Source organism: Tsukamurella asaccharolytica (assembly GCF_007858435.1).
GTDB lineage: Bacteria > Actinomycetota > Actinomycetes > Mycobacteriales > Mycobacteriaceae > Tsukamurella > Tsukamurella asaccharolytica.
This window is the reverse complement of the sequence record NZ_VIGW01000008.1, coordinates 1-57,084: the sequence shown is the minus strand read 5'-3', so window position 1 is coordinate 57,084 and position 57,084 is coordinate 1. Positions and strand designations below refer to the sequence as shown.

Here is a 57,084-nt window from a genome sequence, read left to right as displayed (position 1 = left end):
CCGCCTCGGACGCGGCGATGGAGGCGTCGCGCCAGTGCAGCGGGTCGAAGGTCAGGGCCTGCGCGCGCAGGAGTTCCGCACGGACGGGTTCGAGCACGCTGTCGGCGCGCGCGACGAAGCCGTCGAAGAGCTCGCGGTACTCGGGATCGTCGGCGAGGCCGGTCTGCTCGAGGAGCGAGACGAGGCCGGGCAGCCACGGCCCGCCCTGTCCGCCGAAGGTCAGCGCGTACTGCTCCCCCGCTGCCAACCTGTCCACCAGCGCGTCGTTGCTCCGCGGCCCCTGCGCGGTGCGTGCGTTGGCGGTGACGAAGTCGTCGACAGTCATGAATCTCCTCGGATCAGCTCGCTGCGCGCCGCTCTGGCGGCACGTCCGCGGCAGGCCCGCGGATAACCCGTGCTCCATGAGAACACAGGATTCGCACCGCCTCTGACGTGCAGATATGTAACCAGTCGGTATACCCGCGAGTAGCTTGGAGATATCGATTCACGGGTGTATCCGATTCCCGATACACGCGCGAATCCACGCAGGTCCACCACCGCGTGACGGTGATCACCGAGGGTTTCCCGCGAGTAGCAGTTGTTATCGAATCGTTACCTCACTCCTCGCCCGATCGCCGGTCGGTAGTCTGAGCCGATGCAGCCCGGAACACCCCCGTCGGACCGCCCCGCCGCTGTCGCCGTTCCCGGCGACGTCGTGGAGTTGGTGCGCTCCGCCGAGTCCGTCGCGGTGCTCACGGGCGCCGGCATGAGCCGCGAATCGGGCATCGCGACGTTCCGTGAGGCGCAGAGGGGTCTGTGGGAGCAGTACGACCCCGAGGAGATCGCCTCCGTCGACGCCTGGAACCGCGACCCCGCCCTGGTGTGGGGCTGGTACCAGTGGCGCGCCCACGTCGCGCGGCGAGCGAACCCCAACGACGGGCACATCGCCCTCGCCGAGCTCGCAGGGCACCGCAGGGTCTCGATCGTCACGCAGAACATCGACGACCTGCACGAGCGGGCGGGCTCGACGGTGACGTCGCACCTTCACGGCAGCCTCTTCGCCCCGCGCTGCGAGCACTGCGGCACCACTTACCTGGGATCGGACGCCTTCCTTCCCGACGACGCCGACGTCTCGCCGCAGCTGCGCGCGACGCCACCCACCTGCATGCACTGCCTGTCGAGGGTGCGGCCGGGCATCGTCTGGTTCGGCGAGGCCCTGCCGATGGACGCCTGGAGCCGGGCCGAGGCGACGGTCGTCATGGCCGACGTGGTGCTCGTCGTCGGCACGTCGGGCATCGTCTACCCGGCGGCGAGCCTGCCGGAGACGGCGCTCGCGGCGGGGATCCCGGTGATCGAGATCAACCCCGAGTCGACCCCGCTCAGCGCGGCGGCGACCTACCACTGGCAGGGCACCGCGGCGACGACCCTGCCGGCGCTGGTCGCGGCGGTCACCGCGGGCGCTGCTCGCTCGTAGCCGGCGGCGCAGGTGCCCGCGGGGAGTCCGGCGGAACGTCGGACTTCCACTGGCCGATGACGCCCGGCCCGACGAGCGGCATCCCGCCCACCAGCTCCTCCCCGTTCTGCCGGTCGATCAGGTAGGCGGGCACGCGGTGCCGCCCGTCCCCCTGGCCGCGCTGTGCGCCCGCCCCGGCCGCCGGCATGCCCAAGGGCCCCGACGAGGGTCGCGCGCCCGTCGTGCTCGATCCGGCGCCGACCGGCGCGGCCGACGAGCGCGCCACGGCGGTATCCGGCCGCAGCCCGAGCGGCGAGGGACTGCGCCCGACCTCGCCCCGCCCGCCGAGCCCGCTCGACCCCGAGCCGGTCCGGGCCGCCGAGGACAGCGGGACCGCGGCGGACGGGGACAGCAGCGACGACGGCGCCTCGGTGTCGCTCACCGGCGCGACCGTGCCGTCGTCGAACGCGGCATCGGCGCCGGCGCCGGCGTCGACACCGTTGCCCACCCCCGCGCCGCCGCCCGTCCCCGCGCCGCCGCCCGTTCCGCCGCCGCCCGTCCCGGCTGAGGTGCCCGTCCCGGCGGAGATGCCCGGCCCCGCCCCGGTGCCCGCCGCGCCCGCCGCGCCCGCTCCGTTGCCGGTCGTCGCAGCGTCCCTGCTCCCGCCCGTGCCGGCGCCCGTCCCCGTGGGCGCGGCGTCGCCGGGGCCCGTTCCGGTGTCCGTTCCAGTGTCCGACGACCCGGCGCCGGTGCCCTGCCCGGCAGTTGCGGCGCCGCCGCCGGACCCGCCCGTGGGCGCCACCGCGCTCGACTCCGCGGGCGCCCCGGCGGCGGCGTCGTTCTTGATCCCCGCCGGCCCGATGTGGCGGAAGGCTGTCCGCCCGTTCGACTCCCCGAGCGGAAGCGTGGACGCCGCTGACTGGACCGGCGAGGTGTAGGTGTTCGACACCTCCTCCGCCACGGCGAGCCGCTCCACCGCGGCGCCCGAGCCGAACTCTCCGCTCATCGGGTCGGGAAGGTCGCTGAACCGCTCGGTCGTGGCCGACGCCGTGTCGGACAGCTCCTCGACGTTGCCCACGAGCCGCCGCAGCACCACGGCGTTCGTGTACGCGCGGGCGGTGTACCGCGCGATCTCGTCGTACGACTGATCCTTGGCCTCTCCGCGCCAGCGCGGCTCCAGGGCGGCGGCGTCGCGCTGCAGCTCCGCGATGCTGTCGGCGTGCGAGTTGCCCGCGCTGCCGAGCGCCCGCGCGTCCGCCGCCAGGCCCGAGCCGGACAGGCCGCGCGCGAAGTGCCGTATCTCCGAGGCCGACCGCTGTTCCCACGGAGTGCGCCCGATGCTCTGGAAATCCGTCACATCAATTGGACGCATCAGGTCCGGCCCCGGTTCCCGATCCGCCGGATTAGGGTGAGCGGGATGAAGGACTCGATCGCGATGCCCGACCGGGACACCGTGCTGTGCATGTCCCTGTCCGGGCGCCCCAGCAGCATCGGCACCCGATTCCACAACTACCTCTACCGCGAGCTCGGCCTGAACTACCTGTACAAGGCCTTCACCACCACTGACCTGCCCGCGGCGATCGGCGGGGTACGGGCGCTCGGCGTACGGGGCTGCGCGGTCTCGATGCCGTTCAAGGAGGCGGTCATCGAGCTGGTCGACGTGATGGAGCCCTCGGCGCGCGCGATCGACTCGGTGAACACGATCGTCAACGAGGACGGCGTGCTCCACGCCTACAACACCGATTACGCGGCGGTCGCCTCGCTCCTGCGATCGCACGGTCTCGACGCCGCGCTGCCCGTCGCGGTCCGCGGCTCGGGCGGGATGGCGAAGGCCGTGGTCGCGGCCCTGCGCGATCACGGCTGCACCGACGTGACCGTGGTCGCCCGGAACGCCGAGGCGGGCTCCGCGCTCGCGGGCCTGTACGGATTCCGGCACGCGACCGAGGCGCCCGGTGGGGCGCGGGTCCTCGTCAACGCCACGCCGGTCGGGATGTCCGGCGGCCCCGCGGCGCAGGACCTGTCCTTCCCCGCGGAGCTGATCGCGGCAGCGGACACGGTCGCCGACGTGGTCGCGATGCCGCCCGAAACGCCGTTGATCCGGGCGGGCCGGGCCGCGGGCACGACGGTGATCACGGGCGCCGAGGTCATCGCACTGCAGGCGGCGGAGCAGTTCGTGCTGTACACGGGCGTGCGCCCCGACGCCGCGTTGGTCCGGGCGGCCTCGGAGTACTCCCGCTCCTAGTAACCGGGTCGCCCGCGCTCGGCTACTCCGTGTCGATATCGAGCCCGACGGGCTCCCAGACCGGCACGGAACCGTCGTCGGCACGCTCACCGACCGTGAGGGCGCGCTGCAGCGTCAGCGGGCGCACGCCCCGCCGATCCAGCGCCTGCAATACGACGCCCATCGCGGCGTCCGCATCGGTCGCGAAGACCGACTCGCGGACCCGGACGAACTCCCAGCCGCACCGGCGCAACTCACGTTCGCGCTCGATGTCGGACCGCGCCTGCTCGGGCGTGGATGCGAAGTCGGCGCTGTCGCACTCGACCGCGAGGCGGCCCTGTTCCCCGGTCACCACGAGGTCGATGGAGCGGTTGTTCACCACGACCTTCGGGTTGACGTGATAACCCATGTCGCGGAGCCGCACGAAGACCTGCTGCTCGAAGAGATTCTCGAAGGGCTCGACGCGGCGGTCCGTCGGAACGTCGACCGGCATCGGCTGCGCCACTTCGACGTCCGCGCGGGTGACGTACCGCAGTAGCGACGCGCGCAGGTCGTTCGCCTTGAGATCCTGCTCGTCGACGGAGGTGAACAGCCACAGCTGATCGCGGGCGCGGGAGGCGGCGACGTTGAACCGGCGCTGGAAGTCCCGGCCGGTCAGCGCGCGGAAACGGTAGTCGGGCGCGACGACCATCGACAGCAGAATCACGTCGCGCTCGTCGCCCTGGAAGTCGGGCGGCGTGCCCACGCGCAGGCGACGGGCGTCCCACTCGTCGGGATCGATCGCTTCCCGCAGCCGCCGGTAGAGTTCGTCGACCTGGCCCTGACCCTGCAGCGCGATGACGCCGAAGGTGCGGCCGGCGTAGAGCGGGTCGGCGAAGCACCGGACCAGCTGGTCGACGATCGCCTGCGCCTCCGTCGGGTTGCTGATCCGCGCGCCCTCGCCCACGACCTTCGCCTTCGGCACATGAGTCACCCGCAGCGGGACGGGGCGATCGGCGCCGTAGTGCCGCACCGGAATCAGGGGAGCGTCGCTGTAGAACTGCCGGGAGCTGAAGTCGATGATCTCCGGCATGCACCGGAAGTGCTCACGCAGTCGCACCGTGTGCCCGAAGCGCGTGCGCAGCAGGGTGAACAGGCTCGACCGCGGGGTCAGCGAATCACGCAGGTAGGCCGGGATGTCGGGCAGCTGCGCGTCCAGCCGGGCGAAGACGTCGTCGAGGCTGGCGCCGGTGAAGGCCGAGGGCGCGCACTGATTCTCGTCGCCGACGACGATCACCCGCGGGGCCAGCCACAGCAGGAACGCGCTCGTGATGTCGGCCTGGCTGGCTTCGTCGACGATCACCACGTCGAAGGCATTGCGCTCGGGGGAGATCGACGCGACCACCTGCGAGATCGGCATGATCCATGCGGGCACGGCGGACTGCGCCTGGCGCATCGCCTCGCGGGCCGCGACGCGGAAGCGCTCGGCATGCCGCCCGGAGCCGCGCCCGATCGACGCGACGTGGTCGCGGTAGGCGTGCAACGCCTGGATCTCGTCGAAGGTCATGCGGCGCAGGCACTGCCGCCACGCACTCGCCGTCGCGATCCGGGTGGTGTAGTGCGCCACGTCCTGCTCCGCGGCCTGCAGATCCGCCTCGAGCTGGGCGTCCTCGTCGGGGTGCACGCGCCCGGCGGCCCAGGTGACCGCGCGGCGCCACGACCAGGCCGCGGCCAACTGCGGCACGCGCTCGTCCCAGGCGGGGTCGTCGGCGGTGCGGGCGACGAGGTCGAACAGGGCGGGCGCCTTGGCCCGCAGGCGCAGCGCGAGCAGGTCCAGCGCCCCGCGGTCGTCCCGGTCGGTGCGGGCCGCGTCCCAGGCCCGGCGCGCGTCCCGGATCGCCGCGTACTGGTAGCTGCGCAGGGCCGCGACCATCGCGTCGCCCTCGGGTGACGGGCCACGCTCGACCAACGCCTGCACCTGGAGCCGCAGGGCGTCGAGCCGGCTCTGCGCGTCGCGGGCGCCGGCGGCCGCGGAGATCGCGACCACCTGGCGCGCGGTGCGGTCCGTCTCGGCGAGGTCCTTCGGCCGCGGGGCGTGTTCGGAGAGCCCCTGCAGGGCCTGTACGAGCCGGTCGCGCTCGTCGACGAGCCGCACGACCGTCCGCGCCCGCAGCAGTTGGTCGGCGGCCTGGCTGAGCCGCTCGCTGCGGTCACGGGTCGCGGTGCGCCCGGACGGGTCCGTCGGCGGCGCCTCCATCCCGAGCGCGCGCAGCACATCGCCCACCCGGCCGATGACGTCCTCGACCGCGAGATGCTGCGCCGCGGCGCGCAGGTGTGCCTCGCCCGCCCCCTCGACGCCGTCGACCACGATGCCGAGGCCGGTCTCCTCGAACTGCTTCTGCTCGGGCTTGCGGAACCGCTTGCGCGGCTCATGCCCCAGCGCCAGATGCCGCGCGTAGTCGTCGATCGCGGCGCGGTCGTTGGCGTCCGGGTTGTCGCTGAGGTGGACGACGGCGCCCTCCAGCTCGTCGTCCGCGGCGCGAGCGGTGGCGATCTGCTCCTCGAGACCGACCAGCCGCGTGGCGAGATGAGCGCGATCGCCGATGAGCATGTCCTCGGCCAGCAGCTGCGCCGACGGCGGGTAGCGGCGTACCCGCTCCACGAGCTCACGGATCACGTCGGAGCGGGCCCGGATCACGGCGAGCTTCTCGGCGTCGACGCCGGCGAGCACGTGCGTCAGGGCGCCGCTGTCCGCAGCCGCCAGCGGCGAGTCGGCCAGGGTCGCGCACAGCGCCTCGAGATCGTCGGTGTCGGGGAGCTCGGCCAGATCCGGCAGGTTGTGGGCGAGACGCCGCGAGAAGAGCTCGTCGTTGCGCCGCAGCAGCGCGACGAGACGGTCGAACTCGCGGGTGTCGAGCGGGGGCACAGCACCGTCGACGGGGCCCGGCAGCCAGGAGTACTGCTCGGCGTCCCGTCGGACCCGCGCGACGATCTCCGCGGGCTTGCCGGAGTAGGCCGACGCCAGCCAGTCGGACTCCTCACTCTCGGCGGTGCGCAGCGACCAGACCTCGCGGACCAGCTCCTCGCGCCGCTCGATCGCGCGATCGCGCTTGGCACGCAGGTCGCGCAGCTCCGCGTCGGCGAGCGCCTCGGAGTAGGTGGACTTGCGAGTGGCGATCTCGGTGACGGACGCGGCGAGCGAGGCCGAGCCGTCCTTGGTGACGTCCGTGACGGAGACGACCAGCTGGCGCACCTCCGGCGGCAGCTTCTCCTCGAGCACTGCCAGGGCCTGCGCCTTCTCGGACACGACGAGCACGCGCTGCCCCTTGGCGAGCAACGCGGCCAGGAGGTTCGCGATGGTGTGGGTCTTGCCGGTACCGGGCGGCCCTTCGACCACCACGCCGGAGTCGGCGCCCATGTGCGCGAGGATGTCCCGCTGCTCGACATTGGACGGCAGCACGTAATACGCCTCGTCCAGCAACTCGAGCGGGCTCATGGCCCCATCGGCGGCGAGCTGCCGGATCCGTTCCTCCGAGCCGACGCCCTCGACGAGCTGCGCGAGACCGATCGGCACGGCGCGGCCGGGGTCGGCGACGTCGGCCTTCATCGCGTCGTAGAAGCCCAGCAGGGGCGCGGATCCGCGGGTGCGGAGCACGAGCGCGGGAGCGAACTCGACGTGCGCTCCGCCGTCCTTCGCCGCGGCGCCGAGCCACCTCTCGCTGAACTCCTGGCACGCGGGGTCGAGCACGGTGCGGGCGTTCTCCCGTAACTCCGTCTGCAGTTCGGCCGAGCCGGAGAGGTCGAACGACGGGAGCCCGGCGAGCAACAGCGAGTCCTCGACGCGCGGCACGGAGTCGCGCGGCAGCACCACCCTCAGCCGTTTGCCGCGCCGGTCGCGCTCGAGCAGCACCGGCTGCGTGAGCAGGTGCGCGCGGATGGCGGTGTCTCCGTCGCGGGCCGTGAGCAGGCCGGAGGCCAGCACCAGCTCGACGGACTCGGGGTGGTCGGCGAGCTCGTCGAAGACGCGCAGCAGCCGGGAGTGCGGCGAATCGGGGGCGTCGTCGCGCGGCACCGTGAAGATGGTGCCGCCGGGCCTCGCGTCGGCGTCCCAACTGTCGGTCAGCGCGCCGTCGCCGGTGAGCGGCAGCACCGCCAGGTGGTCGTCGAGGTCCCGCGTGACCACGGATCGCGAGCGGATCAGCTCGTCCAGGTACTGCAGCAGGCGAACGACGCGATCCCGACGGCCACCGGGGCCGTCGCCCTGGTCACCGGCGGCGGTCATGCGCTCCTCTAGTCTCTCGGGTCGGCCGCAGCCGACGGTCGGCGGGCCCGGTTCGAGCTACACCTTGACTAAAGGTTAATGCATCTGTGTGCAAACGCCGACCGAGTCGTCAGCGCCTCCGGCCCGCCCGGAACCGCTGCTTGCCCGCGGCGGGCCGGCCCGACGGTGCGCCGGGGTCTCGCTCGAGGTTGATCAGCTGTCCCGAGATGCGGGTCCGCTCCAGCGCGTCGAAGACGTCGCGGGCCAGATCGTCCGGCAACTCGACGATGCTGTGATCCGGCCGGATGCTGATGTGGCCGAAGTCGCTCCGGCGCAACCCGCCCTCGTTAGCGATGGCGCCCACGATCTGCGACGGGGTGGCGTGCTGCCGCTTCCCCACCGCGATCCGGTACGGCACCATCGGTCGGCCGGTCTTACGGTGGGTCGAGGGTTCGCGGTCCCGGTCCCGGTCCCGGCCGCGCGCGGGGCGGCCATCGCGGTCGCCGAAGTCGCGGTCCTTGCGGTCACGGGCATTGCGCTCACGCTCCGGCGGATCCGGCTTGAGCAGGAAGGAGGCACCGTCGCGCGACTGCAGGGCGAGCGCCGCGGCCACATCGACCAGCGGCACGTCGTTGGCGCCCACGTAGTCCTCGATCAGCCGGCGGAACATCTGCAGGTGATCGCTCGCGAGATTGTCTGTGATCGACTCCCCGAACTTCTCCACGCGATGCGCGTTGACGTCCTCGACCGAGGGCAGGCCGATCTCGGTGAGCGGCTGCCGGGTGGCCTTCTCGATGGCACGCAGCAGGTGCCGCTCGCGCGGGGTCACGAAGAGCAAGGCGTCGCCCTTGCGGCCCGCGCGGCCGGTGCGGCCGATCCGGTGCACGTAGGACTCGGTGTCGTGGGGGATGTCGTAGTTCACGACGTGACTGATCCGCTCGACGTCGAGGCCGCGCGCGGCGACGTCGGTGGCGACCAGGATGTCGAACTTGCCGTCCTTGAGCTGACCGATCGTGCGCTCGCGCTGCGCCTGCACGATGTCGCCGTTGATCGCGGCGGCGGCATGGCCCCGCGCCCGCAGCTTCTCCGCGAGCTCCTCGGTGGCCGATTTGGTGCGGACGAAGATGATCATCCCGTCGAACTCCTCCACCTCGAGGAGGCGGGTGAGCGCGTCGAGCTTGCGCTGGTGCGCGACCTGCAGGTAGCGCTGCGTGATGTTCGACGCCGTCGCCGTCTTGGACTTGACGGTGACCTCGACCGGGTCGTGCAGATACTTCTTGGAGATCTTGCGGATCGCGGGCGGCATCGTCGCCGAGAACAGCGCGACCTGCTTGAACTCCGGGGTGTCGGCGAGGATCCGCTCGACGTCCTCCTGGAAGCCCATCGTCAGCATCTCGTCGGCCTCGTCCAGCACTAGGAACTCGAGGTTCGACAGGTCGAGCGTGCCCTTGGAAAGATGGTCGATCACGCGGCCCGGGGTGCCCACGATGATCTGCGCGCCGCGACGCAGGCCCGAGAGCTGGACGCCGTAGCTCTGGCCGCCGTAGATCGGCAGCACGGTGATATTGGGCATGTGCACGGCGTACTTGCCGAACGCCTCGGACACCTGCAGCGCGAGCTCGCGGGTCGGGGCGAGCACGAGGGCCTGGGGCTTGCGGCTGTCGCCGTCGATCTTGGACAGCACGGGCACGGCGAACGCGGCGGTCTTGCCGGTGCCGGTCTGCGCGAGACCGACGACGTCGCTGCCGGAGAGCAGCGGCGGAATCGTGGCGGCCTGGATCGGCGACGGGTTCTCATAGCCGACCTCGGCGAGGGCGCGCAGAACGCGCTCGTCGATCCCGAGGTCCAGGAAGGTCACCGGTTCGGCTTCGTTCTCCTTAGCCTGCGCGTCATCGACGACGGCGGCGGGGGCGGTGCTCTCAGCACCGAATTCATCAGACATTGTTTCCCCAGCATAAGCCGTATCCGCCGCCCACGCGAAACCCCATCGGAATCGGACATTCTCCGATAGGTTGTGCGTATTCCACTATCTGCACGAGGAGATGAAGTTGCGCATCGAGTCCACGGAACCGACCCGGACCCACGCTCCATCGGACAACCTGACCACGCGGGTCCGCGACCTCGCGGCATCGGCACCGTCGACGGAGCTGTTCCTGCGCCCGTCCGGCTCCGGCTGGTCGCCGGTGACCGCCGCGCAGTTCAACGAGCAGGTCACCGCGATCGGCAAGGGCCTCATGGCCCGCGGCATCGAGGTCGGCACGCGGATCGCGATCATGAGCCCGACGCGGTACGAGTGGGCCCTGCTCGACTACGCGAACTGGTCCGTCGGCGGTTCGACGGTGGCGGTGTACGAGTCGAACTCGCCCGCGCAGGTCGAGCACATCCTCACCGACTCGGGATCGATCGCGCTCATCACCGACACCCGCGACACCGCCGACCGGGTCGCCGGGGGCGTGCCCGCGGCCGCCCAGGTCTGGGTGATCGAGGAGGGCCTCGTGGACGCCCTGGTGGCCGACGGTGCCGGCGTCTCGGACGAGGACTACCTCGCCCGCGCGACCGCCGTCCCGGCCGCCGCGGAGGCGACCCTGGTCTACACCTCGGGCACCACTGGCAAGCCGAAGGGCGTGGTGCTCACGCACGACAATCTGCTCAGCGAGTACGACGCGATCCACGAGGGCCTCGACACGATGGCCGGCCCGAACGCCAGCACGGTGATGTTCCTACCGCTCGCCCACATCTTCGCGCGCGCGATCTCGGTGGCGGCGGTGCAGCACTCGATCCGTGTCGCCCACACCGCCGACCTGTCGAACCTGACCGGCCTGTTCGCCGAGCTCAAGCCGACCTACATCCTCAGCGTGCCCCGGGTCTTCGAGAAGGTCTACAACACGATGAGCGCCAAGGCCGAGGAGGCCGGCAAGGGAAAGATCTTCAACGCCGCCGTGGAGACGGCGATCGCGTACAGCAAGGCCCAGGACACCGGCGGCGCGGGGCTCGTCCTCAAGGTCAAGCACGCCCTGTTCGACAAGCTGGTCTACTCGAAGCTGCGCGAAGCGCTCGGCGGCAAGTGTGACTGCGCCGTCTCGGGCGGCGCGCCGCTCGGCGCGCGCCTGGGCCACTTCTTCCGCGGCGCCGGCGTCACCGTCTACGAGGGCTACGGCCTGTCGGAGACCAGCGCGGCGATCACCTGCAACACGCCGACGGAGCAGCGGGTCGGCACCGTCGGCAGGCCCGTACCGGGCAACGCGGTCGCGATCGCCGAGGACGGCGAGATCCTGCTCCGCGGCCCGGTCGTCTTCGGCGGCTACTGGGGGCTGCCCGAGGCCACCGCCGATGCACTGCGGGACGGGTGGTTCCACACGGGCGACCTGGGCTCCCTCGACGCCGACGGCTACCTCTCGATCACGGGCCGCAAGAAGGAGATCCTGGTCACCTCGGCGGGCAAGAACGTCGCGCCGGCGCGGACCGAGGACGCACTGCGCCAGCATCCGCTGGTCTCGCAGGCGATGCTCGTCGGCGATAAGCAGCCGTTCGTAGGGGCGCTCATCACCCTGGACCAGGAGGCCCTGCCGGGGTGGCTGTCGGCGCACGGCCTCCCCGCCGAGATGACGCTCGAGGAGGCCGCGGCGAACGAGACGCTGCTCGCCGAGATCGCCTCGGCGGTGGCGACCGCCAACAGCCTCGTGTCCAAGGCCGAGCAGGTGAAGAAGTGGAGTGTGCTCACCACCGACTTCACCATCGACGGCGGCGAGCTCACGCCGACGCTCAAGGTCAAGCGCAACGTCGTGATGGACAAGTACGGCGACGAGGTCGACGCGATCTACGCCTGAGCCGTTCCCTTGTTACGAACGCCGCCCGCTCTCCTCGGGGAGCGGGCGGCGTTCGTCGTCTCAGCGGGTCAGAGGTCGAACTGCGCGCGAATCTCGTCCGAGTTCTTCTTCTCGAAGTAGAAGCCGAGCAGCGGGATGGTGCCTGCGAGCAGCGTGACCAGGAAGCGCGGCGCAGGCCACCGCACCTTGACGCCCAGATCCAGCGTGAAGATCAGGTAGATGAAGTAGCCCCAGCCGTGGATGATCGCGACGAGACCGAGCCAGCCGGGCACCGGCCAGTCGAATGCGGGCGCCAGTAGGTACTTGTAGATCATCTCGGCGCACAGGATGAGCAGGAAGTAGCCGGTGAAGTTAGCCATGAAGCGATAGCGCTTGAGCGCCCCGCTCACCTGGTCACGGCGCTTTGCCGCCAGCTTCTCCGCCGTCGGCGCGGATGCGTCGGTCACTTCTTCTCCTCGGTCTGCTCACTCCCCGCCAGTTCGGCGAGGAGCTTGTTGTACTCGTCGTGCGCCGGGTCGTCCGGCGCGGTGTCCGGGGCCGACGGTGCGGCGGCCCGGCTGGGCAGGAAGCCCTCGGGGATCGCGGTGAGGGTGCCGGCCGACTTCGCGGAGGCCGCCGCTGTAGCGGGGCCCCCCGCCGCCGCGCGAGCGGGGTCGGCACCGTCTTCACCCTCGGCGGCGAGCAGGTCCTGCAGCTCGGCCTCGTCCTCGAGCTGCACGAACCGTCGGTAGCCCCACACTGCGGCAACGGCGAAGAGCGGCCACTGCAGGGCGTAACCCAGGTTGCGCGCGGAGCCCGCAGTGGACTCGAAGCGTCCCCACTGCCACCAGCCGAGCGCCAGGAAGGCCGCGGCGGCGATCACGACGAACGCGATCAGCGCGGGGCGATGACGACGACGTTTCACGACCTCGACGGTACCCGTCGACCCGGCGCTGTCCGAAAACCGGTATCGTGACCTGCGCCGCAGGGGAGGGATCTCCGCTGCCGCACGCGCCCGTGGCGGAATTGGCAGACGCGCTGGATTTAGGTTCCAGTACCTCCGGGTGTGGGAGTTCAAGTCTCCCCGGGCGCACCCGCATGTGGCGGCCCGCGGACGGAGCCTTCCGGGCCCCGCCTACCATCGTGGGGTGCCCGACGACTCCGCCTCCACCGATCCGTTCATCGCAGCAGTTCTGTTTCTCAGCGCGTTGCTGGCGGGTGCCGGTGGTGTCGTGTTCTGGCTGATCCTCGTACTCGGCCTCTAGCGCGCCACCGAGCCGCGGCCGAAGGCACGACCGAGAGCGTCGATCAGCTCATGCTCCACAGCAACAGCGCTGTGACGACCGCGCCAACGATCCACGGCCACGTACGACGGGGTTTGGAAGTGCGAAGTTCTTCGGTCATCCCCCCTGTCTACCAGCCCCGACCGCCGGGCGTTGCCTACCGCAGGAACGAAACGGCCTGCGGCTCGGCGCTCATCCTCGCTGCGGCCGACGGTACGTCCCGGCTACCACAAGCCACCACAGTCCCTGATATACAAAGGGCAACAGGGGATGTCGGTTAGACGATGGACCGTGCACAATCCTCATGAAGAAACCCCCAGGCAGAACTGGGTATTCGCCGAGTCGCCGCACAGCAGCCTGAGAATACCTGTGAATTCTCTTCGTCGGAGCTCAGATTCGTACGATTACTCTCGTTGGAGTGGTTCGGACCGCCCACTGCGGTTCCGAGCGACTACGAAGGGAGAAACGACATGCTCAATCGATGGAAGTTCGCCGCGACCGCCGGCGTCGCCGGCGCACTCGCTCTGGCCCCCGCCGCGATGGCACAGGCCGCACCGTCCGACCCGGTTCCCGGGACGAACTGCACTGTCGGCCAGGTCGAACGCGCATTGGTCGCGGTCGCACCCGAGGCCGCCACCGCGATCAACCAGGTGCCCGGCGGCCGCGCCGAGGCCGAGCGGATCCTGACCCTGCCGCCCGCCGAGCGCAACGCTCGGATCCATGAGCTCGGCCGCCAGAACCCCCAGCTGGTCATGTACTACAACCAGAACCAGGGGAAGATCAACCAGACGATCGGCGTCGTCGCGAAGACCTGTTCGCAGTACTGATCGCCCTGTGTGACACCGAAGGCGCCGACTCCCCCGGAGTCGGCGCCTTCGCCATGTGGCGGACCGTCAGGAGATCGGGATCTCCTTGATCTTCGAATCCGGCTTCCCCACCGTTGTGCAGTACGCGACGGCCTGCTGCTGCAGGCCCGTGATGACGAGCGCGGAGGGTTCGTCGCCGTGCTTGTCCTTGTACAGCTTCGTCACCTGGTCGCGCTGGTCCGTGTCGGACATCTTCTGGTAGTCCTCGCACGTCGTGTCACCGCCCTGCTTCGTGCAGCCGGTGAGGGTGAGCGCGACGACGGCGAGTGCCGCAGCGCCGACGCGGATTCGGTGAGTGGACTTCGACATGGAGAACCTTCCGCTGGATGACGGGACCCCTCGACCCTACCGAGGCCCCAGGCCCGACAGTGGTCAATCGACGCAGGGGATCTCGCCGCCGCGGAGCGTGGTCCCGGCGTCCGGTACGGGACCTCCCGTGGCAGTCGCCGATGCCGACGTCGTGCTGGGCGCCCGCGGGGCCGTGAAGCCCACGGGCTTCGGGACCGGGGCGGAACCGGTGGAGGACGTGGCGTCCGAGGATCCTTCGGCCTCATCGGGTTCCGGGACGGACTGGCCGAAGGCCTTCTGCACTTGCGCGCGGATGGCCTTCGGGTCCACCAGGTTCACGGCCTGTTGGTCGATCGTGTCGTACCCGAGTACCGGCAGAGTGGTGAAAGTGAGGTTCGTGCCGGCGATCTGTCCGGCCTGCTGCGCGAACTCCTGCAGATTCCATCCGTCCGAGACGACGACGTCCTTCTGCGCGACGGCGATCAGCGACTGCAGTTTCCGGACATCACCGAAGACGCCCTGCTTCTGCAACTGCACCATGACCCCGGCGATGAAGGCCTGCTGCCGATGTGTCCGGTCGAGGTCACCGTCGGCAAGGCCGTGTCGCTGCCGCACGAAGGCCAGGGACTGCGAGGCGTTCAGCTTCTGTCGCCCGGCGGGGAACGCAGCACCGGAGTAGCTGTCGCGCACGGGATTGTTGAGGCACACCTCGACGCCACCGAGGGTCTGCGCGAGGTCGTAGAAACCGACGAGGCTGACCTCCGCGAAGTGGTCGATCGGGACCCCGACCAGCCGTCCCACGGTGGCGATCGTGGCGGCGCGCGCCGACTCGCGGGCCTTGCTTTCGAGCTCCTTACGATCGGAGACGCCTGCGGCGGCCAGCGTGTCCTCGACCTCCGCCTTGCGCGTGCCGTACGCCTCCTTGATCTTCCCCTTCTTCTTCGAGTCCACGCCGACGAAGCTCACGTAGTCGTCGCGCGGGATCGAGAAGGCGGTCACCTTCTTCCCGTCCGCCGGCACGTGCAGCAGGATCAGGGTGTTGGTGTTGTAGCCGCCGTTGTCACTGGTACCGGCGTGCAATTGCTGGAGTACATCGGCCGGGAGGGGATCGCCGTTCTGATCGCGTCGCGTGTCCAGCCCCATCAGCAGGATGTTCTTCGCGCCGCCCGTGGACTTCGCGACCTTCGCCTCGGCGAGCGCGCGGGAGACGTTGAAGCCGCCGATCACCAGATTGGTACTCCACCAGACGGTCCCGGTGACCGCGAGGACGACGGCCGACAGCAGCGCGATGGCCACACGGCCACCCCGCGCTCCCGACGTTCTACGCTTCACGCGGCGACATTACCGCGCCGACCGCCCCGCGTCGGGGACGCGCGCCGCGAGGGCCCGCAGCGGCTCCACCAGCTGGGCGAGCGCCCGCGCGCGGTGGCTGATCGCGTTCTTCTCCTCCGCCGTGAGCTCCGCGGCGGTGCGGTCCGAGCCCTCCGGCAGGAAGACCGGGTCGTAGCCGAAGCCGCCGTCGCCCCGCGGCTCCCGCAGGACGGCACCCCGCCAGGCGCCGCGCACCGTGACCTGCCCGGCCTCCCCTGGTCCGCTGACCAGGGCGCACGCGGAGACGAACTCACCGCCGCGGCGCTCGTCGGGCGTGTCGGAGATCTGCGCGAGCAGGAGCGCGGTGTTCGCGGAATCGTCGCCGTGCCGGCCGGACCAACGCGCCGAGAGCACGCCGGGCATGCCGTTCAGGGCGTCGACGCAGATCCCGGAATCGTCCGCGAGACAGGGCAGGCCGGTCCGCTCGTAGCCTTGCCGCGCTTTGATCAGCGCGTTGCCCTCGAACGACGGTGCGTCCTCCGGCAACTCCTCGAAGGCAGGGACCTCGTCGAGCCCGACGACCTCCAAGCCGACGATGCCCGCGTCCGCCACCACCTGCCGCAGTTCACGGAGCTTCTTGGCGTTGCGGGAGGCGAGCAGCAGCCGCACGGTCACTGACCGAACTTCTTCTTCTGCTCGCCCTCGAACTCCGGCAGCACGCCGGGGTACGGCGCCGCGAGGGCCTCCTTCTGCACGGCGAAGAGCTTCTCGGTCCCGGCGATGGCGGAATCCAGCATCCAGTCGAGCGTGGTGCGCGCGAAGGTGGCGCCCTCGCCGGTGCCCTGCACCTCGACGAGGGTGCCGGTATCGGTGGCGACGACGTTCATGTCGACCTCGGCGCGCGAATCCTCCTCGTACGGCAGGTCGAGCCGGACCCGGCCGTCGACGACGCCCACCGACACGGCCGCGATGGCGCACGAGATCGGCTGCGGATCGGTCAGTTTGCCCGCGGCGCCGAGGTACGTGACGGCGTCGCACAGCGCGACGTAAGCGCCGGTGATCGACGCGGTGCGCGTGCCGCCGTCGGCCTGGAGCACGTCGCAGTCGATGGCGATCGTGTTCTCGCCCAGGGCCGCGAGGTCGATGCATGCGCGCAGCGACCGACCGACGAGCCGGGAGATCTCGTGGGTGCGGCCGCCGACCTTGCCCTTGGTGGACTCGCGGCGGCTGCGTTCGTGCGTGGCGGCGGGGAGCATCGAGTACTCGGCGGTCAGCCAGCCCTGGCCGGATCCCCGGCGCCATCCGGGCACCCCCAGCTCGACGCTCGCGGTGCACAGCACCTTGGTGTTGCCGAACTCCACCAGCACCGAGCCCGCGGGGTTCTGCGTGAATCCCCGGGTGATGGTCACCGGGCGGAGTTCGTCGTCGGCCCTGCCGTCTGCGCGTCTGCTCACGCGCCCAGCCTATCGCCTCCGGTCGGCGGCGGCGTCAGAGCTCGAAGACGTCGCCACCGGTGACCGCCTGCACCGGCCCGTCGTACACGGACCGCGCCTCGGCCAGCACCGCCTCGCGCGAGGTCCACGGCGGGATGTGCGTGAGCAGGAGCCGCCCGACGCCCGCGTCCGCGGCCGCCTGCCCGGCCTCGATGCCCGAGAGGTGCACGCCGAGCGGCCGGTTGGCGGGGTCGTGCGTCCAGCTGGCCTCGGCCAGCAGCACGTCGGCGCCGCGGGCGAGCTCGACCAGGTTCTCGCACACCCCGGTATCGCCGGTGTAGGCGAGGACCCTGCCGCTGGGCGCGGTGATCCGCAGGCCGTGCGACTCCGGCGGGTGATACATGCGGAAAGGCCGCACGGTGAACCCTCCGACCGCGTGGTCCTCGTCCTCCGCCCAGGCGGAGAAGTCGAACGTGTCGGAGATGTCGTCGAACGCCGCAGCCGTCTCCGCGGAGGCGCGCCCCAGGCGCTCCGGGGTGTCGGCGGGGCCGATGAGGCGGGCGCGCCCGACCGCGGGCTCCGGGTGGTAGCGGCGCCACACGAGCAGGGAGGGCACGTCGAGGCAGTGGTCGGCGTGCAGGTGGGAGAGCATCACCGTGACGGTGTTGGGGTCCACTCGCTGTTGCAACTCCCCGAGCACCCCCGGGCCGAAATCCATGACGACCGGCTCATGTCCGTCTGCCTCCAGAAGGTATCCCGAGCAGGCCGCCCAAGGACCGCCGACGCTGCCGGAACACCCGAGGATGGTGAGACGCATGAAAGACATGCTGCCAGATCCGCGATCGTCACGAGGCAATCGCGCCGACCTCACGCGAATTGCCAGGTCCGGACTTCCCCCGGGCGCGGCGCCCGAGCAGGGCCGCCGCGATCAGGCCGCCGACGGCGCCCCACAGATGCGCCTGCCAGGAGACGCCGGGCTGACCGGGCAGGACGCCCCACAGCATCCCGCCGTACAGGACCATGAGCGTCACCCCGACGATGATGTCGAGCGGCTTGCGGGTGAACAACCCGCGCACCGCCAGGTACGTCATCCAGCCGAACAGCACCCCGGACAGCCCGATCACCACGGTGTTCGAGCCGCCCGTGACCCACACTCCGACGCCCGAGACCAGCCAGATGATCGCAGTGGCCAGCAGGAATCGGCCGGCGCCGGCGATCAGGCCGAGGAAGCCGAGGATCAGGGCCGGAACACTGTTGGCGGCCAGGTGCTCCCAGCCGCCGTGCAGCAGCGGGGCGAGCGCGATCCCGCGGACCGCGTCCGCACCGTCGCGGGGGTGGATGCCCCACTGGTCCAAGGCGTTGCCGGCGACCACGTCGACGACCTCGATACCCCACAGCGCGACGACGAAGACCGCGACCACGATCGCGGATCGTCCGGCCGTGCTTCCCACCGCCCGCCCTACGGGCGACCGCTCGTCGTTGCCGTGAACCGTCATGGCGACCTCCTCGCGCGAGCGGAGGCGGTGCGGCTCACGCCCAGAGCTGGCCGTCGAGGGCCTCCTCCGCGTCTTCCAACGTACCGTCGTACGCGCCGGTCGACAGATACTTCCACCCCGCATCGGCCACGACGAAGGCCACGTCGGCCCGCTCCCCCGCCGCCAGGGCCTTGTTCGCGACCCCGAGCGCGGCGTGCAGCACGCCGCCGGTGGAGACGCCGGCGAAGATCCCCTCCTCGTCGATGAGCTGCCGCATGCGCCGCACCGCGTCGTAGGAGCCCACGGAGAACCGGCGGGTGAGGACGGATTCGTCGTAGAGCTCGGGAACGAAACCCTCGTCGAGGTTGCGGAGCCCGTAGACCAGTTCTCCGTACCGCGGTTCGGCGGCCACGATCTGCACGCCCGATACGTGTTCGCGCAGGTAGCGACCGGTGCCCATGAGCGTGCCCGTGGTCCCGAGCCCGGCCACGAAGTGCGTGATCTCGGGCAGGTCCGCGAGCAGCTCCGGGCCGGTGCCGGCGTAGTGCGCACGGGCGTTGGCAGGGTTGCCGTACTGGTAGAGCATCACCCAGTCGGGGTGCTCGGCGGCCAGCTTCTTCGCCTCGGCGACGGCGCGGTTGGAGCCGCCGGCGGCGGGGCTGGAGATGATCTCCGCTCCGTACATGGTGAGCAGCTGGCGCCGCTCCGCGGAGGTGTTCTCGGGCATGACGCACACCAGCCGGTAGCCCTTGAGCTTCGCGGCCATAGCGAGGCTGATCCCGGTGTTGCCGGAGGTGGGCTCGAGGATGGTGTCGCCGGGGCGCAACCGCCCGTCGGCCTCGGCCTCGGTGATCATGCGCAGTGCCGGGCGGTCCTTGATCGAGCCCGTCGGATTGCGGTCCTCGAGCTTGGCCCACAGGCGAACGGGGGGCGCACCGTCCGCGCCTTCCCAGCGGGGCGACAGGCGCGGCAGCCCGACCAGCGGCGTGCCGCCGAGCGAGTCGAGCAGCGAGTCGAAGCGCACCTATCCGCCTGCCACGGCGGGCAGCACCGTGACGGTGCCGCCGTCGGCGACGGGGGTGTCGAGGCCACCGGTGAACCGCACGTCCTCGTCGTCGACGTAGACGTTGACGAACCGGTGGAGCGCGCCGTCCGCGATCAGCCGGTCCCGGATCCCGGAATGTCGGGTCTCGAGGTCGTCGATGACGGCGGCGAGCGTCGCGCCCGCGGCGGGAACGCGCTTCTGATCGCCGGTCAGCGGGCGCAGGATCGTCGGGATGGAGACGGTGACGGACATCAATCCTCCAGGATGTGGACGGGTTCTTCGGTGATCACGCCATCGACGATGGCAAAGCTGCGGACCTCGGCCTCGGGGCCCAGTTCGTCGCGGGTGGAGACGAGCACGTAGTGCGCGTTGGGCTCGGAGGCGAACTTCGCGTCGGTGCGCGAGGGGTAGGCCTCGGTGGCCGTGTGCGAGTGGTAGATCACCACCGGCTCCTCGCCGGCGTCATCCATGGCGCGCCAGACGCGCAGCTGTTCGGCCGAGTCGAACCGGTAGAAGGTGGGCGAGCGCTCGGCGTTGAGCATCTCGATGAAGCGCTCGGGACGGCCGGTGCCCTCGGGACCAGCGATGATCCCGCACGCCTCATCGGGGTGGTCGCGGCGCGCATGGGCGATCATCCGCTCCACGAGGTCGCGCCTGATCGTCAGTCCGCCCGGCGGGCCCGGCTCCGTCATGTGCCGTGCAACCGCTGCCGCCCGCGAGCTATTCCGGCTCGCGGTCGAGCATCACCGAGACCAGCACGTCGAGCATCGCCGAGAGCCAGTGGTAGACGTCGACGTGCCCCGCGCGCGCCGGATCGTCCGAGGCCGGCCCGTCGGGCAGGTCGGCGGTGATGCCGAGCAGCGTGCCCAGCGCGAGGCGCAGATCGTTGATGCAGGTCAGCCAATCCTGGGCCTCGGACTCGGTGAGGGTGACGCCGCCCGCCCGTTCGGGGAGGGTGGCGAGCACGGTCTGCGCCGCATCGCGCTTGGCGTCGATCACCTCGGGCTCGTTGAGCGACCGGAGCGCGCCGTTCAGGTCGCGGGCCAGCTCGCCCGACGGTGCGTCGCTCGCGCCCGGTGCGTTCGCGTCGGCGCGGTAGAAGTCGGGCAGCAGCCGCTGCAGCACGGCCTCCTGCGGGGGCTCGGCGTGCCCGGTCCGCAGGCCGGTGACCTCCGCGAGATCGTCGTGCGGGGCCGAGTCCTCCCGCTCGTCGAAGAGCTCCACCAGCGAGCCGACGAGGGACCGGACGAGGCCGACCTCCTCCGGATCCATCTTCGAGACGAAGCGGACATCGCCGCGCACGCCACGCTTGACCTGCCAGTTACGCACTCAGTCGTCTCGCTGCATCGTCGCCCACAGGCCCGCCGCATGCAGCTTGCGGACGTCGGCCTCCACCTTGTCGCGGTCGCCCGTGGAGACCACGGCCTTGCCCTCGGTGTGTACCTGCATCATCAGTTCCTTGGCTTTGGCCGTGCTGAAGCCGAAGAGCTTCCGCAGGACGAAGGTCACGTACGACATCAGATTCACCGGGTCGTCCCAGACGACGGTGACCCAGGGCTTGTCGATCGCCTCGTCGGTCTTGCGTTCGAGAACCGCGGACGTACCGGGCTGGGCAGCAGTGGAACCTCCGCCCGGACCCCCAGCACTTACCGGGGCCGCTGCGCTGCTGTCGGTCATGGCTCTAGGGTACCCAGTGTGACGGTAGATGAAAACGGGGCCGACGCCTCCCGGCCCAGCTCCGCCCTCCTCACCGACCAGTACGAGCTGACCATGCTCGCTGCGGCGCTGAAGGACGGCACGGCGCACCGCCCGTGCGTCTTCGAGGTCTTCGCGCGACGCCTGCCCGCGGGCCGCCGGTACGGCGTCGTCGCCGGCACCGCGCGGGTGCTCGACGAACTCCGCCGATTCCGCTTCGGGCCCGCCGAGCTCGCAGCGGTCGAGCGTTTCCTGGACGCCGAGACCCTGGCCTGGCTCAAGGACTACCGGTTCACGGGCGAGATCGACGGCTACCGCGAGGGCGAGCTGTACTTCCCGGGCTCTCCGCTGCTGACGGTGCGCGCAACCTTCGCCGAGGGCGTGATCCTGGAGACCCTGATCCTGTCGATCCTCAACCACGACAGCGCGATCGCCTCCGCCGGTGCGCGCATGGTCTCCGCCGCCGCGGGGCGCCCGCTCATCGAGATGGGTTCCCGCCGCACGCACGAGCGCGCCGCTGTGGCGTCGGCCCGCGCGGCCTACCTCGCCGGCTTCGCGACCACGTCGAACATGGAGGCGGCCCGGACGTACGGCGTCCCGTCGGGGGGCACCGCGGCCCACGCCTTCACCCTGCTGCACACCGGCCCGGACGGCCCCGACGAGGAGGCCGCCTTCGCGGCCCAGGTCGCGGCGCAGGGTCCGGGAACGACGCTGCTGGTGGACACCTACGACATCACCGAGGGCGTGAACCGCGCCGTTCGCGCCGCGGGACCGGAGCTCGGCGGCGTGCGCATCGACTCGGGCGATCTCGGAATCATCACCCGGCAGGTCCGGGCGCAGCTCGACGGGCTGGGGGCGACGCGGACCCGGATCGTGGTCTCGGGCGACCTCGACGAGTACGCGATCGGCGCGCTGCGCGCGGAGCCGATCGACGTCTACGGCGTCGGCACCTCGCTCGTCACCGGCTCGGGGGCGCCGACGGCCGGCATGGTCTACAAACTCGTCGAGGTCGACGGGCTACCGGTCGCGAAGCGCAGCTCGCACAAGGAGACCCAGGGCGGCGAGAAGCGCGCCGTGCGGCTCGCTCGGAGCACGGGCACGATCGTGGAGGAGCTGCTGTACCGGCCGGGGGCCACCCCGACGGTGCCGGCGCACCTCACCGCCACGCCGCTGCAGATCCCGCTGGTGCGGGGCGGCGAGCAGGTCGACGGCCTGCCCGGCCTCGAGGACGCCCGCGCGCACCTGCGCGCCGCGCTGGTGACCCTGCCGTGGGAGGGCCTCGGCCTGTCCAACGGCGAGCCCGCGATCCCCACCCGACTCGAGGAGCGCCGATGACCGCCGCCACCGCGCAGCGGAGCGACGCCCTCGTCGTCGTGGACGTGCAGAACGACTTCTGCGAGGGCGGCTCGCTTGCCGTCGCGGGCGGCGCGCAGGTGGCGCGGCGCATCCACGACGACCTACTGGAGTCCTATCCGGTGATCGTCGCGACCCGGGACTGGCACATCGACCCCGGGGCGCACTTCTCGCCGACCCCGGACTACGTGGAGTCGTGGCCCGTGCATTGCCGAGCCCGCACCGAGGGCGCGCAGTTCCACCCGAACCTGCGCCTGCCCCTGCGGGTGCCGGTGTTCAGCAAGGGTGCCTATTCCGCGGCGTACTCGGGTTTCGAGGCGCACGACGCCGACGGGGCCTCGCTCGCCGAGTGGCTCGCGGCGCACCACGTCGCGTCGGTCGACGTGGTCGGTATCGCCACAGACTACTGCGTGCGCGCCACCGCGCTCGACGCCCTCGCCACCGGCCTGACGGTGCGCGTCCTCGCCGGCTACACCGCGGGTGTCGCCGCGGAGTCGACGCGCGCCGCTCTGGCGGAGTTCGCCGCCGCCGGGATCACGGTGGCCTGAGCAGCACGCGACGGTACAAACGCAGCAGGGCTATGCCGGGTGGCGAGCCTGCAGCGTCGAGAGCTCGGCGAGCAGCTCGTCGGAGTACTCCATCGGCAGCGAGTGCGTCCCGTCGGGCCAGACGCGGACGGTCGCGTCCGGCAGGGTCCGGGCGCGCGCCGCGGCCGCGGCGGTGTCGGTGACCGCGCTGCCGCCGCCGAGCCCGACGAAAACCGGCATGGTCAGCCGCGCGAGCGCGGCATCGTCGAGTTGGACCGGCATCGGAAGCGCGGCGCGGTAGCCCGCCGCGCCGGCGTCGATCATGGCGCCGACCGGGCCTGCGGTGACGTCCGCCCCGTCGGCCCCGCCGATCGACGCGAGCCCCTTCCGGCGCCAGGACTCGGGCAGGAAGGGTAGCGCCGACGGCAGGGTGGCGGCGTACATCTGCCAGCGCATTCCGGCGAAGACGAGGACCGGCTCCCACAGCGTCAGCGTCGCGACGCGGCCGGGGTACCGCGCCGCGAAGTTCGCCGCGGTCCACGCGCCGAAGGAGTGCCCGACGAGGTGCGCACGGCTCAGCCCGAGCGTCGTCATCGTCTCAGCGAGCCACGTCGCCTGGTCCTCGACGCCCGCGAGCGGCCGGTCCTGCACGCTCATGCCCGCGTCGCCCAGCGCGTCGACGGCGTAGACCTCCCGATCCTGCAGGCGCGCCAGCACGTCCGCCCACATCGGCACGCCCGACGACCGGCCCGGCACCAGGAGGATCGGCGCCGTCCCCGGCCGCGGCGTGCCGAACCGGTACGCGCGGACGACGCCGAAGCCGGTGCGCACGTCCCGCGTCTCGGCCGGCGCCGGCAGATCGCGGAAGGCCCGGTCGTACCGCTCGAGGTACGTGGCGCGCGCGGCCGCCGACCGCCAGTACCCCACGGGGCTCGGGTCGCGCAGCAGGTACGCGCCGACCCCGGCGAGGACCGCCGTCGCTGCCAGGCCGACCGCCGCGACGCGGCGGAACCGTCGTCCCATGAGACACCTCCTTTGACAATGCGTATGCATTGTATCAATGTCGCAATGCGTATGCATTGCTATGCTGCGAGGGTGCCGAGGCAGGTGGACCACGAGGAACGTCGCGCGGAGATCGACCGCGCCGTGTGGGCGATCATCGCCGACGAGGGGGTCGCCGCCGTCACGCTGCGGGCGATCGCGGCGCGCGCCCGCATCTCGATGGGGCGCGTCCAGCACTACTTCCCCACCCGCGACGCGATCGTCGAGCACGCGCTGACGTCGTACCTCGCGCTGGCCGAGCGCGCCCACCCCGTACCCGAGGACCGTCACGAGGCCCTCGTCATGCTCCTCACCCACGCGATCCCGCGCGACGGGGCCCGCCGCCTCGGCGCGAAGGTCTGGTACGCCTACCTCGCCGAGGCGGTGACCGATCCCGGTATCCGCGCCATCGTCGGCGAGGCGCTCCGGGGGTCCGAGGACCTCGCGACGGAGCTCCTCGACGGGGATCGACCCCGGGCCCGAACCCTCCTCGCCGCCGCGGACGCGCTGGCCTACCGGGCGCTGATCGGGGTGATCTCCGCGGACGAGGCCGAGGCCGCGGTGCGGGCACTGGCCGGCGTCAGCCCCGGACCCGGTTGAGGTAGTTGTAGACCGTGAACCGAGTGACGCCGAGCGCCTCGGCGACCGACTCGGCCGACTTGCGGTAGGCGAAGGCGCCGCGCTCCTCGAGCAGGCGGACCGCGCGCTGCTTCTCGGCCCGGCCCAGCTCGGCCAGCGGCGAGCCCAGCTCGTCGGCGACGTTCGCGAGCAGGGCGTCCAGGTCTCCAGCGGGAGCGTCGGCCGCCGGCAGCCGTACACCGCCGACGGTCTCCCCCTCCCACACGAGGGGAACGTCGCCGTGCCGCAGCGCGTCCGGCGTCACGAGCTCCGCGTCGAGGCGGGCGACGAGACCGCGGACCGCCTCGACGAGCGGGTGATCCAGCCCGGGACGGGGCGCGGACTCAGTCATCGGCGCAGTCGATCTGCACCGTGACGCGAGTGGCCCCGGCGGCGAAGGCACCGGCCAGCGCCGCACGGAGGGCGTCGAGCACCGCACCGGACTCGCCTTCCACCGACGTACCCAGCGGGCCGAAATCGTGGTCCAGCCCCCGGGCGCGGAGTACCTCGACGGCCCGCTCGGCGTGCGCGGGCACCGCGCCTTCCCCCTCGAAGGGCTCGCTGGTGAATTCCGCGGTGAGGCGCATGCCCGCATCGTAACCCGGACGAATTTTCAACAAACTGTTGACGTGACTCAGATCACATGTCATTCTTCGATAAGTGGAAAACTTCTTCCGCAGACCGAAAGAAGGCAGGTCATATGGACCTCGAAGACTTCAACTCGGCACCGGAGGCCGATATCCGGGCGACTCTACTCGCGTGTTGCGATGTGCGCTCGTGGAGCGACGCGGTGATCGACGGACGGCCGTACGCCGACGCCACGGACGCCCTCCGCGCCGCCGGCACCGCCGCGCTGGCGTTCACCCCGGCCGACGTCGACCGTGCCCTCGCGGCGCATCCGCGGATCGGCGAGCGCGCCACCGGCGCCTCCACCGAGGCTGCGTGGTCCCGCCGGGAGCAGTCCGGTGTGGCGTCGGACGCCGAGACGCAGGCGGCCCTGCTCGCCGGCAACGCCGCCTACGAGGAGCGCTTCGACCGCGTCTTTCTCATCAACGCCGCGGGCCTGGACGCGACCGCGGTTCTCGCCGAGCTGCACCGGCGGCTCGAGAACACGCCCGACGCCGAGGCTGCCGAAGTCGCCCGCGAGCTGCGTGGCATCGCGCTCCGCCGTCTCGCTCGCGTCTTGGAGCTGGAAGAGCAACTCACAGAGAGGAATTCATGAGTACCGTTACCACCCACGTCCTCGACACCGCGCGCGGCGTCCCCGCCGCCGGGGTGCCGATCCGGATGGACCGGATCGGGCCGGACGGCGCCGTCGAGCCGGTGGCGAAGGGCGTCACGGACGACGACGGTCGCGTTCGCGACCTCGGCCCGGACGACCTGGCGGCCGGCCTCTACCGCCTGAGTTTCGACACCGCGAGCTACGCCGCGGCGACCGGCCAGGAGAACTTCTTTCCCGAGGTCGCCATCACCTTCCGCCTGGTCCCGGTCGACGGAGCCGTACCCCACCATCACGTCCCGCTCCTCCTGAGCCCGTTCCACTACTCCACCTACAAAGGAAGCTGACCACCATGGCGATCCACTTGGGCCCAATCAGTACGGCAAGGCGGAGAGCCGCGTGGTGCGCATCTACCGCGACACCGCCCGGCACACGATCCGCGACCTCAACGTCTCGTCGGCGCTGCGCGGCGACTTCCGCGACGCGCACATCAGCGGCGACCAGGCGGCCGTCCTCCCGACCGACACCCAGAAGAACACCGCCTTCGCCTTCGCCAAGGAGAAGGGAATCGGCGCGATCGAGGACTACGCTCTCACGCTCGGCGGGCACTTCATCGACGCGACCCCTCGAGCCGACGGCGCCCGCATCGAGGTGCACGAGTACCCGTGGGACCGCATCCAGGTCGACGGCGCCGGCCACGACCACGCCTTCGTCCGCTCGGGTGGCGGCGTGCGGTCGACCGTCGTCAACGTCGACGGCCGCGGCGCCGACCGCCGCGCCCACGTCGTCGCCGGCATCCACGACCTGACGCTGCTCAAATCGACCGGCTCGGAGTTCCACGGCTTCCTCAAGGACGAGTACACGACGCTGCAGGAGACCGACGACAGGATCCTCGCGACCTCGCTCGTGGCCAAGTGGCGCTACGACCACACCGACGTGGACTGGGACAAGTCCTTCGACTCGATCCGCGCGATCCTGCTGCAACGCTTCGCGGAGATCCACAGTAAGGCGCTGCAGCAGACCCTGTACGGCATGGGCCGGTCGGTGCTCGAGCAGCACCCGGAGGTCGCGGAGATCAAGTTCTCGGCGCCGAACAAGCACCACTTCCTCGTGGACCTCTCCCCGTTCGGCACCGAGAACCCCGGCGAGGTGTTCATCGCGGCCGACCGACCCTACGGCCTGATCGAGGCGAGCGTCGTGCGCGACGACGCCTCCGACGCCGGTTCGGCGTGGCACGGCGTGCCCGGATTCTGTTAGCGAGACGGCGACCATGACCACCACAGCCACCGAGGCACGACCCGAGGACGAACGTCTCCCGCTCGGCAGGACCTTCGCCTACGGACTCCAGCACATCCTCACCATGTACGGCGGCGTCATCGCGCCCCCGCTCATCGTGGGCGGCGCGGCCGGTCTCTCGGCCACCGACATGAGCCTGCTCGTGACCGCGGGCCTGTTCGTCAGCGGCCTGGCCACGATCCTGCAGACGATCGGCATCGGCCCGTTCGGCGCGCGCCTGCCCATCGTGCAGGGCCTTTCGTTCGCCAGCGTCTCGACGATGACCGCCATCGCGCAGGACGGAGGCGTGCGGCCCATCTTCGGCGCGATCATCGTCGCCGGACTGATCGGCCTCGTACTCAGCTCCGTCTTCGCGAAACTGGTCCGGTTCTTCCCGCCCGTGGTGACGGGCACGATCATCACGGTGATCGGCCTCTCGCTCCTGCCCGTCACGTTCACCTGGGCGCAGGGCGGCAACGCCAAGGCCGCGGACTACGGCTCGATGGCCAACATCGGGCTGGCCGGCGCGACGGTGCTGATCATCCTGGCCATCAGCCGACTCTTCCAGGGCGCGATCTCCCGGCTGTCGATCCTGATCGGCATCGTGGTGGGCACGGTCATCGCCGCCTTCATGGGCAAGCTCGACTTCTCCAAGGTCGGTGATGGACCGGTCTTCTCGCTGCCCCCGGTCATGCATTTCGGCAGCCCGACCTTCCAGATCGGCGCCATCATCTCGATGACGATCGTGATCCTCGTGATCATGACCGAGACCACGGCCGACATCCTCGCCATCGGCGAGATCGTGGGCACCCCGGTCGACTCGAAGCGGGTCGCCGCGGGCTTACGGGCGGACATGCTGTCCACCACGGTCGCTCCGGTCTTCAGCGCCTTCCCGTGCAGCGCCTTCGCGCAGAACGTCGGCCTGGTGGCGCTCACCGGGATCAAGAGCCGGTACGTCGTGGCGATGGGCGGCGGAATCCTCGCATTCCTCGGCCTGCTGCCCGTCGTGGGGCGCGTGATCGCGGCGATCCCGACCCCCGTACTCGGCGGCGCCGGCCTGGTGCTGTTCGGTTCCGTTGCCGCCAGCGGTATCAAGACGCTGTCCCGGGTCGACTTCGACGGCAATCTCAACATGGTGATCGTCGCCGTCTCCCTCGGTATGGGGATGATCCCCGTGGCCGCGCCCACGTTCTGGGACGCCTTCCCGACCGCCGTCGGCACGATCATGCACTCCGGCATCAGCGCCGCCGCCGTCGTGGCAGTCGTCCTGAACTTCCTGTTCAACGAGATCACGGCGGGCAACCGCCCGGACGTCTCGGTGTTCGCCGCGGCGCCCGACGAACGCGGTAACCCCATCCCCGGAAACGATTGACGGCCGGCCGGCATCCGTCGTGGACCGAAGCCGGAGTGTGCCCACGCACACTCCGGCTTCGTCATCTCCCACACCCTTGACGTGACCACCGTCACGTCGTACTATTCCATAGTACGGAACTCAACGTTCCAACAGGTGAAAGCTTGCAGGTCGAGTCGACCTCGCCGGAACCTCCACCGCCCGTACCACCGCCCACACCTCCGCCCGAAAAGGAGCACCCCATGACCCCGAGCACCCCCGCCAAGTACACGGTCAATTGCTCGATCCTGCTGGCCGACACCCCGGTCTTCGAGCGCCCCCGCCTGGTCCGCGACGCGGGCTTCGAGGCCGTCGAGTTCTGGTGGCCCTTCCCGACGGCGGTACCGAGCGACCGCCAGGTCAGCGCCTTCGTCGCCGCGGTCGAGAACGCCGGCGTGCAGCTCACCGGCCTCAACTTCGCGGCCGGCGACATGCCCGGTGGCGAGCGGGGCATTCTCTCCGACCCCGCGCGCGTCTCCGAGTTCCGCGACAACATCGACGTCGTCATCGGCATCGGCGAGCGCCTCGGCACCCCGGCCTTCAACGCCTTGTACGGCAACCGGATCGACGGGGTGGACCCCGTCGAGCAGGACGCCGTCGCCGCCGAGAACCTCGCCGCCGCGGGTGCTGCGGCCGCACGGATCGGCGCCGTCGTGCTGATCGAGCCGGTCAGCGGCGCCCCGCGCTACCCGCTCCTCACCGCCGCCGACGCGGTGACCGTCATCGGCCGCGTGCGGGAGCAGTCCGGGGTCGATTCCCTGCGCCTGCTCGCCGATCTGTACCACCTGCAGGTCAACGGCGACGACGTCGCCTCCGCCATCGACGAACACGCCGGGTTGATCGGGCACGTGCAGATCGCCGACGCCCCCGGCCGCGGCGAGCCCGGTACGGGCACCTTCGACCTCGACGGCCACTTGGCCCACCTCGAGCGCGTCGGCTACCGCGGGCCGATCGGCTTGGAGTACAAGCAGACCCAGGACGACCCCTTCGCCTGGCTCCCCCGCGAGCTGCGCGGCGCCCGCGTCGCCGCCGCCTCCTGAGCCGCCCCCAGCCACCCGATCACCGATCGACGACCCGACAAGGAAACTCATGACGAACATCGCCTTCATCGGACTCGGCATCATGGGCAGCCCCATGGCCGTGCATCTCGCGAAAGCCGGCCACGCCGTGGCCGGGTACAACCGCAGTCCCGCGCGGGCCAAGGCGCTCGTCGACGCGGGCGGCCGCGCCGCCGCCTCGATCGCCGACGCGGTGACCGACGCCGAGGTCGTCGCCGTCATGGTGCCGGACTCCCCCGACGTGCTGGCCGTGCTCGCCGGCGAGGGCGGCGTCTTCGACAACGCCCCCGCGGGCGCCCTGATCATCGATTTCTCCAGTATCCGGCCCGATGTGACGACCGATCTCGCGGTGCAGGCCGCCGAGCGCGGATTCCGCCTGATCGACGCCCCCGTCTCCGGCGGCGAAGCGGGTGCGGTGAACGCGGCCCTCTCCATCATGGTCGGGGGCACGGCCGAGGACTTCGCCGCGGCGAAACCCGTGCTCGATGTGGTGGGCAAGACCGTCGTGCACGTGGGCCCCAACGGCGCCGGCCAGACGGTCAAGGCCGCCAACCAGCTCATCGTCGCCGGCAACATCCAGCTGCTGGCCGAGGCGATCGTCTTCCTCGAGGCCTACGGCGTGGACACCGCCGCGGCAGTGCAGGTGCTCGGCGGAGGCCTCGCCGGCTCCGCCGTCCTCGACCAGAAGGCACAGAAGATGGTGGACCGGGAGTTCGAGCCCGGTTTCCGAATCGAGCTGCACCACAAGGACCTGGGCATCGTCACCGCCGCCGCCCGCGAGGCCGGCGTCGTCGCGCCGCTCGGCGGTCTCGTCGCCCAGCTCATGGCATCCGCTCGCGCGGCCGGCGACGGCCCACTCGATCACTCCGCGCTGCTGCGCGGCGTCGAGCGGCTGTCCGGCCGCACGTCCTAACCCGAAGACATTGGAGAACTGACATGGCTCGTATGCGTGCCGCCGAAGCAGCGGTCAAGATCCTGGAGATCGAGGGCGCCACCCAGGCGTTCGGCGTGCCCGGCGCCGCCATCAACCCCTTCTACGCGGCGATGCGCGCCCACGGCGGCATCGGCCACGTGCTGGCCCGGCACGTCGAGGGCGCCTCGCACATGGCGGAGGGTTACACCCGCGCGGAGGCCGGCAACATCGGCGTCTGCATCGGCACGTCCGGTCCCGCCGGCACCGACATGATCACCGGGCTGTACTCGGCCATGGCCGATTCCATCCCGATCCTCGCCATCACCGGCCAGGCGCCCGTCGCGCGCCTGCACAAGGAGGACTTCCAGGCGGTCGACATCGCCTCCATCGCCAAGCCCGTCACGAAAATGGCCGTCACCGTGCTGGAGCCGGCCCAGGTGCCCGGCGTCTTCGCGCAGGCCTTCCACCTCATGCGTTCGGGTCGGCCCGGCCCCGTCCTCATCGATCTGCCCATCGACGTGCAGCTCGCCGAGATCGAGTTCGACCCGGACACCTACGCCCCGCTGCCGGTGCACAAGCCCGCCGCGACGCGGGCGCAGGCCGAGAAGGCATTGGACTTGCTGGCCGCGGCGGAGCGCCCGCTCATCGTGGCCGGCGGCGGCATCATCAACGCCGACGCCTCCGAGAAGCTGGTGGAGCTCGCCGAGCTGCTGGACGTTCCGGTGATCCCGACCCTGATGGGCTGGGGCAGCATCCCGGACGATCACCGCCTTGCGGCGGGCATGGTGGGACTGCAGACGGCACACCGCTACGGCAACGCGACGATGCTCGCCGCGGACTTCGTGCTGGGCATCGGCAACCGGTGGGCGAACCGCCACACCGGCGGCCTCGACGTCTACCGTGCGGGCCGCACGTTCGTGCACATCGACATCGACCCGACCCAGATCGGCCGGGTCTTCGCCCCCGACTACAGCATCGTCTCCGACGCCGGGGCCGCCCTCGATCAGCTGGTCGAGATCGCCCGCGAGCGCAGGTCCGCGGGCACCCTCGTGGACCGCTCGGCGTGGGTCGAGTCCTGCGCCGAGCGCAAGCGGACCATGCAGCGCCGCACCCACTTCGATGACATTCCGGTGAAGCCGCAGCGGGTCTACGAGGAGATGAACCGGGTCTTCGGGCGGGACACGCGCTACGTCAGCACCATCGGCCTGTCGCAGATCGCGGGCGGGCAGTTCCTGCACGTCTTCAAGCCGCGGCACTGGATCAACTGCGGCCAGGCCGGCCCGCTCGGGTGGACCATCCCGGCGGCCCTCGGCGTGGTCACCGCCGATCCGTCCGCGGACGTCGTCGCACTCTCGGGCGACTACGACTTCCAGTTCATGATCGAGGAACTGGCGGTCGCCGCGCAGTTCAACCTTCCCTACGTGCACGTCGTGGTGAACAACTCCTACCTGGGCCTGATCCGCCAGGCGCAACGCGCCTTCGACATGGACTTCCAGGTCCAGCTGGGCTTCGACAACATCAACGCCGATACCAGCGACACCCATGGCGACGCCTCCGCTCACACCGGCTCCGACCCCATGCCCTTGGCCCCCAAGGGCTACGGCGTCGACCACGTGAAGGTCGCGGAGGGTCTGGGCTGCAAGGCGCTGCGGGTCACCGACCCCGCCGACATCGCGGCTACCCTGACACGGGCGCAGACGATGGCGCGCGAGCACCGGGTCCCGGTGGTCGTCGAGATCTTCCTCGAGCGCGTCACCAACATCGCGATGGGCACCGAGCTCGACAACGTCGCCGAGTTCGAGGACCTCGCGTCCGTCGGCACCGACGCGCCCACCGCGCTCCTGCTCCTGGACTAGGTGACGACATGACGACGGTGTTGCTCGCGCCCGACAAGTTCAAAGGCTCGCTGTCCGCCGCCGGCGTCGCCGACGCCCTGGCGCTCGGCATCGCGGACGTCGCGCCGGACTGGGTGTGCGTCCGGGCGCCGATCGCGGACGGCGGGGACGGCACCGTCGACGCCGCCGTGGCCGCGGGCTGGGAGCGGGTGCCCGTGGACACCACCGGCCCGACGGCGCTCCCGCACACCACGTCGTACGCCCGCGACCGTGACGCCGCGGTGGTGGAGTTGGCCTCCGCCGTCGGGCTCGAGCTCCTGCCCGGCGGGGTGCCGGACGCGCTGGGCGCCACGACCTTCGGCCTGGGGACGGTGATCCGGCACGCCCTCGAACACGGCGCCCGGTCGATCGTGATCGGACTGGGCGGGAGCGCGTCGACCGACGGCGGTGCGGGCATGCTGCAGGCGCTCGGGGTGACGATCACCGACCGCGCGGGCGCGCCCGTCCGGCCCGGAGGCACCGCCCTCCTGCAGGCCGCGCGTGTCGACCTCTCCGGCCTGCTCCCCGCGGCCCGCGCGGCCCGGTTCACCCTCGCCTGCGACGTCGACAACCCGCTGCTCGGCCCCCGCGGCGCCGCCGCCGTCTACGGCCCCCAGAAGGGGGCCGACCCGTCGCAGGTCACCCTGCTCGACGGCGCCCTGTGCACCTGGGCCGACGTGATCGCGGAGGCGACGGGAGCCGACGTGCGGGAGGCGCCGGGCGCGGGCGCCGCCGGCGGTACGGGCTTCGGCGCGATGGCCGTGCTCGGCGCCGTGGCGCGGCCCGGGGTCGAGATCGTGCTCGAGTTGGCCGGCTTCGCGGAGAAGGTGCGCGCGGCCGATCTGGTGATCACCGGCGAGGGCTCACTGGACGCGCAGTCCCTGCACGGCAAGGCCCCGGTCGGCGTCGCAGCGGCGGCCCGCGCGGCGGGCGCACCGGTGGTCGCCGTCGCCGGGCGCAGCGCGCTCACCGCGGATCAGCTGCACGCGAACGGATTCCGGCAGGCGATCGCGCTCTCGGACCTCGAGCCCGACCCCGCGGTCTCGATCGCGAACGCGGCGCAGTTGCTGCGCCGCGTCGGCGGGTCGATCGCCGCGGATTGCTCCGCGCGGCTGCGCTGAACGGCCGGGTCAGGCGGAGGCGGCCAGGATCTCCCGCGGATCGAAGGTCACGTTCACCGCGGTGATCAGCCCTTCCTCCACGTGCGTCCAATTGGCGACCGCCGTCGCGGGAGCCCCACTCATGGCCAGGTCGAACCAGGTTATGACGTCGCTGTCGTCGGCGACGCGGGCGCGGACCCGCAACGACTCGGTGGTGGAGGCCATTCCGGCGAGCCCCCGGAGGAACTCGTCGGGGCCGTGCGCGACACCGAAGACTCCGGTGAAGACGCAGTCGGGAGCGAGGAAGGCCCTCAGGGGCGCGAAGTCCCCCGCCTCCCAGCAGGAGAAGTAGGTCTCGGCAAGGGTACGGGGCGTGATGTTCTCGGTCATGACTCCACTCTGCGGCCGCGCCGAACATAAGTCCAACAGCTGGATCAGATCAGAAGTATCATCATCAGTGATGGAACTGCACCAGCTGCGCTACCTCGTCGCCGTCGCCGACCGCGGCTCCTTCACCGCCGCCGCCGACGCGCTGCACGTCGCCCAGTCCGGCGTTTCCGCGCAGGTCGCCAAGCTCGAGCGCGAGCTGGGCCACCGGCTGCTCGACCGGGGGACGCGCACCGTCGGGCTGACGCCCGAGGGGGCCGAGCTCCTCCCCCACGCCCGGGCCGCCCTGGCTGCGGTCGAGACCGTGCGCACCGTCGCCGACGAGCTGACCGGCGTGGTCCGCGGGCACGTGCGCCTGGGCACCGTCATCGGCTGCACGATCCCCGGCTACCTGTCCGGCTTCGCCGCGTTCCGAGCACACCACCCGGCCATCACGGTCGAGGTCACCGAGGGCAACTCGGACGAGCTGATCGCGGACCTGCTGACCGGGGCGCTCGACGTGGCCCTGGTCGCGCACGGCGATCCGCTGCCCGGGGCGATCGCGGCGCACCCCCTGATCCGCGAGCCTCTGGCCGCCGTCGTTCCGACCGGCCACGCCTGGGCCGGGCGCAGCACGGTGACGTGCTCGGAGCTCGCCGGCACGACGGTGCTGTGCCTGCCACCGGGCACGGGCGTACGGACCGCACTGGCGCACACCTGCGCCGCCGAGCGCACCGTCGTCGAGCCGACGGTCCAGGCGCACTCCCCCGAGGCGGTGATGGCGCTCGCCGAACGCGGCGCGGGCGTCGCGGTGCTCACGGAGTCGATGGCCGCCGGACGTCCGGGGGTGACGACGGTGCCGCTGGCCCGGTCCGCGCGGACCAACCTGTCCCTCGCGACGCGCGCGGCACCGTCGGCCGCGGCAGCCGCGATGTCCCGCACGCTCCTGGAGCACCTCGCGGCGTCCGACCGGTAGGCTCTCCGGGTGACCGAACCGCCGATCGTGCCGAAACTGCTGGACACCGCGGTCACCGCGCTCGGCGGCAGCAGGCGCGACGGGCAGGTCCGCATGGCCGCCGCTGTCGCCCACTCGCTGGACACGGGTGAACACCTCGCCGTCCAGGCGGGCACCGGAACCGGCAAGTCGCTCGCCTACCTGGTGCCCGCGATCCGGCACGCCGTGACCACCGGCAAGACCGTCGTCGTGAGCACCGCGACCATCGCGCTGCAGAGCCAGCTCGTGGACCGCGACCTGCCGCGGCTGGCGAAGGCACTCAAGAAGGACCTGGGGCGCGAGATCGAGTTCGCCATCCTCAAGGGCCGCGGAAACTACCTGTGCCTCAACAAGTTGCACAGCTCGGTAGCCTCCGAACCGGACAGCGAGGAGCTCTTCGACCCCTTCGCCGCCTCACGGCTCGGCAGGGAGATGAAGCGGCTGCGCGAGTGGAGCAGCGACACCGAGACGGGAGACCGGGACGAGGTGACCCCCGCGGTCTCCGACCAGTCCTGGCGCCTGGTCAGCGTCGGTGCCCGCGAGTGCCTCGGCGCCACCAACTGCACGTACGGCCAGGACTGCTTCGCCGAGGCCGCGCGCAAGCGCACCGGGCAGGTGGACGTGGTGGTCACCAACCACGCGCTGCTCGCGATCGACGCGATGACCGAGGTCAAGGTGCTACCCGACCACGACGCCGTCATCGTCGACGAGGCGCACGAGCTGGTGGACCGAGTCACCTCCGTCGCCACCGCCGAACTGACGGGCGCCGTCGTCGCGGCCGCGGCGCGCCGCGCCGGCAAGCTCGTCGAGGAGGAGATCGCCGACGCGCTCGTCGCGGCATCGGAGGGCCTGACCCGCCTGCTCGACGACTCCGGCACGCGTCGTTGGCTCGGCCTGCCCGACGGAGCCGGACCGGCCCTGGCCGCCGTCCGCGACGCCGCCTGGGCCACCCGCACCGCCGTCGGTCCTGCCCGCGGCGCCAACCTCGACTCCGATGCGGCGGCCGCCCGCAGCGCCGCCCTCACTGCGCTCGACGACGTGCACGACACCGCTGTCCGCGTGCTCACCGCGTTCGACGAGCCCGACGAGTCCAAGCGCCGCGACGTGGTGTGGACCTCCGACGTGCCCAACCGCGGCGGCGGCTTCCGCAGGACGCTGTACGTCGCGCCGCTGTCCGTGGGCGGCCTGCTGCGCACCCGCCTGTTCGGCGAGTCGACGGTGGTCCTGACCTCGGCGACGCTGGCCGTCGGCGGCGCCTTCGACACCGTCGCCGGCTCCTGGGGCCTGCCCCGCTCGGACGGCGCACCATCGGCCGGATCCGACCGCGACCCGGCGCTGGCGACCGGCACGAAGCCCGATGCGAAACTGGAGTGGAGCCACATCGACGTCGGCTCGCCCTTCGACTACGCCAAGAGCGGGATCCTGTACGTCGCGACGAAGCTGCCGCCGCCCGGGCGCGACGGGACCGCGCCCGCGATCCTCGACGAGATCGAGACGCTGCTCTCCGCGGCGGGCGGCCGCACCCTGGGGTTGTTCAGCTCCACGCGGGCCGCGAAGGCGGCGGCGGAGGCCCTGCGCGAGCGGGTGGAGACGCCCATCCTGTGCCAGGGCGAGGGCAACACCGGGCAGCTGGTGCGGGATTTCGCCGCCGACCCGGCGACCTCGCTGTTCGGCACCCTCAGCCTGTGGCAGGGCGTCGACGTGCCCGGACCGTCGCTCTCGCTCGTGCTCATCGACCGGATTCCCTTCCCCCGCCCCGACGACCCGCTGCTGACCGCCCGGCAGCGCGCCGTCGAATCGCGCGGCGGCAACGGGTTCATGGCCGTCGCCGCGACCCACGCTGCCCTGCTGCTGGCGCAGGGCGTGGGCCGGCTGCTGCGCTCGACGGAGGACAAGGGCGTGGTCGCGGTCCTCGACTCGCGGCTCGCGACGGCCCGCTACGGCGCCTTCCTCCGGGCCTCGCTCCCGCCGTTCTGGGAGACCGCGAACCGGGATACCGCCGTCGCGGCGCTCGAGCGCCTCGCGCGGCCCTGACCACGGTTTCCGGACCCGTCCGGGCACAAGCGGACGGCCTGCGGGCGGGGCCGCGCAGGGCCCACCCGACCGGGAGTACTCCCCCGCGAACCGGCCACGTCGACTACCGTTGATCCGGTGACAGGGCGCATCGGCATCGACGACATCGAACCCGTGGTGTCGGGCGGGCAATACCCGAGCAAGGCGGTCGTCGGCGAGGTCGTGCCGGTGTCCGCCACCGTCTGGCGCGAGGGGCACGACGCCGTCGCGGCCTCGGTCGTCGTGACGGGTCCGGACGGCACGTCCACCTACATCCGCATGTCCCCCGCGGCGGAGCCGGATCGCTTCCACGCCGTCTTCCGCCCGGATCTCACGGGGTACTGGTCGGTGCGGATCGAGGGCTGGTCCGACCCGGCCACCACCTGGCGCGGCGCCGTGCAGAAGAAGCTCGCCGCCGGTCAGGGCCCCGCGGAGCTCGCGAACGACCTCGAGCTCGGGGCGCGCCTGCTCGACCGCGCCGCCGCCGGCGTACCCGACGGTGACCGCGGCCCGGTCCTCGCCGCCGCGGCCGCACTCCGCAACGGCGACCGCAGCCTGGTCGAACGCACCGGCGCCGCACTGCATCCCGACATCACCCGGCTGCTGCAGCAGTACCCGGTGCGAGAGCTGATCACCAAGTCCCGCACGTACCGGGTGTGGGTGGATCGCACGCGCGCCCTGTTCGGCTCCTGGTACGAGCTCTTCCCCCGCTCCACCGGCGGCTGGGACGCCGAGGGCAGGCCCGTGCACGGCACCTTCCACACCGCCGCCGAGGACCTGCCGCGCATCGCCGAGATGGGCTTCGACGTCGTCTACCTCCCGCCGATCCACCCGGTGGGCACCGTGAACCGCAAGGGCCGCAACAACACCCTGACGCCCGGCCCGGACGACGTGGGATCACCGTGGGCCATCGGCTCCGCCGCGGGCGGACACGACGCAGTGGACCCCGCGCTCGGCACGCTGGACGACTTCGACCACTTCACCCAGCGCGCCCGCGACCTGGGCATGGAGGTGGCGCTCGACCTGGCCTTCCAGGCGGCGCCCGATCATCCCTGGGCGACCGAGCACCCGGAGTGGTTCACCGTGCTGCCCGACGGCACCATCGCCTACGCCGAGAACCCGCCGAAGAAGTACCAGGACATCTACCCGATCAACTTCGACGACGACCGGACGGGCATCTACCGGGAGCTGTTGCGGGTCACTCTGTTCTGGGTGCAGCGCGGCATCGAGATCTTCCGGGTGGATAACCCGCACACCAAGCCGCCGGACTTCTGGTATTGGCTGATCGCCGAGGTGAAGAAGGTCAACCCGAACGTCCTGTTCCTGGCCGAGGCCTTCACCCGCCCCGCGCGGATGTACGGGCTCGCCAAGGCCGGCTTCACGCAGAGCTACACCTACTTCACGTGGCGCACCGCGAAGTGGGAGCTGGAGGAGTTCGCGCGCGAGCACGCGGCACAGGCCGACGTGTGCCGCCCGAACCTGTGGGTGAATACGCCGGACATCCTGCACGAGAGCCTGCAGCACGGCGGTCCCGGCATGTTCGCGATCCGGTCCGCGCTGGCGGGCACCCTCTCCCCCAGCTGGGGCATGTACTCGGGCTTCGAGCTCTACGAGCACGTGCCGGTCCGCGAGGGCAGCGAGGAGTACCTCGACTCCGAGAAGTACGAGCTGCGTCCCCGCGACTACAAGGCGGCGCAGAGCCGCGGCGAATCCCTGGAGCCGTGGATCACCCGGCTCAACGAGATCCGCCGTCGGCACCCCGCGCTGCAGCAACTGCGCAACCTGCACTTCCACGCCGTCGACAACGACGCCCTGATCGCCTACAGCAAACACGATGCGACCACCGGCGACCTGGTGCTGGTGGTGGTGAACCTCAACCCGTTCGGGGCCGAGACGGGCAACGTCTGGCTGGACCTACCCGCGCTCGGGCGGGACTGGCACGAGCGCTTCCCGGTGCGCGACGAGGTCTCCGGCGAGGTCTACCACTGGGGGCAGGCGAACTTCGTACGACTCGAGCCCTGGCGCAACGTGGCCCATATCCTCGTACTCCCCCAACTCGACCCGCAGCAGCGACGGGAATTGTCGTACCGGGAGCCCTAGCGGCGCACCGGACCTGCACCCGCTGAGGAAGGCCCCACGCAATGACCGAGAACCCTGCCGCCGCAGCGGCCGTCGACCCCGACACCGCCGCACGCCTGCTCTCCGGTGCCTACCACGATCCGCACGCGATCCTGGGCGCGCATCCCACCGCGCGCGGCACCGTGCTCCGCACGCTGAAGCCCGGCGCGACCGCCGTGGCGGCGGTGATCGGCGGCGAGCGCCATCCGCTGGCGCAGCTGCAGGGCGCGCTGTGGGGCGCGGAGGTTCCGATCAGCGATCTCGCCGACTACCGGTACGAGGTGCTCTACCCGGGCAGCAGCACCGTCGTGGCCGACGGATACCGCTTCCTGCCGACGATCGGCGAGCTCGACCAGCACCTGATCTCCGAGGGCCGGCACGAACGGCTGTGGGACGTGCTCGGCGCGCACCTGCGCAGCTACACCACCCCGGACGGCGAGGTGACGGGGACCTCCTTCGCCGTGTGGGCCCCGAACGCCCGCGGCGTCACCGTGATCGGCGATTTCGAGTACTGGTCGGGAGAGTCCTACCCCATGCGCACGCTCGGCTCGTCCGGCGTGTGGGAGGTCTTCGTGCCCGGCGTCGGGGACGGCGCGGCGTACAAGTTCCGGATCTTCACCGAGGGCGGTGGCACCGTCGAGAAGGCCGACCCGATGGCCCGGCGCACCGAGATCCCCCCGGCGACCGCGTCGGTGGTCACGCACAGCACGCACGAGTGGCGCGACGGCGCGTGGATCGCCGAGCGGGCCAAGCAGATCCCCACCGACCGTCCGATGAGCACCTACGAGGTGCACCTCGGCTCGTGGCGGCAGGGCCTGAGCTACCTGGACCTCGCGCGCGAGCTGGCCGAGTACGTCACCGAGACGGGCTTCACGCACGTCGAGCTGATGCCCGTCGCCGAGCATCCGTTCGGCGGGTCCTGGGGGTACCAGGTCACGTCGTACTACGCCCCCACCTCCCGGTTCGGCACTCCGGACGAGTTCCGCGAGTTCGTGGACGTGCTGCACGAGCGCGGGATCGGCGTCATCGTGGACTGGGTGCCGGCCCACTTCCCCAAGGACGCCTGGGCACTCGCGCGGTTCGACGGCAAGGCGCTCTACGAGCACGGCGACCCGCAGCGCGGAGAGCAGCTCGACTGGGGCACCTACGTCTTCGACTTCGGCCGACGAGAGGTGCGGAACTTCTTGGTGGCCAACGCCCTGTACTGGTTCGACGAATTCCACGTCGACGGCCTGCGGGTGGACGCGGTGGCGTCGATGCTCTACCTCGATTACTCGCGGCCCGAGGGCGGGTGGACGCCGAACGTCTACGGCGGGAGGGAGAACCTGGAGGCGGTGGAGTTCCTCCAGGAGATGAACGCCACCGTGCACAAGCTCTTCCCGGGCGTAGTCACCGTCGCCGAGGAGTCGACGAGCTGGCCGGGCGTGACCCGCCCCACGAACCTCGGCGGGCTCGGCTTCACGATGAAGTGGAACATGGGCTGGATGCACGACACCCTGGGCTACCTGGGGCGCGATCAGGTGCACCGCAACTTCCACCACCACGAGGTCACCTTCTCGCTGATGTACGCGTGGAGCGAGAACTTCGTGCTCCCGATCAGCCACGACGAGGTCGTGCACGGCAAGGGCACGCTGTGGTCGCGCATGCCGGGCGACGCGCACACCAAGGCGTCGGGCGTGCGCGCGCTGCTCGCGTACATGTGGGGCCATCCCGGTAAGCAGCTGCTGTTCATGGGCCAGGAGTTCGGCCAGGCCCGGGAGTGGTCCGAGGAGCGCTCCCTCGACTGGGACAGCCTGGACGGCTGGGAGGGCGAGCTGCACGCCGGGATCCAATCGCTGACCAGGGATCTCAACGCCGCGTATCGGTCGCACCCCGCGCTGTGGAGCCAGGACACCACCCCGTCGGGCTACGAATGGGTGGACGCCAACGACTCCCAGAACAACGTGCTCAGTTTCCTGCGCTGGGGCAGCGACGGTTCCGTCGTGCTGTGCCTGTACAACTTCTCGGGACAGACGCACGAGCGCTACCGCGTGGGCGTGCCCTTCGCGGGCTCGTGGCGCGAGATCCTCAACACCGACTCCACCGACTACGAGGGCACGGGCGCGGGCAACCTGGGCGGCGTCACCGCAGAACCGCGGTCCTGGCACGGCCGCGAGGCCTCCGCCGAGGTCGTCCTCGGCCCGAACTCCGCCCTCTGGCTCACCTTCGACGGGCAATGATGCGCGAACTCGCCGCCGGCGTCTGGCTCGGCGCCGGCACCCACGTCAACTTCCTCGCGCTGGTCGACGGTGCCGAGGTCACGCTGATCGACGCGGGCTGGGCGGGCGACGCCGACCGCGTCGAGGCGCAGCTGGCGTCGATCGGCCGCCGCCCGCAGGACATTCGCGCGATCCTGGTGACCCACGCGCACGTCGACCACGTGGGCGGCATCGCGAAGCTGCACACGCGGTACGGCACGCCGGTCCTCGCCCACCCCGACGAGCTGGCGCACGCGCGCGGTGAGACGCACGAGCAGGTGGCGCCGCTCGGCCTGCTGCCGATCGCGTGGCGCCCGCGCACGCTGCGCTGGATGGCGGACGTCGCCCGGGTGGGGGCGCTCGGCCACGTCGCGATGCCCTATGCCCAGCCCTTCACGGTGCCGCCGGACGGCGGGGCGCTCGACCTGCCCGGCGCCCCGGCCCCCGTGCTCTGCGCCGGTCACACGTCGGGGCACACCGCCTACCTCGTGCCCGGTGGGGTCGTCGCGACGGGCGACGCTCTGGTGACGGGCCACCCGCTCGCGGGTACGACGGGGCCGCAGCTGCTGCCGGGCTTCTTCAGCCACGACGTGTCCCGCACCCTCGCGACTCTGGACGCGATCGCCGGGCTGGACGCGGACCAGCTGGCCCCCGGCCACGGCGAGCCGTGGCGCGGGGACCCCGCCGATGCCGTCGCGCGGGCGCGCGCCACCGCCGGGTGACGACGTCGAGGGAGCGATTCATCGCGGGCCCTGGGGCACGGAACCGAATTCGGGCTGCCCGCCCGAGTGGAGGATCCCCCACCGGACGAGGAGGTCCTGCATGATCGGCACCGCGGTGCTCGCACCGGGCGACGCACCGAGCAGGCCCGCGATGGTGCCGTCCGCGCCCGTGACGAGCTCGGTGCCCTGCTGCAGGACGCCGATGCGGCGCCGGTCCGGCGTCACGAGCTGGGCCCGCTGACCGGCGGGGACCAGCTCCCAGTCCGCCGGATCGGCGGCGGGGTAGAACCGTCGCAGCTGCGCGAACTTCGCCCGCCGGCTCGCCGCGAGCTGCGCGATCAGGTACCGCACCAGGCCCAGATTCTGCAGCGCGGCGGCGGCGACCACGGGGAGGTTGCCGGGCCGCAGCGTGGTGAAGAAGTCGCTGAGCCGGCCGCGCGTGAGCAGCTTCGTGCTGAACGTGGCGTACGGGCCGAACAGGAGGTGGTCGGCACCGTCGACGTACCGGCGGTCCAGGTGCGGCACCGACATGGGCGGCGCGCCGATCTCCGCCTGCCCGTACACCTTCCCGTCGAGACGGCGCGCGATCTCGGGGTCGGAGCAGCGCAGGAACGCGGCCCCGACGGGGAGCACGGCGTAGCCGCGCACCTCCGGCAGCCGGGCACTCTGCAGCAGCCGCAGGGCCTTGCCGCCGGCACCCACGAAGACGCGGCGAGCGCGGATCGCGAAGCGCCCCTGCGGTCCTCGGCCGCGGACCGTCCAGCCGGCGAGGGTGCGGCGCAGACGGGTCACCTCGTGGCCGAAGCGCACCTCGCCCCCGGCGTCCGTGAGGATCGCCGTGAGACCGCGGGTGAGCGCCCCGAAGTCGACGTCGGTGCCGCCGGGGTGGCGGGTCGCGGCGATGCGGCCCCACATCGACTCGGGCCCTCGGCCCTCCATGACCAGCGGCGCCCACTGCCGGATCGTCTCCGGATTCTCGGTGTACTCCATCGCCGCGAACTCCGGGTACGCGCGCAGGGTCTCGTAGCGCTGTCTGAGGTAGCTCATATCGCGCTCGCCGAAGACCACGTCGAGGTGCGGGGTCGGGTGCAGGAAACCCCCGTCGAGGCGACCGTCCGCCACGAGGCCGTCCCACCACGCGCGGGTGCGCCCGAACTGCTCGACCATGGACAGGGGCTTCGTGGCATCCGCGGGGTCGGGCATGTAGTTGAGCTCGCAGAAGCCGGTGTGGCCGGTCCCGGCGTTGTTCCAGGGCCCACTGCTCTCGGTGGCGAGCGCGTCGGCGCGCTCCAGGAGCAGGATCCGCCACTCGGGCCGCTCCTGGGCGAGCATCGCGCCGAGCGTAGCGGACATGATGCCGCCGCCGATCAGGACGACGTCGGCGTCGAACGCCGGGGTGGAGTGCGTGAGCATCGGATCCTCCTTGTACGGGGTGTCGAGGTCCAGCATCGGCCGCCACGAACTATCCGTCCAATGAGGAATCGCAGCGATATCATCCGAATATGGATCAATGGCTGAGCCTCCTCGCACCACAGCTCCAGGCACTCACCGCCCTCGCGGCGCACGACGGACACATGACCCGCGCCGCGGCCGCCCTCGACATCCCGCAGTCGTCCATGAGCCGCCGGATCCACGCCCTCGAGGCCGACCTGAAGACGCCGCTGCTCCTGCACGCCGGTCGCACCGTGCGGCTCACCGCGGCCGGCGAGGACCTGGCCCGCCGGATCCGGGAGCCCCTGCGCGAGCTGGGACTCGCCATCGACGCGGTGGTCGGCGAGGGCGACGGCGAACACGGCACGGTCCGCTTCGGCTTCCCGCTCACCATGGGCTCGGGCCGCCTACCGGACCTGCTCTCCGCGTTCCGGCACGCGCATCCGGGGATCACCGTGACCCTCAAGCAGGGGCACGGCTCCGAACTCGTGCGCGACCTCGAGACGGGTGCGCTGGACCTCGCCGTCACCATCCCGCCGCCGGAGCGGTTGCCGCACGCCGTGGTCGGCTCGCAGGAGATCCTGGCAGTGCTCCCGCGCACCCACCCGCTCGCGGGAGCGCGTCGGATCCGGCTGGCGCAGTTGCGGTCCGAGACCTTCATCGCCAACCCGCCCGACTACCACCTGCGCGGCAGCACCGAGCGCTGGTGCGCCGCCGCCGGATTCGCGCCGGCGATCGCCGTGGAGGTCACCGAGTTCTCGACGATCCGTGAGCTGATCGCCCGCCGACTCGGCGTCGCCCTGCTCCCGCACGACGACCGCGCACCGTCGGACGTGGTGGAAGTGCCGCTCGAGGGCGAGCACCGCCGCGCGATCGCCCTCGCCCGCGCGACGACCAGCCTCGCCCCCGCCACCCGGCACCTGCACGACTTCGTGCTGTCCTGGTGAGGCCGGCGGGCCACGCTCGCGGTCACCCCAGGAGCAGCTTCTTCTGCACCTTTCCCATCGGGTTGCGCGGGAGATCGTCGACGAAGCGGATCTCGCGCGGCCGCTTGTGCTTCGACAGGGTCTTCCCCACGAACTCGACGATCGCGGCGGCCGCGGCGTCATCGCGCGCCCCGTCGGTGACCACGTAGGCGACGAGGCGCTGCCCGAGGTCGTCGTCGGGAAGCCCCACGACGGCGGCCTCGCGGACGTCCCCGTGGCCGAGGAGCGCGGCCTCGATCTCGCCCGCGCCCACGCGGAAGCCTCCGGTCTTGATGAGGTCGGTGGAGGCGCGTCCGACGATGCGGTGGAAGCCGCCCGCGTCGATGACCGCGACGTCGCCCGTGTCGAACCAGCCGTCGCCGACCCAGGATTCGGCGGTGGCGTCGGGGCGGTTCAGGTACTGGGTACCGACCATCGGGCCGCGGATCTGGAGGGCCCCGATCGCCTCGCCGTCGTGCGGCGCCTCCTCGCCCGATTCCGCGATGATCCGCGACTCGACGCCGGTGATCGGCAAGCCCACCCAGCCCGGGCGGCGCTCCCCGTCGACGCGGGCGCTCACGGTGATAAGGGTCTCCGTCATGCCGTAACGCTCGACGATCTCGTGGCCGGTGAGCTCGCGGATCCGCTCGAAGACGGGCGCGGGCAGGGGCGCGCTGCCGGATACCAGGAGCCGGGCGTCGCGCAGTGCCGCTGCGGATTCCGGGTCGCGCGCGATCCGGGACCACACGGTGGGCACGCCGAAGTACATCGTGCCCCCGGCCGCGGCGTAGGCCTCCGGGGTCGGCTTGCCGCTGTGCACCAGCGGGCTGCCGACGCGCAGTGGACCGAGGACGCCGAGGATCAGGCCGTGCACGTGGAACAGCGGAAGGCCGTGCACGAGGGTGTCGTTCGCGGTCCAGGCCCAGGCGTCGGCGAGCCCGTCGATGCACGCGGCGATCGCCGCGCGGCGGATCGGGACGCCCTTCGGCGCCCCCGTCGTGCCCGAGGTGTACATCAGGAGCGCGGTCGCGGCCGCGGGCGGCTCGGGGAGCGCGTGCCAGCCGCGGGCATGCTCGCGGACCGGGACAGCGGGCAGCCCGTGCGGATCGCCCGGCGTGCCGCCGAGCCACGCCTGCGCCCCGGAATCGGTGAGTACGTGCGCGATCTCGGCGCTGCCCGAGTCCGGCGGGACCGGGACGACGGGAACCCCCGCGCGCAGGCCCCCCACGATGGCGATCACGGTGGCGAGCGTCGGCTCGGCCCAGACCGCGACCGGCCCGCGCACGCCGAGCCCGTTCAACCGCTCGGCGACGGCCGTGCTGGCGCCGATCAGCTCCGTCCGGCTCAGGGTGCGCCCGCCGACGGTGACGGCCGGCTCACCGTCGGAGCCGGGCGGGACGGGCGTGATGGTGTGCGGCAGCAGCATGGTCCCAGCCTATGCCCCCTGCTCCCGGCCCAGGCCGCGCGCCGCGGACCGGCGCCGTCCCGGTGACGGGACCCGCTCAGGCGGCGCGGTACTGCAGGCGGGCGTCGAATGCCGCCTCCAGGAACAGCGTGGTGATCTGGACCGCCTGCGCGCTCTCGGGCGTTGCCCCCGCGAGCACGGGGAAGGCGTGCACGCCGCCCTCGTAAAGATGCAGCTCGCACGGCCTACCGGCGCGATCGAGGTGCTCGTGCAGCCGCTCGGCGTCGATGCGCAGCATCTCGCCGGTGCACGCGATGACGAGCGCCGGAGGGAATGCCGCCGGATCGATCTCGGTGGCGTCGTCGTGACCGCGGAAGGCGATCGGACCGCGGTCGAAGAACCGCCGGAGGCCGGCGAGCTTGCCCACGGTGAGGTAGGCGTCGTCGACGTCGTGCCGCGGATCATCGGCAGCGACGGTGGGCGTGAGCAGGGGCGAGAAGCCGAAGTACGCTGCCGGGGAGCGCACCGCGTCCATGTGGGCCAGTTCGACCACCTTCGCCGCGATGTAGCCTCCCGCGGAATCCCCGCCGACGGCGACCTGCCGGTAACGACCGGAGTCCATGACGGCCCGGTACACGCGGTAGGCGTCGTCGACGGACGTGCCGACGCCCCCGGCGGGCAGCTGGCGGTAGTCGACGTTGAAGACCGTGACGCCCAGGGCCCGGGCGAGGGCCGCGGCCAGGCGCCGGTGCGTGCCCGGCCCGCCGGTGAGGAAGGCGCCGCCGTGGTAGTAGCAGATCGCATCGTCCGGCCGCAGGTGTCCCGCGGTGGGTACCAGCCGCTCCACCGGCACACCGGAGAGCACGATCCGCTCCACCTCGACGTCGCTCGGCGTCCACCCGATGAGGTTCGCCAGGCCCTCGCTCAGGGCGAGCGGCACGAACGACCAGGACCGCACCGGGTACAGGGCGATCAAGGGCCTGAGCAGCAGGCGTGCGCCCGCGATGGCCAGGGCCGACTGAACGCTCACCCCACGATGTTCGGTGACCGACATCATCGTCTCCTCTCGCCCGGCCCGCCGAGGACCGACCAGAATCGATTCAGACTAGGCCTCTGCATCCGCTCGATCCAGCGAATCCGCCGACCCGCGTCTCGGCGTGTCACGGCCGGCGGTCGCTCCGATCGCGCAGCCGATGCCGGCCGGCATCAGTGCGGGAATCGCTCGATTTCCTTCTCGACCACCGACGCGACGCCGCGCAGTTCCGTCATCGGGTCGGCACCGCCTCGGATCACGCGGTCGAGCGCCTCGTGGTAGGCCGTCGCGCTGCGCGGCGTCCACAGCAGTGGCGTCTGGGGCCTTCCGACGGTGTTCACCAGTTCAGCGGCCTCCTTGTACAGCCCGGTCGCCAGCTTCGTGGCCTGCGGGATCAGGGAGCGGCGGGCCGGGACGTGCAGTCCGTAGGACTGCGCCCAGTCGAGCTGCAGGTCATCGCGCGTGACCCAGAGCCACCGCACGAACTCCTTCGCGCGCTCGACGTCCCCACCGGCGTTGACGACCGCGCCGTAGGCCCCGAAGGGCACGCTCGGGGCGCCGTTCGCGCCGATCGCGGGGAAGGGACGCACGCCCACGTCGGAGCCCAGCGCCGCACGGATCGCGGGCAGGGCCCACAGGCCGGTCCACTGCATCGCCGCCTGCCCCGCGAGGAAGGCGCCCGGGTCGGCCCAGTCCTGCGGTGCACCGAGCAACAGGTCCCCCGACGTGAACAGGGCCCTCAGGGTCCGCAGGCCGGATGCGACGTCCTCGTGGAGGAAGCCCGGTTTGTGGTCCGGCGTCAGGAAGTCGCGGCCGGCGGACCACAGCAGCACACCGCCGAGCACGTCCGCGCCGCCGTTGTTGCCGAGGAAGAGTCCCTTGACCGTGCCTCGGTTCAGCGCCCGCGCGGCGGACACCAGCTCGTCGAGCGTGCGCGGCGGCACCACCCCCGCCTGGTCGAGCAGCGACTTCCGGTAGACGAGCAACTGCACGTCGATGACCTGTGGAATGCCGTAGACCCGGCCGTTGTGGGTCATCCTGTCGAGCAGGGCCGGCGTGAAGTCGGAGCGGGCATCGCCCAGAAGATCGGTGAGGTCGACGACCCGGCCGTCCACGATCATGTCGATCGTGGGTCCGTTGGCGAACTCGAAGACGTCGGGACCGTCGCCGCGGACCAGCGCCGACGAGACCATCTCGTCGTAATCTCCCGGGAACGAGCTGACCCGCACGCCGCGGTCCGGGAAGTCGCCGGCGTAGCGCGCGAGCGCCTCCGGCGCGCCCTGCTCCCCGTACTGGTGGAACCAGGCCCGCAGGTCCCCCGGGGCTCGCTGCGTCCGATGTCGGTGCCGCAGGCCGCGAGCGCGCCCGCGAGGCTCAGTCCGCCGAGGCCCGCCAGCATCGCGCGCCGGGACACACCATAGTCAGACACGGGGTAAGTATCCCAAACCGTCGTCCGGTCCGCGGGCCGGGCCGCGTCAGAACAGCGCGGCCGCCAGGTCCCGGCGGGCCGCGAGCACCACGGCGTCCGCCGGGTCGAAGAGTTCGAAGAGCTCGAGCAGGCGGGTGCGCAACGCCGCACGGTCGTCGCCGGCCGTGCTGCGGATCCCGGCGATGAGCCGGTCGAAGGCATCCTTCGGCGAGCCGGTCATGAGTTCCTCGTCGGCGGCGGCCAGCGCCAGCGCGACCCGCTCCTCGCCCGTCGCACCGGTCGCCGCGTCCGCCCGCGCGATCGCGCCCGGTTCGCCGGCGGTGGCGCGGGCGAAGAAGGCCATCTGCTTGACTGCGGCGGCCGCTTCGGCGTCGCCCGGATGTGCGTGCAGGATCGCCTCGTACGCGGCGCGGGCGCCGTCGTAGTCGCCGTCGGCCGCGAGTTGTTCCGCCGCCTCGCGCCGCGGATCCGCCGGCTCCTCCCCGGCGGCCGCGCCGCCGAACTCGGGCGGGAGCTGGGCGAGCACGTCGTCGAGCCAGCCTCGCGCCGCCTGTTCCGGCTGCGCTCCGGCGAAGGCCGTGATCGCGCGGCCCGCCGCGACGGCGATCACCATCGGCACCGACTTCGCCCCGAAGGCCTGCGCCACGCCGGGGGCACTGTCGACGTCCACCCGGGCCAACGTCCACCGGCCCGCGTCGGCCGCCGCGAGCTTCTCGAGCACCGCCGACATCTCCCGCGACTGCTCGCTGTACGCGGCGGCGAGGAGCACGACCACCAACTGGTTCGCGGACCGGTCGATGACCTCGGCCGGGAAGTTCTGGTCGGTCACGTCGATCACGCCGTGACCGAGAGCGCCACCGGCCGGCCCCGCCTCGCCCGACGGTGCCGGGCGGGCCTGCTGCGCAGCCGTCGCCTCCGCCCGGGCCTTGAGGCCCGAGAGGTCGACCGCCCCCGCCATCGCTGCAGCGGTGCGCAGCACCCGTTCCTGATCCTGCCTGGATGCGCCTCGAGGTGTCGTCACGCCTCCATCTTGGCACGCCCGCCCGGCCCGCCGCCCGCGGCGACGGCCCCGCGGCCGAATCAGCGGTAGCGCTGCCGATCCGGGTCGAACCGCCACGACGTCGGGCCCGGCTCGGGCATGCCCGCCTCCGCCAGCACACTCCCGCGCGGGCGGTACCAACTGGTGAGCGGCACCTCCTCGACGATGTGCACCGCGTCGGGATACTGGCCGTGGCGTCCGGCGAAGGCATCGCTGATCTCCTCGGCGCTCAGCGCGGCGCCGCGCCGTACGGTGACCGCGGCGACGACGCGCGGCGGACCGTCGGGCGACTCGTCCGGCACCTGGTAGACGACGGCCTGCTCGACCTGCCCGAGCTGTTCCAACACATCCATGATCGGGATCGAGTACACGGGCCCGCGCTCGGTGACCGCGACGGTGCGCACGTCATCGACCATCCAGTAGTCGCCGTCCTCGTCGCGCCGGAACAGGTGGCCCGTCGAGAACCAGGCGTCGCCCGGCCGGAAGACGCCCCGCAGCAGGACGTCGCGATGGGTGACGTCCGGATCGGCGCGGCCGATGAGCACACCCACCTCGCCTGCGCCGACCTCCTGCAGGAAGCCGTCCTCGTCCTCGACGAAGCGGCCCGAGTCGATGTAGTAGTCGACGAGCGCGACGTCGGCACTGCCCGGCAGGCGCCGGCCCTTGGCCCCCGGCTTGCCGGCACGCACCTTGGCGAGCACGATCTCCCCCTCGGTGGAGGCGTAGAACTCGATGACCTGCGCGTCGAAGGTCTCGCCGACGCGGCGGGAGAGCTCCGCCGACATGCCGGAGCCGATGAAGGCGCGCACCGGGTGGTACCGCGGGATCTCCAGGCCGGGGGTGTCCAGCACCGCACGCATGAGATTCCACGTGTAGCAGACCACCGTGACCCCGTAGCGCTGGACCTCGCCCATGAATCGGTCAGGATCGAAGTCCCGGGTGAGCGCGATCCGAGAGCCGCCGGCGAGCGCCCCTCCGAGGCTGGTCATCAGACCCGAGCTGTGGCTGAGCGGGGTGAGGCAGTAGACGGTATCGCTCTGCGAGAGCCTGGCGGCCGAGGCGGTACCGAAGGCCGAGAGCGCCCACCGACCGTTCGTGACCCGCCTCGCCCGGAGCTCCCCTCCGACCTCGGAGAACATCACGAAGCCCAGGTCGCGGCTCAGACCCGCGTCGGGCCGGTACCAGCGCGGGATGCGGACGTTGTCGGGGTCGACCTGCTCGAGGTCGACGAGCTCGGCTGCGAGGTCCTGCCCTGCGGCGCCCGGCCGGTCGCGGCGGTCGCCGCCGCCGACCACGAAGACGCGCTCCGCGACCGCCGCGGCGTCCTGCGCGTGTTCGGGGTCCGTGACGACCGAGGACGCCTCACCCAGCCGCAGCGCCGCCGCGTAGTCGGTGCCGGGCGGGAGCAGTACCGCGACGGCGCCGAGCCGCGACAGCGCGGCCATCGCGACCAGCGCCGACGGCCGCGTGTGCATGAGCACGCCCACGTGCTCCCCCTGCCGCACGCCGACCTGGATCAGCCCGCTGACGACGCGGTCGATGCGCTCGTTCACCGCCTGCTTGGTGTGCACGCGGTCCGCGTAGAGGAAGAGCTCGCCGTGCGGGTCGGCCGCAGCCTGCTCGGCGAGGAGTTTGCCGAGCGAGACCTGAGTGTGGGCCTGCAACTGCCCGAGACGTGCCAGCTTCGGCAACCCGCGGGTGACCTCGCGGGCCACGGCTGAGGCCCCCGCCGCGGCGCTCGAGGCCGCGTCGAGCACATCGCGCGCGGCCACGAAGCCGACGGTGGCGATGCCGCCCAAGCCGGCGACGAGCGGATTGACGCCCACGTCGCGGCCGTCGTCGGGTTGCATCACGGCGATGTTCTCCGGTTGCGGACCGCGGCCCTCCAACCAGTTGATCCACCCCGTCACCGTCGGGTAGGTCACCGCACCCGCGGAGCTACCGACGACGAGGCCGAAGTGGCCGGCGGAGACCTGCGCCTCGTAGACCGTGGCCTTCGGCGCCGCCTGCAGGATGCCGCGGACGGCGCTCGGCCGCCCGATCTGGTCGGAGAGGCCGACGAAGGCGAGCACAGGGCTGGTGATCGACGCGAGCGAGACGGCCTCGCCGTCGATGGCGAAGCCACCGGTGAGCATGCGGTTGTGCACGACGAACTGCTTGAGCAGGTCGGCCACCGCGGGACCGGCGTAGGCGACCCAGCCGTCGGCCTCGAGGAACCGTCGCTGGTCCTCGCGCGGAAGCAGCGCGTCGCGGTCGTGCAGCTGGCGGACGAAATCGAGTCGCGAACGGACCGCCTTGACCGGGTTGAGCAACTCGAAACCGCGTTGCACCATCCAACTCGGCAGGTAGAAGCGGTTGAAGACGTGATCGGCCACGAACTCGGCGCCCTTGTTGACCAGCGCCGGCGGGGCACCCAGTGGCAGGCCCGCGGAGATGTCGACGGGGCTGCCGAAGGTGACCAGGCTCGCGATGGACCGCGACTGCCGGTAGGCGGCCACCTGGTAGCAGAACATGCCCCCCTGGGAATACCCGCCGATGTGCACGTCGCGACCGCGGAACGCCGCAACCTGATCGATGGCCTTCGAGATCGCGACGACGTGGTCGGCGAGGTTGCGCTCGAGGCCGCCCTCCTCGCGGTCGGGGGCACCGAAGTCGATGACCCACGCGTCGAGCCCGGCGCGGTGCAGCACCGAGACGGCACCGTTGGCCTCCGTCACATCGAAGACGTTGGCGTCGACCATCATGGGCGGCACCAGCAGGATCACCGGCCGGTCGTCCGCTGCGGGCTCCGGCGCCCGGTCCCCGAAGTACCGCCGCAACCGGTACATCGGCGACCGCTCGACGACCGTGAACTGCGAGGGCTTCTGCCCGGTCTCGAGGCCGCCCTGCGTGAGCACCTCGAAGCCGTTGCGTGCGGTCGCCGCCAGGCGATTCGCCGACGCCGCCAGCGCCTTCCCGCCGGGCAGCCCGCCCAGGATGTCCACCATGCGCCCCACCTCTCAGCAGCTCCGTCAGCGCATCAACGTACCGGCAGGTGGGACGTCACGGCGTCCTAACCGCCGATCACGTCGGCGCGCTCGCTCTTGCCCGTGACGGCCGTCGCGGGTGCATCGAGCTTGCCGGCCCGCTGCGCCCACACCTCGAAGACGACGGAACAGAAGGGCAGCACCGTCGCGAGCAGGCCGAGCACGAGGGTCTTGACGTCCCACTTGCGGGCGTAGGCGACGGCGAAGGTCAGCACGACCAGCACCATGAAGACGATGCCGTGCGTCATTCCGGGCTTCGCAACGGCCTCCTCGTTGCCGCCGACCCACTTGCCGTACATGCCGATCAGGAGCCACACCCAGGTGAGCGCCTCGAGGAAGGCGACGACCTTGAAGGCGGTGACGAGCTTGGACGCGAGGGATTCGTTCATCGGATCAGTGATCTCTACTTCCTGGGGACGGTGATGATGAGCGCGTCGCCCTGGCCGCCGGCGCCGCAGAGGCCGGCGGCACCGGTGCCGCCGCCGCGACGGGCGAGCTCGAGGGCGAGGTGCAGGACGATGCGGGCGCCGGACGCGCCCAGCGGGTGACCGATGGCGATCGCGCCGCCGTCGACGTTGACCTTGTCGGCGTCGACGCCGAGGTCGGCGGTGGAGGCGAGGCCGACGGCCGCGAAGGCTTCGTTGATCTCGAGCAGGTCGAGATCGGCGGGCGTGATGCCCTGCTTCTCGCACGCCTTCGTGATGGCGTTCGAGGGCTGGTGCTGCAGCGAGGAGTCCGGGCCGGCGACGACACCGTGCGCGCCGATCTCGGCGAGGTAGTCCAGGCCGAGCGCCTCCGCCTTGCTCTTGCGCATGACGATGACCGCGACGGCCCCGTCGGTGAGCTGCGAGGCGTTGCCCGCGGTGATGCTGCCGTCCTTGGTGAAGGCCGGGCGCAGTTTCGCCAACGACTCGACGGTGGTGTCGCCGCGGACGCCCTCGTCCTCGGTCACGCGGATCGGCTCACCCCGGCGCTGCGGGATCTCGACGGGCACGACCTCGTCGGCGAACTTGCCGGCGGCCCAGGCCTCCGCGGCCTTGCGGTGCGAGTCGGCGGCGAAGACGTCCTGCTCCTCGCGCGAGTAGGTCACGGTGTCCGTGGTGTTGAGCTGCTCGGTGAGTCCGCCCATCGGCTGGTCGGTGAAGACGTCGTGCAGGCCGTCGTAGGCGGTGTGATCGAGCATCTCGATGCTGCCGTACTTGTGGCCCTCGCGGCTGCCGGTGAGCAGGTGCGGCGCCTGCGTCATCGACTCCTGACCGCCGGCGACGACGACCTCGTACTCGCCGGCGCGGATCAGCTGGTCGGCGAGGGCGATCGCGTTGATGCCCGACAGGCACATCTTGTTGATGGTCAGCGTGGGCACGTCCCACGGCACGCCGCCCGCGATCGCGGCTTGGCGGGCGGGCATCTGCCCGGCGCCGGCGGTGAGCACCTGGCCCATGATGACGTAGTCGATCGTCTGCGGGTCGATACCGCTCTTCTCCAGCGCGCCGCGAATGGCGACGGCGCCGAGGTCGGTCCCCGATTGCGACTTGAGCGCGCCGAGGAGCTTGCCGAAGGGCGTCCGAGCGCCGGCGACGATGACCGTCGGATCGTTGCTGGGATCCTGATGAGATACGTGCGGAGCCACTTCGTTCCTCCTCGTGGGCAGGGGTCTTCCACCTCAACGCTACATTCGAGGCATGACAGAGAGCCAATCGCCCGGATCCGATCGCGCCGCACACGGCGAGCACCCCGCCGCCCACGGGGTCCCGGCCGAATACGTGCTGGGTATCGACCACGTCGGCGTCGCCGTGTCCGATTTCGACGCGGCCCTCGAGTGGTACGCCCGCGTCCTGGGCATGGTGTGCACGCACGAGGAGGTCAACGAGGCGCAGGGCGTGCGCGAGGGCATGCTCTCGCCCGCCTCCCTCCTGGCGGACGACGGCGCACCGTCGACCGGGGCCCAGCTGCAGGTCCTCGCGCCGCTGACCCCCGAGTCGACCATCGCGAAGTTCCTCGACCGCTCCGGCCCGGGCATGCAGCAGCTGGCCTACCGGGTCTCGGACCTCGCGGCCGTCACGGCCCACCTGCACGAGCAGGGCGTACGCACTCTGTACGACGCCCCGCGCGGCGGCACCGCGGGCTCGCGGATCAACTTCGTGCACCCGAAGGACGCCGGCGGCATCCTCGTGGAGTTGGTCGAGCCCGCATCCTGACCCGCGACCTGCCCACATTTCGGAACATTCGCTACTGCTGACGCCGCCCGCGCGGGCCGCCCACGTACCATTCGGAGCATGGCGAATACGGACAACACCCCGGGCGGCCCGGCGCCCGCACCGTTCGCGGTGGTCCTGCGTGGGTACGACCGGGACCAGGTCACCGAGCAGTTCCACCGGTATCAGGCCGAGCTGCGGGTACTCGCCGCCGACCGGGACGCGGCATCGGCGCACGCGCGCGAGCTGACGGACCTGCTCGACGAGGCACAGGACGAGATCGACAACCTGCGCCGCGAGGTGGACCGCCTCAGCGTCCCCCCGACGAGCGCCGAGGGCATGAGCGACCGCATCGCCCGGATGATGCGCCTCGCCTCGGACGAGGCCTCCGAGATCCGCGCCGCCGCCGAGAACGAGTCCGCGGAGGTGCGCTCCCTGGCCCGTCAGGAGGCCGAGACCACCCGCCGCGAGGCCGAGGCGCTGCTCTCCGACATGACCGCACGGCGCGAGGCCATGGAGTCCGAGCACGCGAAGACCATGCGTGACGCGCAGGCCGAGGCCGCCCGCATCAAGGCCGAGGCGGAGGCCGCGGCGGAGAAGCTGGCGCAGTCCGCCGCGGAGAACCGCGAGCGCGTCCAGAACGATTTCGACTTGGCGATGTCGATGCGCCGCGACAAGGCGATCCGCACGATCACCGAGCTCGAGGACGCCTCGAAGGACGAGGCGCGGGACCGCATCGACGCGGCGAACGAGCGGGCCGAGCAGACGCTCAACACCGCGAACGCCACGGCGGAGCAGAAGCTCGAGGACACCAACACCCGCATCGCGACACAGGTGGCGAACGCTCGCCGGATCACCGAGGACATGCAGACGCTGCGTGCCTCCATCCTCGATCAGCTGGAGACGGTGCGCCGCCAGCTCTCCCTGGTGCCAGAGGCGCTGGCCACCGGCGACAGCGAGTCGCAGGTCATCGAAAGGCGGATCGATCCCGCGCCCTTCACCGCCGCCCCCGCCCCCAGGGCAGAGCACGTCGGGGACGACGTCCCCACCGCCGCGCAGCGCGCGCACCAGGTGCTGGGCGCTGACGATTTCGCCGCCGACGACACGGTCACGCAGCAGGTGGCGATCGAGAAGCGTTAGCGGGCGCGCCGGCCGGCCTCCCTGGACCAACACCCGCGGTGCCAGTGCCGCCGGTCGGCCACGCCCCCGCTCTCGGCCGACGGCCAGACCACGACATGCGCCGTACCCGCCGCGATCACCTGATGGCATCCCGGGCAGCGGTAGTCCTTCACAGCACCGCTGCCGGTGACGGTGCGGACCTGGAAGGCCTCGTCGCCGACCTCGACCCGCGAACCGAAACCGCCCGCACCGAGGGGGCGTTGCCCCTCGCGCGCGGCCGCCCGCTTCCGGGAGACGGGCTTGCGGCCCATCAGAAGAGCTTGTAGGACGTGTCCTCGGTGCCGCGCAGCGCGTCGTAATCGACGGTGACGCACCGAATGCCGCGGTCCTCCGCCAACGTGCGGGCCTGAGGCTTGACCTGTTGGGCCGCGAGGATGCCCGTGACGGGCGCGATGAGCGGGTCCCGGTTGAGGAGCTCGAGGTAGCGGGTCAGCTGCTCCACACCGTCGATCTCCGCGCGGCGCTTGACCTCCACCGCGACCGTGCCGCCGTCCGCATCACGGCACAGCAGGTCGACGGGGCCGACGGCGGTCATGTACTCGCGCCGGATCAGGGTGTACCCCTCCCCGAACGTGTGGGTGTGCTCCGCCAGCAGCTCCTGTAGGTGCGCTTCGACGCCGTCCTTCACCAGGCCGGGGTCGACGCCCAGGTCATGACTGCTGTCGTGCTCGACCTCGCCGATCAGAATGCGGAGCTGCTCCTCCGCCTTGTTCCGCACGATCCACAGCTGGTGCCCCTCCGGCACGTCCTTGGCATCCTCGGCCGACGGCGTGGTCTCGAGCCAGCAGGGCGGGCTCATCCAGTTCAGGGGCTTGTAGGCGCGGTCGTCCGCATGGATGCTCACGGACCCGTCGGCCTTGACCAGGATCAGCCGCCGGGCCTTCGGCAGGTGGGCCGTGAGCCGCCCCACGTAGTCGACCTGGCATTCGGCAATCACGACACGCACGGCGCCCACTTTACGGCACGAATTCGACGGTGCCGCGCACCCTCGGAGCGCGCGGCCGGCACCGCTCCGGTTCCCGCACACGAAAAACACCCCCGCGCCGGGAGCATCTCTGCTCACCGACCCGAGGGTGTTCTCCTGTATCTAATTTTAGTCCGGCGGTGTCCTACTCTCCCACACCCTCGCGAGTGCAGTACCATCGGCGCTGGAGGGCTTAGCTTCCGGGTTCGGAATGGAGCCGGGCGTTTCCCCTCCGCTATGGCCGCCGTAACACTGCGAAACAACACTTGTGTGCTGTCTCAGACATTGCATAGTGGACGCGAACCGGCTGATGCCGGCTTCTGTTGTTGTTACACGCTCTTCATTCTGTGAGCTCGAAGTGTGCTCGTTTTGGCGAATGTTATGTGTGTGGTAAGCCCTCGACCGATTAGTACCAGTCACCTACACGCATTACTGCGCTTCCAGTTCTGGCCTATCAACCCCATAG

Annotated in this window: 54 protein-coding genes, 1 tRNA gene and 2 rRNA genes (1 of these 57 only partly in view); 24 read left to right on the top strand and 33 right to left on the bottom strand. The window is 71.5% G+C overall.

Annotated elements, in window-relative coordinates; all coding sequences use genetic code 11:
* Nucleotides 1-325, bottom strand: the 5' end (the start) of a protein-coding gene (locus FK529_RS14755; RefSeq protein ID WP_146562514.1) for a type I polyketide synthase. Its footprint begins 8,969 nt before the window's first position; the window shows 325 of its 9,294 coding nt (coding positions 1-325); it begins with the start codon at nt 323-325; its stop codon lies beyond the left edge, outside the window.
* 309 nt (nt 326-634) lie between these two features.
* On the opposite strand from FK529_RS14755, the gene FK529_RS14750 reads away from it, so the two are divergent.
* Nucleotides 635-1,453 (top strand): SIR2 family NAD-dependent protein deacylase, encoded by an 819-nt coding sequence (locus FK529_RS14750; protein ID WP_146562511.1) that lies wholly within the window; start codon nt 635-637, stop codon nt 1,451-1,453.
* On the opposite strand, the gene FK529_RS20735 is transcribed toward FK529_RS14750, so the two are convergent.
* The gene (locus FK529_RS20735) at nt 1,428-2,789 is read right to left on the bottom strand and encodes a hypothetical protein (RefSeq protein WP_146562508.1); all 1,362 of its coding nucleotides are present in this window, start codon (nt 2,787-2,789) and stop codon (nt 1,428-1,430) included. The genes FK529_RS14750 and FK529_RS20735 overlap by 26 nt on opposite strands.
* Nucleotides 2,790-2,849: 60 nt before the next feature.
* Here FK529_RS20735 and FK529_RS14740 point away from each other — a divergent pair, with 60 nt between their 5' ends.
* A complete protein-coding gene (locus tag FK529_RS14740) occupies nt 2,850-3,674 on the top strand; it encodes a shikimate 5-dehydrogenase (RefSeq protein ID WP_146562505.1) in 825 nt (274 codons plus the stop codon).
* Nucleotides 3,675-3,696: 22 nt separating this feature from the next.
* Here FK529_RS14740 and FK529_RS14735 read toward each other — a convergent pair whose 3' ends face one another.
* Nucleotides 3,697-7,914, bottom strand: coding sequence for a PDDEXK-like endonuclease domain-containing protein (locus FK529_RS14735; protein WP_146562502.1), 4,218 nt, complete (start codon nt 7,912-7,914; stop codon nt 3,697-3,699).
* Nucleotides 7,915-8,023: 109 nt separating this feature from the next.
* On the bottom strand, nt 8,024-9,835 hold the full coding sequence (locus FK529_RS14730; RefSeq protein WP_231703097.1) for a DEAD/DEAH box helicase: 1,812 nt from the start codon (nt 9,833-9,835) through the stop codon (nt 8,024-8,026).
* 106 nt (nt 9,836-9,941) lie between these two features.
* On the opposite strand from FK529_RS14730, the gene FK529_RS14725 reads away from it, so the two are divergent.
* Nucleotides 9,942-11,720: an AMP-dependent synthetase/ligase gene (locus tag FK529_RS14725; protein WP_231703096.1), complete on the top strand. Its 1,779-nt coding sequence runs from the start codon at nt 9,942-9,944 to the stop codon at nt 11,718-11,720.
* A 68-nt stretch (nt 11,721-11,788) separates the two neighbouring features.
* On the opposite strand, the gene FK529_RS14720 is transcribed toward FK529_RS14725, so the two are convergent.
* On the bottom strand, nt 11,789-12,166 hold the full coding sequence (locus tag FK529_RS14720) for a DUF3817 domain-containing protein (RefSeq protein WP_231703095.1): 378 nt from the start codon (nt 12,164-12,166) through the stop codon (nt 11,789-11,791).
* Nucleotides 12,163-12,624 (bottom strand): transcriptional regulator, encoded by a 462-nt coding sequence (locus FK529_RS14715; RefSeq protein WP_146562495.1) that lies wholly within the window; start codon nt 12,622-12,624, stop codon nt 12,163-12,165. Before FK529_RS14715 ends, FK529_RS14720 begins: the two co-directional genes overlap by 4 nt.
* Nucleotides 12,625-12,710: 86 nt before the next feature.
* Here FK529_RS14715 and FK529_RS14710 point away from each other — a divergent pair.
* Nucleotides 12,711-12,792 (top strand) — tRNA-Leu (locus tag FK529_RS14710).
* Nucleotides 12,793-13,452: 660 nt separating this feature from the next.
* Complete coding sequence (locus tag FK529_RS14705; protein ID WP_146562493.1) at nt 13,453-13,809, top strand: hemophore-related protein; 357 nt, start codon at nt 13,453-13,455, stop codon at nt 13,807-13,809.
* Nucleotides 13,810-13,875: 66 nt separating this feature from the next.
* On the opposite strand, the gene trbK is transcribed toward FK529_RS14705, so the two are convergent.
* From trbK to clpS, 11 genes are all read right to left on the bottom strand, one after another.
* Nucleotides 13,876-14,157, bottom strand: a complete 282-nt coding sequence (gene trbK / locus FK529_RS14700; protein WP_146562492.1) for an entry exclusion lipoprotein TrbK — start codon at nt 14,155-14,157, stop codon at nt 13,876-13,878.
* 63 nt (nt 14,158-14,220) lie between these two features.
* Complete coding sequence (locus FK529_RS14695; RefSeq protein ID WP_146562491.1) at nt 14,221-15,468, bottom strand: LCP family protein; 1,248 nt, start codon at nt 15,466-15,468, stop codon at nt 14,221-14,223.
* Nucleotides 15,469-15,477: 9 nt separating this feature from the next.
* Complete coding sequence (gene rdgB / locus FK529_RS14690; RefSeq protein WP_193559709.1) at nt 15,478-16,122, bottom strand: RdgB/HAM1 family non-canonical purine NTP pyrophosphatase; 645 nt, start codon at nt 16,120-16,122, stop codon at nt 15,478-15,480.
* Nucleotides 16,119-16,901, bottom strand: a complete 783-nt coding sequence (gene rph / locus FK529_RS14685; protein ID WP_146562490.1) for a ribonuclease PH — start codon at nt 16,899-16,901, stop codon at nt 16,119-16,121. Before rph ends, rdgB begins: the two co-directional genes overlap by 4 nt.
* A gap of 34 nt (nt 16,902-16,935) precedes the next feature.
* Entirely contained in the window at nt 16,936-17,697 is a 762-nt protein-coding gene (locus FK529_RS14680) for a cyclic nucleotide-degrading phosphodiesterase (RefSeq protein ID WP_146562487.1), read from the bottom strand.
* A 28-nt stretch (nt 17,698-17,725) separates the two neighbouring features.
* Nucleotides 17,726-18,376, bottom strand: coding sequence for a rhomboid family intramembrane serine protease (locus FK529_RS14675; RefSeq protein WP_146562482.1), 651 nt, complete (start codon nt 18,374-18,376; stop codon nt 17,726-17,728).
* Between the two features lie 34 nt (nt 18,377-18,410).
* Entirely contained in the window at nt 18,411-19,379 is a 969-nt protein-coding gene (locus tag FK529_RS14670; protein WP_146562479.1) for a PLP-dependent cysteine synthase family protein, read from the bottom strand.
* Entirely contained in the window at nt 19,380-19,652 is a 273-nt protein-coding gene (locus FK529_RS14665) for a MoaD/ThiS family protein (RefSeq protein ID WP_146562477.1), read from the bottom strand.
* Nucleotides 19,652-20,092 carry a M67 family metallopeptidase gene (locus FK529_RS14660; RefSeq protein WP_146562474.1) on the bottom strand — a complete coding sequence of 147 codons (441 nt, stop codon included), beginning with the start codon at nt 20,090-20,092 and terminating at the stop codon, nt 19,652-19,654. The genes FK529_RS14665 and FK529_RS14660 overlap by 1 nt, the downstream gene beginning before the upstream one ends.
* Before the next feature lie 28 nt (nt 20,093-20,120).
* Nucleotides 20,121-20,729, bottom strand: a complete 609-nt coding sequence (locus FK529_RS14655; protein ID WP_146562472.1) for a DUF2017 domain-containing protein — start codon at nt 20,727-20,729, stop codon at nt 20,121-20,123.
* A complete protein-coding gene (clpS, locus tag FK529_RS14650) occupies nt 20,730-21,077 on the bottom strand; it encodes an ATP-dependent Clp protease adapter ClpS (RefSeq protein WP_146562470.1) in 348 nt (115 codons plus the stop codon).
* Between the two features lie 18 nt (nt 21,078-21,095).
* On the opposite strand from clpS, the gene FK529_RS14645 reads away from it, so the two are divergent.
* Together FK529_RS14645 and FK529_RS14640 are read left to right on the top strand one after the other, a co-directional pair.
* Nucleotides 21,096-22,430 carry a nicotinate phosphoribosyltransferase gene (locus FK529_RS14645; protein WP_146562468.1) on the top strand — a complete coding sequence of 445 codons (1,335 nt, stop codon included), beginning with the start codon at nt 21,096-21,098 and terminating at the stop codon, nt 22,428-22,430.
* Entirely contained in the window at nt 22,427-22,996 is a 570-nt protein-coding gene (locus FK529_RS14640) for an isochorismatase family protein (protein WP_146562465.1), read from the top strand. The genes FK529_RS14645 and FK529_RS14640 overlap by 4 nt, the downstream gene beginning before the upstream one ends.
* 30 nt (nt 22,997-23,026) lie before the next feature.
* On the opposite strand, the gene FK529_RS14635 is transcribed toward FK529_RS14640, so the two are convergent.
* The gene (locus FK529_RS14635) at nt 23,027-23,998 is read right to left on the bottom strand and encodes an alpha/beta fold hydrolase (protein WP_158635129.1); all 972 of its coding nucleotides are present in this window, start codon (nt 23,996-23,998) and stop codon (nt 23,027-23,029) included.
* Between the two features lie 72 nt (nt 23,999-24,070).
* On the opposite strand from FK529_RS14635, the gene FK529_RS14630 reads away from it, so the two are divergent.
* Nucleotides 24,071-24,616, top strand: a complete 546-nt coding sequence (locus FK529_RS14630) for a TetR/AcrR family transcriptional regulator (protein WP_146562462.1) — start codon at nt 24,071-24,073, stop codon at nt 24,614-24,616.
* On the opposite strand, the gene FK529_RS14625 is transcribed toward FK529_RS14630, so the two are convergent.
* Together FK529_RS14625 and FK529_RS14620 are read right to left on the bottom strand one after the other, a co-directional pair.
* Nucleotides 24,597-24,986: a helix-turn-helix domain-containing protein gene (locus tag FK529_RS14625; protein WP_146562460.1), complete on the bottom strand. Its 390-nt coding sequence runs from the start codon at nt 24,984-24,986 to the stop codon at nt 24,597-24,599. The genes FK529_RS14630 and FK529_RS14625 overlap by 20 nt on opposite strands.
* On the bottom strand, nt 24,979-25,221 hold the full coding sequence (locus tag FK529_RS14620; protein ID WP_146562458.1) for a thiamine-binding protein: 243 nt from the start codon (nt 25,219-25,221) through the stop codon (nt 24,979-24,981). The genes FK529_RS14625 and FK529_RS14620 overlap by 8 nt, the downstream gene beginning before the upstream one ends.
* Nucleotides 25,222-25,334: 113 nt before the next feature.
* Between FK529_RS14620 and uraD the strand changes: the two genes are divergently transcribed.
* From uraD to FK529_RS14580, 8 genes are all read left to right on the top strand, one after another.
* A complete protein-coding gene (gene uraD / locus FK529_RS14615) occupies nt 25,335-25,856 on the top strand; it encodes a 2-oxo-4-hydroxy-4-carboxy-5-ureidoimidazoline decarboxylase (protein WP_146562456.1) in 522 nt (173 codons plus the stop codon).
* Nucleotides 25,853-26,200 carry a hydroxyisourate hydrolase gene (uraH, locus tag FK529_RS14610; RefSeq protein ID WP_146562454.1) on the top strand — a complete coding sequence of 116 codons (348 nt, stop codon included), beginning with the start codon at nt 25,853-25,855 and terminating at the stop codon, nt 26,198-26,200. Before uraD ends, uraH begins: the two co-directional genes overlap by 4 nt.
* Before the next feature lie 52 nt (nt 26,201-26,252).
* Nucleotides 26,253-27,110 carry a factor-independent urate hydroxylase gene (gene pucL / locus FK529_RS14605; protein ID WP_146562453.1) on the top strand — a complete coding sequence of 286 codons (858 nt, stop codon included), beginning with the start codon at nt 26,253-26,255 and terminating at the stop codon, nt 27,108-27,110.
* 13 nt (nt 27,111-27,123) lie between these two features.
* The gene (locus FK529_RS14600) at nt 27,124-28,500 is read left to right on the top strand and encodes a nucleobase:cation symporter-2 family protein (protein ID WP_146562451.1); all 1,377 of its coding nucleotides are present in this window, start codon (nt 27,124-27,126) and stop codon (nt 28,498-28,500) included.
* Nucleotides 28,501-28,721: 221 nt separating this feature from the next.
* A complete protein-coding gene (locus tag FK529_RS14595; RefSeq protein ID WP_146562449.1) occupies nt 28,722-29,558 on the top strand; it encodes a hydroxypyruvate isomerase family protein in 837 nt (278 codons plus the stop codon).
* A gap of 49 nt (nt 29,559-29,607) precedes the next feature.
* Nucleotides 29,608-30,489 (top strand): 2-hydroxy-3-oxopropionate reductase, encoded by an 882-nt coding sequence (locus FK529_RS14590; RefSeq protein ID WP_146562447.1) that lies wholly within the window; start codon nt 29,608-29,610, stop codon nt 30,487-30,489.
* 23 nt (nt 30,490-30,512) lie between these two features.
* Nucleotides 30,513-32,345 (top strand): glyoxylate carboligase, encoded by a 1,833-nt coding sequence (gene gcl, locus FK529_RS14585; RefSeq protein ID WP_146562445.1) that lies wholly within the window; start codon nt 30,513-30,515, stop codon nt 32,343-32,345.
* An 8-nt stretch (nt 32,346-32,353) separates the two neighbouring features.
* Nucleotides 32,354-33,484, top strand: a complete 1,131-nt coding sequence (locus tag FK529_RS14580) for a glycerate kinase (RefSeq protein ID WP_146562443.1) — start codon at nt 32,354-32,356, stop codon at nt 33,482-33,484.
* Between the two features lie 9 nt (nt 33,485-33,493).
* On the opposite strand, the gene FK529_RS14575 is transcribed toward FK529_RS14580, so the two are convergent.
* Nucleotides 33,494-33,853, bottom strand: coding sequence for a nuclear transport factor 2 family protein (locus FK529_RS14575; protein ID WP_146562441.1), 360 nt, complete (start codon nt 33,851-33,853; stop codon nt 33,494-33,496).
* A gap of 70 nt (nt 33,854-33,923) precedes the next feature.
* Between FK529_RS14575 and FK529_RS14570 the strand changes: the two genes are divergently transcribed.
* The 5 genes from FK529_RS14570 (at nt 33,924) to FK529_RS14550 (ending at nt 41,952) form a co-directional block, all read left to right on the top strand.
* Complete coding sequence (locus FK529_RS14570) at nt 33,924-34,805, top strand: LysR family transcriptional regulator (RefSeq protein WP_146562439.1); 882 nt, start codon at nt 33,924-33,926, stop codon at nt 34,803-34,805.
* Nucleotides 34,806-34,814: 9 nt separating this feature from the next.
* Complete coding sequence (locus FK529_RS14565) at nt 34,815-36,857, top strand: ATP-dependent DNA helicase (RefSeq protein WP_146562437.1); 2,043 nt, start codon at nt 34,815-34,817, stop codon at nt 36,855-36,857.
* Nucleotides 36,858-36,974: 117 nt separating this feature from the next.
* Entirely contained in the window at nt 36,975-38,975 is a 2,001-nt protein-coding gene (locus tag FK529_RS14560) for an alpha-1,4-glucan--maltose-1-phosphate maltosyltransferase (protein ID WP_146562435.1), read from the top strand.
* A gap of 41 nt (nt 38,976-39,016) precedes the next feature.
* A complete protein-coding gene (gene glgB / locus FK529_RS14555; RefSeq protein WP_146562432.1) occupies nt 39,017-41,212 on the top strand; it encodes a 1,4-alpha-glucan branching protein GlgB in 2,196 nt (731 codons plus the stop codon).
* Nucleotides 41,209-41,952, top strand: a complete 744-nt coding sequence (locus FK529_RS14550; RefSeq protein ID WP_231703094.1) for an MBL fold metallo-hydrolase — start codon at nt 41,209-41,211, stop codon at nt 41,950-41,952. Before glgB ends, FK529_RS14550 begins: the two co-directional genes overlap by 4 nt.
* 18 nt (nt 41,953-41,970) lie before the next feature.
* On the opposite strand, the gene FK529_RS14545 is transcribed toward FK529_RS14550, so the two are convergent.
* The gene (locus FK529_RS14545) at nt 41,971-43,365 is read right to left on the bottom strand and encodes a malate:quinone oxidoreductase (RefSeq protein WP_146562658.1); all 1,395 of its coding nucleotides are present in this window, start codon (nt 43,363-43,365) and stop codon (nt 41,971-41,973) included.
* 89 nt (nt 43,366-43,454) lie between these two features.
* On the opposite strand from FK529_RS14545, the gene FK529_RS14540 reads away from it, so the two are divergent.
* Nucleotides 43,455-44,330, top strand: coding sequence for a LysR family transcriptional regulator (locus tag FK529_RS14540; RefSeq protein WP_146562429.1), 876 nt, complete (start codon nt 43,455-43,457; stop codon nt 44,328-44,330).
* A 22-nt stretch (nt 44,331-44,352) separates the two neighbouring features.
* On the opposite strand, the gene FK529_RS14535 is transcribed toward FK529_RS14540, so the two are convergent.
* The 7 genes from FK529_RS14535 to FK529_RS14505 form a co-directional block, all read right to left on the bottom strand.
* Nucleotides 44,353-45,774: an acyl-CoA synthetase gene (locus tag FK529_RS14535; RefSeq protein ID WP_146562427.1), complete on the bottom strand. Its 1,422-nt coding sequence runs from the start codon at nt 45,772-45,774 to the stop codon at nt 44,353-44,355.
* A gap of 76 nt (nt 45,775-45,850) precedes the next feature.
* A complete protein-coding gene (locus tag FK529_RS14530) occupies nt 45,851-46,783 on the bottom strand; it encodes an alpha/beta hydrolase (protein ID WP_158635128.1) in 933 nt (310 codons plus the stop codon).
* 176 nt (nt 46,784-46,959) lie between these two features.
* Nucleotides 46,960-48,015 carry an ABC transporter substrate-binding protein gene (locus FK529_RS14525; protein ID WP_205124397.1) on the bottom strand — a complete coding sequence of 352 codons (1,056 nt, stop codon included), beginning with the start codon at nt 48,013-48,015 and terminating at the stop codon, nt 46,960-46,962.
* 246 nt (nt 48,016-48,261) lie between these two features.
* Nucleotides 48,262-49,236 (bottom strand): tetratricopeptide repeat protein, encoded by a 975-nt coding sequence (locus FK529_RS14520; protein ID WP_331456330.1) that lies wholly within the window; start codon nt 49,234-49,236, stop codon nt 48,262-48,264.
* A gap of 59 nt (nt 49,237-49,295) precedes the next feature.
* On the bottom strand, nt 49,296-52,241 hold the full coding sequence (locus tag FK529_RS14515; protein ID WP_146562422.1) for an alpha/beta fold hydrolase: 2,946 nt from the start codon (nt 52,239-52,241) through the stop codon (nt 49,296-49,298).
* A gap of 65 nt (nt 52,242-52,306) precedes the next feature.
* Complete coding sequence (locus FK529_RS14510; protein WP_146562420.1) at nt 52,307-52,669, bottom strand: DUF3817 domain-containing protein; 363 nt, start codon at nt 52,667-52,669, stop codon at nt 52,307-52,309.
* Nucleotides 52,670-52,683: 14 nt separating this feature from the next.
* Nucleotides 52,684-53,910: an acetyl-CoA C-acetyltransferase gene (locus tag FK529_RS14505; protein WP_146562418.1), complete on the bottom strand. Its 1,227-nt coding sequence runs from the start codon at nt 53,908-53,910 to the stop codon at nt 52,684-52,686.
* Between the two features lie 52 nt (nt 53,911-53,962).
* Here FK529_RS14505 and mce point away from each other — a divergent pair, with 52 nt between their 5' ends.
* On the top strand, nt 53,963-54,478 hold the full coding sequence (mce, locus tag FK529_RS14500) for a methylmalonyl-CoA epimerase (protein ID WP_146562416.1): 516 nt from the start codon (nt 53,963-53,965) through the stop codon (nt 54,476-54,478).
* Between the two features lie 78 nt (nt 54,479-54,556).
* Nucleotides 54,557-55,615: a coiled-coil domain-containing protein gene (locus tag FK529_RS14495; protein WP_146562414.1), complete on the top strand. Its 1,059-nt coding sequence runs from the start codon at nt 54,557-54,559 to the stop codon at nt 55,613-55,615.
* On the opposite strand, the gene FK529_RS14490 is transcribed toward FK529_RS14495, so the two are convergent.
* The 4 genes from FK529_RS14490 to FK529_RS14475 all read right to left on the bottom strand — a co-directional run.
* Nucleotides 55,612-55,905: an Rv1322 family protein gene (locus tag FK529_RS14490; RefSeq protein WP_146562412.1), complete on the bottom strand. Its 294-nt coding sequence runs from the start codon at nt 55,903-55,905 to the stop codon at nt 55,612-55,614. The two genes, FK529_RS14495 and FK529_RS14490, sit on opposite strands and share 4 nt — an antisense overlap.
* On the bottom strand, nt 55,905-56,600 hold the full coding sequence (gene nucS / locus FK529_RS14485; RefSeq protein WP_193559708.1) for an endonuclease NucS: 696 nt from the start codon (nt 56,598-56,600) through the stop codon (nt 55,905-55,907). Before nucS ends, FK529_RS14490 begins: the two co-directional genes overlap by 1 nt.
* Before the next feature lie 150 nt (nt 56,601-56,750).
* A 5S ribosomal RNA gene (rrf, locus tag FK529_RS14480) occupies nt 56,751-56,867 on the bottom strand.
* A gap of 137 nt (nt 56,868-57,004) precedes the next feature.
* Nucleotides 57,005-57,084 (bottom strand): 23S ribosomal RNA (locus FK529_RS14475); the annotation flags it as partial.

Coding starts and splice junctions, on each gene's coding strand:
- FK529_RS14750 (WP_146562511.1), top strand. CDS start 635: ATGCAGCCCGGAACACCCCCGTCGGACCGCCCCGCCGCTGTCGCCGTT.
- FK529_RS14740 (WP_146562505.1), top strand. CDS start 2,850: ATGAAGGACTCGATCGCGATGCCCGACCGGGACACCGTGCTGTGCATG.
- FK529_RS14735 (WP_146562502.1), bottom strand. CDS start 7,914: ATGACCGCCGCCGGTGACCAGGGCGACGGCCCCGGTGGCCGTCGGGAT.
- FK529_RS14730 (WP_231703097.1), bottom strand. CDS start 9,835: ATGTCTGATGAATTCGGTGCTGAGAGCACCGCCCCCGCCGCCGTCGTC.
- FK529_RS14705 (WP_146562493.1), top strand. CDS start 13,453: ATGCTCAATCGATGGAAGTTCGCCGCGACCGCCGGCGTCGCCGGCGCA.
- trbK (WP_146562492.1), bottom strand. CDS start 14,157: ATGTCGAAGTCCACTCACCGAATCCGCGTCGGCGCTGCGGCACTCGCC.
- FK529_RS14680 (WP_146562487.1), bottom strand. CDS start 17,697: ATGCGTCTCACCATCCTCGGGTGTTCCGGCAGCGTCGGCGGTCCTTGG.
- FK529_RS14675 (WP_146562482.1), bottom strand. CDS start 18,376: ATGACGGTTCACGGCAACGACGAGCGGTCGCCCGTAGGGCGGGCGGTG.
- FK529_RS14665 (WP_146562477.1), bottom strand. CDS start 19,652: ATGTCCGTCACCGTCTCCATCCCGACGATCCTGCGCCCGCTGACCGGC.
- FK529_RS14660 (WP_146562474.1), bottom strand. CDS start 20,092: ATGACGGAGCCGGGCCCGCCGGGCGGACTGACGATCAGGCGCGACCTC.
- clpS (WP_146562470.1), bottom strand. CDS start 21,077: ATGACCGACAGCAGCGCAGCGGCCCCGGTAAGTGCTGGGGGTCCGGGC.
- FK529_RS14640 (WP_146562465.1), top strand. CDS start 22,427: ATGACCGCCGCCACCGCGCAGCGGAGCGACGCCCTCGTCGTCGTGGAC.
- FK529_RS14635 (WP_158635129.1), bottom strand. CDS start 23,998: ATGGGACGACGGTTCCGCCGCGTCGCGGCGGTCGGCCTGGCAGCGACG.
- FK529_RS14625 (WP_146562460.1), bottom strand. CDS start 24,986: ATGACTGAGTCCGCGCCCCGTCCCGGGCTGGATCACCCGCTCGTCGAG.
- FK529_RS14620 (WP_146562458.1), bottom strand. CDS start 25,221: ATGCGCCTCACCGCGGAATTCACCAGCGAGCCCTTCGAGGGGGAAGGC.
- uraD (WP_146562456.1), top strand. CDS start 25,335: ATGGACCTCGAAGACTTCAACTCGGCACCGGAGGCCGATATCCGGGCG.
- uraH (WP_146562454.1), top strand. CDS start 25,853: ATGAGTACCGTTACCACCCACGTCCTCGACACCGCGCGCGGCGTCCCC.
- FK529_RS14600 (WP_146562451.1), top strand. CDS start 27,124: ATGACCACCACAGCCACCGAGGCACGACCCGAGGACGAACGTCTCCCG.
- FK529_RS14595 (WP_146562449.1), top strand. CDS start 28,722: ATGACCCCGAGCACCCCCGCCAAGTACACGGTCAATTGCTCGATCCTG.
- FK529_RS14590 (WP_146562447.1), top strand. CDS start 29,608: ATGACGAACATCGCCTTCATCGGACTCGGCATCATGGGCAGCCCCATG.
- gcl (WP_146562445.1), top strand. CDS start 30,513: ATGGCTCGTATGCGTGCCGCCGAAGCAGCGGTCAAGATCCTGGAGATC.
- FK529_RS14580 (WP_146562443.1), top strand. CDS start 32,354: ATGACGACGGTGTTGCTCGCGCCCGACAAGTTCAAAGGCTCGCTGTCC.
- FK529_RS14575 (WP_146562441.1), bottom strand. CDS start 33,853: ATGACCGAGAACATCACGCCCCGTACCCTTGCCGAGACCTACTTCTCC.
- FK529_RS14570 (WP_146562439.1), top strand. CDS start 33,924: ATGGAACTGCACCAGCTGCGCTACCTCGTCGCCGTCGCCGACCGCGGC.
- glgB (WP_146562432.1), top strand. CDS start 39,017: ATGACCGAGAACCCTGCCGCCGCAGCGGCCGTCGACCCCGACACCGCC.
- FK529_RS14550 (WP_231703094.1), top strand. CDS start 41,209: ATGATGCGCGAACTCGCCGCCGGCGTCTGGCTCGGCGCCGGCACCCAC.
- FK529_RS14545 (WP_146562658.1), bottom strand. CDS start 43,365: ATGCTCACGCACTCCACCCCGGCGTTCGACGCCGACGTCGTCCTGATC.
- FK529_RS14540 (WP_146562429.1), top strand. CDS start 43,455: ATGGATCAATGGCTGAGCCTCCTCGCACCACAGCTCCAGGCACTCACC.
- FK529_RS14535 (WP_146562427.1), bottom strand. CDS start 45,774: ATGCTGCTGCCGCACACCATCACGCCCGTCCCGCCCGGCTCCGACGGT.
- FK529_RS14515 (WP_146562422.1), bottom strand. CDS start 52,241: ATGGTGGACATCCTGGGCGGGCTGCCCGGCGGGAAGGCGCTGGCGGCG.
- FK529_RS14510 (WP_146562420.1), bottom strand. CDS start 52,669: ATGAACGAATCCCTCGCGTCCAAGCTCGTCACCGCCTTCAAGGTCGTC.
- mce (WP_146562416.1), top strand. CDS start 53,963: ATGACAGAGAGCCAATCGCCCGGATCCGATCGCGCCGCACACGGCGAG.
- FK529_RS14495 (WP_146562414.1), top strand. CDS start 54,557: ATGGCGAATACGGACAACACCCCGGGCGGCCCGGCGCCCGCACCGTTC.
- FK529_RS14490 (WP_146562412.1), bottom strand. CDS start 55,905: ATGGGCCGCAAGCCCGTCTCCCGGAAGCGGGCGGCCGCGCGCGAGGGG.